Raw genomic sequence first — 57671 nt, 5'->3', positions numbered from 1 at the left:
TCGCCAATGCTTGAGACGAAAAGGTGACGTTCGATTTTTCAGGCTCTTCACCAGCGTAGCCGCCAATCGCTTCAGGAATGGCATCTGAGTAAGGAATATAAGGTTTGATGTCGACAATCGGTGTGCCATCGACCAAATCAACACTGCCAAGATCAATATATATTTGATCACCTTTCTTCGTGATGCCTTTCACTTCGACTGCCGACATTCCAATGCCATTTGGTCGAAAGGTAGAGCGCGAAGCAAACACGCCAATACGCTCATTTCCACCCAAACGAGGAGGCCGTACGGTTGGTTTCCATCCTGCCTCCAAATTTTGGTCAAACAGAAACAATAACCAGACGTGAGAGAACTGTTCTAACCCGCGCACCGCTTCTGGGCTATTTGCCTCGCCTAACAGTTTTACTCGCGCTTTAGCTGCTGGAACTAGGCGCGGTTGGCGAGGGACGGCAAACTTCTCTTTGTAAGGGGTTTCAATGATGCCAATCGGCTCAATCGAATACATAGCAAATTTCTTCAAGATTCATTTAAGTGAAAAAGTATCACAAATTTCTCTTGCATTTCTTATTGGGAATGATTATTAATTAAAATGTTATAACATAACAATTTAATTTGAAGGAAATTGAAATGAAACCAGGAATCCATCCTGACTATCGTCCAGTGGTGTTTCATGACACAAGTGTGGATGAATACTTTGTTGTCGGCTCAACATTGAAAACCGATCGCACCATTGAGTGGAAAGACGGAAAAACATACCCGTACTTCACATTGGATGTGTCGTCGTCTTCTCATCCGTTTTACACAGGCAAGCAACGAGTGGTTCAAGCGGAAGGGCGTATTGCTAACTTCAACCGTCGTTTTGGTCAATTTACTAGTGAGAAGGAATAAGTCATGAAAGTTGTGAAATCACTTAAAAGCGCGAAGAGCCGTCATCCTGACTGTCAGATAGTGAAAAGAAGAGGGCGCTTGTACGTTATTTGTAAGACAAATCCGAGGTTCAAAGCTGTACAAAAATAACAGTAGAAACGAACAACAAAGGAGTGTGTAGCGAAATTGAAGGTATTTTCGTCCATGACAACGGATGATTGCCTTAGCAGCTATGAATCTACACGCCCACCTAATACTCGCCAAGTGCCAACGTTTATTCGCTCGTGCTTGGCATGGTTTTTACTGGCACGACTTCATCGTTATTCAAGTCAAAATTGTACGTTTGCCAGACTGCTCGGCTCTTTGAGCTTACACCACACACTATCTTTGCATTCGACTTTATATAGGGATTAGGCATTCCTGCATATCTAATGGTTATATCTTTGTTTAATTTATAATGTTGGTTAATTTGTTTTATATGGATGAAATATCTACATTTATGCAAATAACTGGTTATAAATTTGCAATTGATTTACAATTTGTAACGTTTTTGGCTTTTAATTGACTCTTTACTCAAGTACCCTTCGCTCGCTTTGTGACATTTTTTTCACAATTGCACAGGAATAAAAACAAGGAGGGAACAGATGAGTTCATCTGCTTCAATTAAACAAAACTCACCTAAGAAGCCGTTGTTTACGCGCTTTTTGGATACTGTCGAATATTTGGGGAACCTGTTGCCCCACCCGATCACACTATTTGCCATTTTCTGTTTAGCCATTTTGGTGATGTCGGGTATAGCTGGTTACTTCGAAGTATCGGTTGTCGATCCTCGTCCTGAGGGAGCAAAAGGTCGTGCTGCAGACGGCATGATTCAAGTGGTCAGCTTACTTAACGCTGACGGCCTAGAGCTTATTGTTACCAATCTAGTGAAAAACTTTGTTGGTTTCGCACCGTTAGGCACGGTATTGGTTGCGATGCTTGGTGTTGCAATTGCGGAATACTCGGGCCTACTTTCAGCAGCAATGCGTGGCCTAGTAATGGGCGCGTCACAACGTATGGTGACGGTTACGGTTGTTTTTGCTGGTATCATTTCAAATACCGCTTCTGAGCTTGGCTACGTGGTTCTTATCCCACTTGCTGCAATGCTTTTCCATTCCCTTGGTCGTCATCCTCTTGCTGGTCTTGCGGCAGCATTTGCTGGTGTATCGGGCGGTTACTCGGCAAACCTTCTAATTGGTACGGTTGACCCACTGCTTTCAGGTATTACTGAGACAGCAGCTCAAATGATTGACCCGACTTACACTGTTGGACCAGAAGTAAACTGGTACTTCATGTTTGTGTCGACGTTCTTCATCGCGGGTATGGGTGCATTCGTTACAGAGAAAATCGTTGAGCCGAAACTTGGCAAGTACAACGAAGAAGAAGCGGCTGAAGATTTGTCTAACGACAAAATGGGCAACCTAACTGACCTTGAGAAGAAAGGTCTGAAAGTTGCTGGTCTTGCTGTGTTGGTTGTGTCTGCTTTGTTGGCTTGGACGATTGTTCCAGAAGACGGCATTCTACGTTCAGACGCTGGCACTGTTGCAGGATCCCCATTCCTGAAAAGTATCGTCGCTTTCATCTTCGTATTTTTTGCTATCCCTGGCTTTGTATACGGTAAAGTCGTTGGCACGATGAAAACCGACCGTGATGTTATCGATGCGATGTCTAAATCAATGTCTTCGATGGGCATGTACATCGTGTTGGTGTTCTTCGCTGCGCAGTTTGTTGCTTTCTTTAAGTGGACGAACTTTGGCCAAGTATTTGCCGTTGCAGGTGCTGACTTCCTGCAAAGTATCGGTCTGACTGGCCCTATGTTGTTCTTCGCATTCATTCTGATGTGTGGCTTCATTAACCTGATGATCGGTTCTGCATCGGCGCAGTGGGCCGTGACAGCTCCTATCTTCGTGCCAATGCTAATGCTAGTGGGTTATGCTCCAGAAACCATTCAAGCGGCTTACCGTATCGGTGATTCAACCACGAACATCATCACACCGATGATGAGCTACTTTGGTTTGATTTTGGCGGTAGCGACTCGCTACATGAAGAATCTAGGTATCGGTACGCTGATCGCGACCATGCTGCCTTACTCAATCTGCTTTATCGTAGGTTGGAGCCTGCTGTTCTACCTATGGGTATTCGTATTTGGTCTACCAGTCGGCCCGGGCGCTGCAACGTATTACACACCGTAATACTTAGGGCACCTCACACAGCTCCAAAAAAAGCCTGCGATATTCGCAGGCTTTTTTGCATGTTTGAAGTACGAACTCTGTTGAGTCTTATTTCAGAGATGGATCATTTCAATGTTTGAATGAAAGCCCTTTATCGCTTCGCGAGGATTCTATCCAGATGGTTTGCAAACTCTCGGCGTTCGGTTTGCGAAAGTGCCGCAGGCCCGCCAGTTTGAATACCGCTTGAGCGCATGGTTTCCATAAAGTCACGAATATTAAGACGCGCTTTGATGGTGTCTTTGGTGTAAAGCTCACCACGAGAGCTCAACGCTAGAGCGCCTTTAGTGATGACTTCATCGGCAAGTGGGATATCGGATGTGATGACCAAATCATTTGGCTCTACACGACGAACAATTTCGTTGTCAGCAATATCAAAACCTGCAGGGACTTGAAGTGAGTGAATGTTGGCTCTTTTTGGCACTGGTACAACGTGATTGGCGACAAAGGTACACTCTACGCCGGTTCGTTCTGCGGCACGCACGATGGTCTCACGGATCACTTTAGGACAAGCGTCTGCATCTACCCATAACTTCATTCTTATTTCTCACCCAGTTTTGCTTCTAGCTCTTCAATACGAGCGGTTAATTTAACGACTGTTTTTTCAAGTGCCGTCAGGCGATCTTCTTCTTTCGATAGTGGCGCAGTGACTTCTACTTTTGGGACGTGATTCGCGCTCTTCCAGCTTTTGATAACAGTAATGAGTGCAGGCATTGGGACTGGTGTCTTCATACGTGCTTTCACTAGTGCAACCGTTGGCTCTTTCCCTTCTCGTTGCAGCTGCTCCATCACAGCTTCCAGCTCTTTCGTGACGTCTTGAGTTAACATTTTCAATCCTTAATAACGATATAGTTGTCATCATACTTTGAGAGGTGGGATTTAGCGAATAGCAATTTCGGTAGTGGGTTGTGAGAGATCTCTTACATAGCGTGTAAGAGAAAACGATTTCGTCATCAGTTTTACAGAAAAGTTCCAGTGTAAGGTTTTGATAAATAATGATTTAACATGTTATTAACCGTTGCGAATAAAAAAAATTGTTTTAGGGTAGATTGTGAAAACTAAGGAAAAGCGTAAATTTAACCTTGTCAGCAGGAAGCAGACACGGAACAGGAAAGCACCAAGGATTTGGTTATCGTCAGGAAGACGATTTGGTTAATCAGGATGATTGATCAAGCATGGAGCGCAGGACATTGTAAGGAAACAATCATCAATAGGATGTTGATGACTAAGGATAGACAATGGACCCCTCATAGGATTGAGGTTATGGACAGCATCAGGTAGATGCAAGGGACACCGCTCAAGGAACAAGTGATGTGCGCTAACGGGGAATGTTAGCTATCAGGATGATAAGGACACCGCTAGGACGGCGACGTAAGGACTGAGATGACGGAATCAGCCACTATTATGGATGATGCATGGAGCACTATTTAGTAGCCGGACTGCTGCGAGTAAGACCATGACCCCGATACATTCGTGTCGGGGTCTTTCTTATTTTCGATGGTAAAACCGTCAATGTCACAAAATTTATAAAATCCTAATAACACTTAATAAAAAACAATCCAGATCAATATCCTTTCCAATCAGTTGGTTTAACTTTCGGCTTCTCTACAAGGCGTTATCTCCCGCAGTCACTTGGCAGGCTCAGCTTCGCTTAGCTTGTGATATGCGGATTAATTAAGTTTGCTGTAATCAAGGAACAGATGTGGCCATAGTAACCAGAAGAATGCTTCTTCTACCCTACAATGAGTCGTTGCAACTAGAATTCGTTATGCTTAATTGCTGCGCGAAAAACCGTGCCGAAATGAATGGTCCTCATACAGTAGCGTCTGCCAAACAGTTGTTTGAGAAAATACTGGATGACGAAAATATTTATAGTATGGCGGTACTTGAGAGTACGAGCCGTGACTATATGGGGCATGTATTCATTTCCCATCTCGATTCCGAACCCGAATTAGGTTTTATTTTTGATAAGGCGTATTGGGGTAAAGGGTTAGCGACAGAAGCGCTAAAAGCGTTTTTCCCTAAAGCGTGCCGCGAATTGGAACTACATAAGGTGAAAGCGAATGTAAACAGCAATCACCAAGCATCAATGGCGGTATTGGAAAAACTGGGATTTGTTAAAACAAGAGAAAGTAAGGACTTATTCGGCCCTTACTTTGAAATGGAATTTACAAGCGATGTGGCGGTAGGTGAAAGCTCTGCGGCCTGAATCCAACCATAGTCAATTGGCCTTGATAGCAGTCATCGCCAAGAGATGAAAATTCAAATTGATACACTGTATGCCAACGCCAGACTCCGTCTGGCGTTTTCAGTTTGTGTGCTCCAAAAGCGATGCTAACGAGCTGAAGATCCAATTGCTCGCATTTTCGTGAGATGGCAACTTTGGCTAACTCAGATTGACGTCGTTGTTGCCAAAATAGAAAACAGAAAAAGCACAGTCCAAGTATTGCCAGTAGATCTCCTATCATCCTTAATCCTTTCTTATCCCTTTGTGGCTTGCTGCAATTTGATGAGTGCAGTGGCTAGCTCTTCCGATGGGCTAGAGTGCAGCAAAGGTAGCAATACCATTCTTAGCTCTGGCAGCATAACTAAATCGGCAAATAATTGATTGAACAGGGTTTGATTGCCTGTTTGTGCGAGTCGCAGCAAAAATTGTTCAGCGATTTTTGCATCAGAAAGAAGATGCCATGCTCGTCCCGCAATACCGATCAGTACTTCTTGGTGACTTAAACGAGGGCTTTGCAAAATCGCTTCTAGTACTGGTAAAGAGACTTCAGTTGGAGCGCCTGCTAACGCGCGAGTTAATGCCGATAGCAAGAACAAATCTGGTTCTGTGCTGTGAATCTCTTGCTGCGCTTTTTCTGCGATACGCTGCGCTAGTCGTTCTTGTAAGTCGACATGCTCAAGAGCACCAAGCAGTGCGTATAGAGGCTCGTTAGGTAAATGATTGAGAGCTTTACGCAGAGTGACCGCATTTTGCTCTTTACCAAGGCGTGCGGCGATATCGGTGATTCCTTGCAGGCCAACCGTTTGCCAGTTTTCCCAGCCTAGACCGCCTGTGAAGTAGTGCTGTGTATGTTCGTAATATTGGCTGGTGGGTAGATCCAAATTTGCACGAACTTGGCTGTGGAATACCGCCATTTTGTCTTCAGAAGGTTTGAACGTGTATGGATTATTGGAGAGTTTTTGTTGTTGCTCTTCAGACATCTCTTCGCTTAGACGAGTGCCCATGGCTTCAACTACGTATTTAATGAAGTTGCCAATATCAGATTGCTTGAGTAAGCCGCGCTCATCCAGTTCAAACTTTAAAAACCAAATCCAAGGTTGTTTTTGTTCATTCCAATAAGCAATCGCTAAATGTGCTTTACGCTGCATTGGGTATGGGTAAGGGCACTGACCTTTTTCAACATCGGCGAACAATTGTGAATCGATCGTTTTGATGCGTCGACCAAGGTCGAAGATTTGATATTCACAATGACTGTTTTTCAGTAACTGGGTGAGGGTTTGAATGTTTTCCATTAAATACGACGTCCTAACGTTCTTTTGACAAGAAATGGTATCATTCTCGGCTAATTCAAGGTTCGAGATGTAAAAGTTAATGACTACAAGCACAAAACTGGTGGAATTACTGTACCAACTTGAAACACAACTTCAAAAGCACGAGCTATGGCAACAAACCATGCCGTCGCCAGAAGCGTTGCAAAGTGTGGAGCCTTTCGCGATAGATACGCTTGATCCACATGAATGGTTGCAGTGGATTTTTATTGCTCGAATGCACGCTTTAGTAGAAAGTAGCCAACCTTTGCCAAGAGGTTTCTCTATTGAACCTTATTTTGCAGAAGCGTGGAAGCAGGAGCCGCAGTACGCAGAGCTTTTGAACACGATTCGAACTATCGACGAACTATGTAAGTAACTTCAATGTCAGAACAAGAAACATCACAAACCGTGGCTCCAGTAGAGTTGGAGATTGTTTATCAAGATGAGTATTTTGTTGCGGTGAACAAGCCCGCCGGCATGTTGGTTCATCGCAGTTGGCTAGATAAACACGAAACTCAGTTTGTCATGCAGACTCTGCGAGACCAAATTGGTCAGCATGTCTTTCCGTTGCATCGCTTGGATCGTCCGACTTCTGGCGTTTTGGTGTTTGCGCTCTCCAGTGAAGTGGCTTCTCAAGTGATGCCTATGTTTGCTGAGCACAAAATGGAGAAGACCTATCACGCGATTGTCCGTGGTTGGATTGAGGAAGAGGGCGTTTTAGATTACGCGTTAAAAGTCGAATTAGACAAAATTGCAGATAAGTTCGCCTCACAAGAAAAAGAAGCTCAAGAGGCCGTAACCGCTTACAAACCACTGGCGAAAGTGGAAGTGCCTTATTCGACGGGCAAGTTCCCAACAACGCGCTACTGTTTGATGGAAATGAAGCCCAAGACTGGTCGCAAGCACCAATTGCGTCGTCACATGGCCCACCTACGTCACCCAATTGTGGGGGACACATCGCACGGTGATGGTAAACACAACAAATTGTTCCGTAACGAATTTGATTCACACCGCTTGCTGTTACATGCTTCGGAGCTGCGTTTTGTGCATCCGTTTACAAATGAAGAGCTGGTGATGAAAGCGAGTATCGACGATACGTGGCAGCAATTGTTTACTCGATTTGAGTGGGACGAAGAGCTCGTTAAGTAAAGAGGCTGTGCTCTAGCGAAGAGAAATAGAAAAGGGTTGGCATGTTTACCAACCCTTTTTGTTGTTTACCGATTCTTAAAGGCTATTTGAGTTTTTCTAGATCCGCTTCGATCTCGGCGATCTTGCTAGAAACGACTTTTTCTAAATGGCGAAGATCAGAAAGAATCTTTTGTTTTACATCCAGTTCAGACACTTTCGCTGGTTTTGTGATCTTGTTGAGTTCGTCGATAACCAAAGTAAGGTTACGGTTGATTTCCGTTACTTCCTTGTATTTATGACTACCGCTATCAACTAAGACATTTTTTACTTGGCGTGGGTATTTGAATTTGACGCTTTTGGCAAAGAACTCGCCTTTTTGCTTATGGAAGTAGATTTTGAGCACGTCTTTATGTGCTTCTTGACGTAGGGAATAACGTTCAATCTGCTTGGGATCATGAATACCCAAACCAGTGAGGTGGGGATACATAGGCTACCTCTGTTACATCTAATTGATATTGATATAACTGTAGCAGCCTATGTATGAGCTAGATAGCTGATATTTAGCCAAATTGCTCAACTTGTGGACAAGATCGCCCTCACTCTGAACCGGATGTTTTGGCAGTTTCGAATTAGGCAGTGACGGCGTCAGATAACTTCTCGATCAGTTTGTCTCTCAATTCATTTTGCTGTTCTTCGCTGAGTCTACCGCCAGCTTCGCTAGTGAGAATAAATAAGTCCTCTGCTCGTTCGCCGATGGTCGTGATCTTTGCGCCGTGGAGGTTGATATTCAAATCGGCAAAAGTACGTCCGACTTTGGCTAGTAGTCCCGGAGTATCGAGTGCTACAAACTCCATCAAGGTGTGTTTCTTCCCTTTTGTTGGTAAGAAATCGACTTTGGTTTTCACATTGAAGTGTTGAAGTTTATTTGGGGTGCGGCGCGTTTTAATCTTCGTCGGACGACCCGCTTCCAGTACGTGAGTGAGGTGTTTAATCACGGCAGCATGTCGAGATTCGTCAATGGCTTCTCCATGTTGATCGAGCACCATGAAGGTATCAATCACGTGGCCGTCTTTGCTGGTCATGATTTGGGCGTCATGAACGTTAAAGTTACGACGGTCGAGCTCCGCCACCACGGTAGCAAACAACGCTGGTTGATCTTTGGTGTAAACGAACACTTCTGTTCCACCGCGCGTAGCCTTTTTGCTGATAAGTACCAGCGGCTTGTTTGGATCATCCATACGCAGCAAATGCGCACAATGCCAAGCGATTTGAGTGTGAGTATGGCGCAAGAAATAGTCGGCTTTGAATCGTTGCCACAACACTTCGATTTGGCGCGCAGAAAACCCTTCTTTGCGCAGCAATGCGGAAGCCATCTGTTGGTTATGGCGAATACGCTCACGCACATCAACCGGATTTTCTAATCCGCGACGCAGTGCGCGTTGCGTTGAGTAGAAGAGCTCGGCAAGCAGCGTGCGTTTCCAAGCATTCCACAACTCTGGATTGGTTGCGCAAATATCCGCAACCGTGAGACACACTAAATACTCAAGAGATTCTTCGTCACGAACTTGTTTCGCAAACTCTGTAATGACGTCAGGATCGTAAATATCGCGTCGTTGTGCGGTGACTGACATGAGAAGGTGATGCCTCACCAGCCAGCCCACTAACTTAGCTTCTGGCTTCGACAGCCCGTGTTCAATACAGAAATCGTACGCTTCACCTTCACCAATCACTGAGTGATCACCACCGCGACCTTTACCAATATCATGGAAGATTGCTGCAATGATCAGCAGTTCTTTCTTTTGCATGCGCGGGTATATGTCGCAACAAATCGGATGCTTCGCATGGTTGTCTGGATTGTTAAAGGTATTGATGTGTTTGAGTAGGCGAATGCTGTGCTCGTCAACCGTGTAGGCGTGGAACAGGTCGAACTGCATCTGACCAACAATCTGGCTCCATTGCGGTAAATATGCGGCCATTACCCCAAGTCTGTGCATCAAACTGAATGCTTTATGAAGTGCATTTGGGTGTCGACATAACGCTAAGAATTTTTCACGAGCCGCTGGAATCGTGTGTAAAAACTTGTTTAAGCGGCGACGTGCAGTACGCAGTTGTCGCAGGGTTGGAGGGCTTACTCCTTCAATGGTTGAGTCGTTTGCGATATGCAAAAACATATCAAGAATAGTTTCAGGTCTGGCTTGGAATAGCGCAGGTTTTCTGGCTTCAATTAACGACCCACGACGTTGAAAATCTGCATCCAAAATTTCTGCGTTTTCAGTTGCACCACCATTGATGATGGCTTGATCAAACAGTTTGAGCAGCATTTTGTTTAATTCTGCGACGCGACGAAGTGTGCGATAAAACTCTTTCATCATCATCTCGACGCCGCGATTGCCTTCACCAACATAACCGAGGTTTTCGGCCACTTGTGCTTGATGTGCGAAGGTCAAACGGTTGTCGTATCGGCGAAGTTCAATGTGCAGCGCAAAGCGGACACGCCACAAGAAGTCCTGACACTCCACCAGTTCGCGATACTCCGCATCGGTAAGAAAGCCGTAACGGCTCATCTCTAGCAGAGATGTGGCGCCAAAGTGACGACGCGCTACCCAGCTCAAAGTGTGAATATCGCGAAGACCTCCTGGGGTCGATTTGATATCGGGCTCTAGGTTATAGGTCGTATCGTGGTAGCGAGCATGACGTTCGCGTTGTTCTTGGATTTTTGCGCGGTAGAAGGTTTCGCTCGGCCAGAAAGAGTCGGATAGCACGACTTTTTTTAAAGCTTGGAATGTGTCTTCGCTGCCACAAAGCAGACGTGCTTCTTGTAGGTTAGTGGCAACCGTTAGATCGTCACGACCGATTTGTGCACATTCATTGACAGTGCGAACCGCATGGCCAACTTCCAGTTTTAAGTCCCATAGTAAGGTAATAAATTCGCTGATTTTCGCTTCTAACGCAGTTGGCAGTTTGTTGTTAGAAAGAACGAGAATGTCTATGTCGGACAACGGATGCAGTTCACCGCGACCATATCCGCCCACGGCCACTAATGAGATGTTGCAAATGTCATTAAAACCGAAGTATTGCCATAAACGCGTCAGCAACAAGTCCATGTACTCTGCGCGAGCCAATACTAAGCTGGTCACAGGGTGATGGTTAAGAAACTCTTGTTTTTGGGTTGAGCTGAATTTTTCTAACTCTTGTTTTAGTTCGCCGATATTGATTTGTTCGTCGGAAAACGTAAGAGGGGATTGAAGTGGCATATTTGCTATCCGTGCAAGCTAAAAGTAAAGATCTACAAACCTTTCTAATTTAACAAATCTCGCGGAGATAAAAAATATCCCCGCATGAGCGGGGATATTGAAGTCATTCTTGGTTACGCATTTTTCATTAGGCGAGGAATCGTATCATCGCTGCGGAGCGTTAATACTTCACAACCATCTTTGGTTACCACGATAGTGTGTTCCCATTGCGCTGAGTTTTTGCCGTCACCTGTGTATACAGTCCAGTCGTCTTGTGCGTCAACAGTACAACCGAACTTACCTGCGTTGATCATTGGTTCAATAGTGAAACACATGCCTTCTTTAAGTACGCGGCGGTCTTTGTTCTTGTAGTGAACCACTTGTGGTTCTTCGTGGAACTCATCACCGATACCGTGACCACAGAAGTCTTTAACAATAGAGAACTTATTGCGAGGGTTGTTCTTATTGTTTTCTTTGATGTATTTCTCGATAGCTGTACCGATATCACCAACAGTTGAACCAGGTTTAACGGTACGCATACCGACATAAAGAGCTTCTTGAGCAACCATGCATAGACGTTTGTTTGCTGGTGAAACATCACCGACTAGGAACATTTTAGATGTGTCACCGTGGTAGCCTTGAGGGCGTACGCTTAGATCTGCATTCTCATCGTTCGGGATGATCACAGTGATATCAACGTTAAGAATGTCGCCATCTTTTAGTACCGCTGGCTTCATTTGGCCGTTGCTACCAATCTCGTCTTTTTCAGCAGGAATACCGTGACAAACAATATGGTTGATAGACGTACAAATCGACTTAGGGAAACCATGGTAATCAAGCGGTGCAGAGTATGCGCCTTTTTCTAGAGCGTATTCATGACAGATTTTGTTCAGTTCGTCTGTCGTAACTCCCACCTGAATATGTGGTTCGATCATTTCTAGAATTTCTGCGGCCAGCTTGCCCGCAATGCGCATGCGTTCGATTTCTTCAGCAGTTTTAATCTTGATTGACATTGGCTTTCTCTACTTATTCGTAAGCACGTAAACGTGCGAATGGCCGCATTCTATCAGACATCTGGCGGTTAACCCAAGCCAGTTAAGAATATGAGTCATTCTTACTTGAAGTGTAGTAATAGAATCTGGCCGAGAGTAGGGTAGCATTCCTGCTAATGTGACAAGTATAAGAAACAATTTTTACTAGCCATCTTGAGCTAAAATATGATATAAAGCGCGCCGGAATAGAGGACTGTTCTCTTCGCTCTGCAAAAGCTAAGCGGCGAAGCAAGCTTCATCCGATTAACCTTTTTATCTTTAAATCACACACATTCCGTCACATGTTCCGGGGTGCTGAGCAGAAGCTTGGTCGGAATTATGGGGGATGTGGAGGCCTAACCCCATAGAGGATTTTAAAATGGCAACTGTATCAATGCGCGATATGCTGAAAGCTGGTGTTCACTTCGGTCACCAAACTCGTTACTGGAACCCAAAAATGAAGCCATTCATCTTTGGTGCTCGTAACCGCGTTCACATCATCAACCTAGAAAAAACTGTACCAATGTTCAACGAAGCTCTAGCTGAACTAGCTAAAGTTGGCGAGAAAAAAGGTAAAGTTCTATTCGTAGGTACTAAGCGCGCTGCATCTGAAGCTGTTAAAGAAGCTGCAATCGCTAGCAACCAGTTCTACGTGAACAACCGTTGGTTGGGCGGTATGCTAACGAACTACAAAACTGTTCGTCAGTCAATCAAGCGTCTAAAAGAACTTGAGATTCAATCTCAAGACGGTACTTTCGACAAACTAACTAAGAAAGAAGCTCTAATGCGCACTCGTGAAATGGAGAAGCTAGAGAAATCTCTTGGTGGTATCAAAGACATGGGCGGCCTACCAGACGCTCTATTCGTAATCGACGCTGATCACGAACACATTGCAATCAAAGAAGCTAACAACCTAGGTATTCCAGTATACGCTGTGGTAGATACTAACTCTAACCCAGACGGCGTTGACTACATCATCCCAGGTAACGACGACGCGATCCGCGCAGTTCAACTATACCTAAACGCTGCTGCATCTGCAGTAACTGAAGGTCGCAACAAAGACGTTGCAGTAGTTGCTGAAAAAGACGGCTTCGTAGAAGCTGAATAATAGCGGCTCTGTGTCACACTTAGTTTATGTGAAACCTTGTTGTAGCATAGACTGAGTTATAGTTAGCATCGGGGGCCGACAATGTAGGCCCCTGTTTTTTACCTTATTTCGAATCAAACGAGGAATAGAGAATGGCAACTGTAACTGCTGCTCTAGTTAAAGAACTTCGCGAGCGCACTGGCGCTGGCATGATGGAATGTAAGAAAGCGCTTGTAGAAGCAAACGCTGACATCGAACTAGCAATTGAAAACATGCGTAAATCTGGCGCAGCGAAAGCAGCTAAGAAAGCTGGTAACGTTGCAGCTGAAGGTGCGATCATCATCAAAGAAGAAAACGGTTCAGCTGTTCTTCTTGAAGTTAACTGCCAAACTGACTTCGTTGCTAAAGACGGTAACTTCACTGCGTTTGCACAAGAAGTTGCAGCTGCAGCGCTAGCTTCAAAAGCTACAGTTGAAGAGCTACAAGCGCAATTCGAAGAAGCTCGCGTTGCTCTAGTTGCTAAAATCGGCGAAAACATCAACATCCGTCGCGTACAATACGTTGAAGGTACTGCAATCGCTTCTTACCGTCACGGTGAGAAAATCGGTGTAGTTGTTGCTGGTGAAGGCGACGCTGAAACTCTTAAGCACGTAGCAATGCACGTTGCTGCTTCTAAGCCAGAGTACGTAAACCCAGAAGACGTACCAGCTGACGTAGTTGCTAAAGAGAAAGAAGTTCAAGTTGAAATCGCTATGAACGAAGGCAAGCCTGCTGAGATCGCTGAGAAGATGGTTGTTGGCCGCATGAAGAAATTCACAGGCGAAATCTCTCTAACTGGTCAAGCATTCATCATGGAACCTAAGAAAACTGTAGGTGAAATGCTGAAAGAAAAAGGTGCTTCAGTTTCTACATTCGTTCGCCTAGAAGTTGGTGAAGGTATCGAGAAAGCAGAAGGCCTAAGCTTCGCTGAAGAAGTAGCACTAGCTCAAAAAGGTTAATCCTTAGAGACTTGTGCAAAGATTAGACCGTGGCCTTGGCTGCGGTCTTTTTATGAGCAGTAGACGATTAGCCGTGATGAATAACCATAAGCAAGCTTGTGATTATTCATGACTGTTAATCAACAACTCTCTTTGGAAGGTAAACTCCATGACTACGAACCCTAAACCAGCGTATCAACGTATTCTATTAAAACTGAGTGGTGAAGCTCTTCAAGGTGAAGACGGTTTTGGTATTGATCCTGCGATCCTTGATCGTATGGCACAAGAAGTTAAAGAACTGGTTGAACTGGGTGTTCAGGTTGGTGTAGTTATCGGTGGCGGTAACCTGTTCCGTGGCGCTGGTCTTGCAGAAGCTGGTATGAACCGTGTAGTGGGTGACCACATGGGTATGCTTGCTACAGTAATGAACGGCCTTGCGATGCGTGACGCTCTTCACCGTGCATACGTAAACGCGCGCGTAATGTCTGCAATTCCTCTTAAAGGCGTATGTGACGACTACAATTGGGCTGATGCAATTCGCGAACTTCGTCAAGGCCGCGTTGTAATCTTCTCAGCAGGTACTGGTAACCCATTCTTCACAACAGACTCTGCTGCGTGTCTACGTGGTATCGAAATCGAAGCTGACGTAGTTCTAAAAGCAACGAAAGTTGATGGCGTATTTACTGCTGACCCAGTAGCAAACCCAGACGCAGAGCTGTATGATAAGCTATCTTACGCAGAAGTTCTGGATAAAGAGCTTAAAGTAATGGATTTGGCTGCGTTCACACTTGCTCGTGACCACAAAATGCCTATCCGCGTATTTAACATGAACAAGCCAGGCGCACTACGTCGCGTGGTGATGGGCGAAGCAGAAGGCACGCTGATCAACTCTGACGCATAATTCTAATACGCCATCCAAACAACGTTGGATGGCGTTTCGCTTTGCTCAACCCTTTTAAGCTTTCTTCAGGAAAGATGACATTTTTAAGGTGAAACCGTGATTAACGAAATCAAAAAAGACGCGCAAGAGCGCATGGACAAAAGCGTTGAAGCGCTAAAGAACAACCTTTCTAAAGTTCGTACTGGTCGTGCACACCCAAGCCTACTATCTGGTATCTCTGTTGAGTACTACGGTGCTGCTACTCCTCTTAACCAAGTAGCGAACGTTGTAGCTGAAGACGCACGTACACTAGCAATCACAGTTTTCGACAAAGAACTAACTCAAAAAGTTGAAAAAGCGATCATGATGTCTGACCTTGGTCTAAACCCAATGTCTGCTGGTACTATCATTCGCGTTCCACTTCCACCGCTAACAGAAGAGCGTCGTAAAGACCTAGTTAAGATCGTTCGTGGTGAAGCTGAAGGTGGTCGTGTTGCAGTACGTAACATCCGTCGTGACGCAAACAACGATCTAAAAGCGCTTCTAAAAGATAAAGAAATCTCTGAAGACGAAGATCGTAAAGCACAAGAAGAGATCCAAAAGCTGACTGACGTAGCAGTTAAGAAGATCGACGAAGTTCTTGCTGCAAAAGAAAAAGAGTTGATGGAAGTTTAATACTCCCACCTACATCACTGTTGGAAAACGCTGTGCTCACAGTGCAGCGTTTTTTTGTGTTAATCTATCCAACTGATGGAACTCAATTAACTCCCTATGCAAAATTCTCAAGCCTTCTCTGACTCCCTCCCTAAGCATATTGCCATCATCATGGACGGTAATGGTCGCTGGGCTAAGTCCAAAGGAAAACCTCGCGTATTTGGCCATAAAAAAGGCGTTAATGCCGTTCGTAAGACCGTTGCTGCGGCTTCCAAACTTGGCATTAAAGCGATGACATTATTTGCTTTTAGTAGTGAAAACTGGCGTCGTCCGGAGGAAGAAGTTGGTCTTTTGATGGAACTGTTCATCACAGTCCTGTCTAGTGAAGTAAAAAAGCTACATAAAAACAACTTACAGTTACGTGTTATTGGTGACACAAGCCGCTTTAGTGAGCGCCTACAAAAGAAAATTGTAGAAGCGGAAAATCTAACGGCAAGCAACACTGGTATGGTGATTAACATTGCGGCCAATTATGGTGGTAAATGGGACATCACAGAAGCGGCTAAAGCACTAGCGCTTAAAGCTCGTAACGGTGAAATTCGTGTAGAGGATATTAATGAGCAGTTAATCACTGAGCATTTGACCATGGCAGACCTACCAGAGGTGGATCTTTTGATCCGTACTAGTGGCGAATGCCGCATCAGCAACTTCATGCTGTGGCAAATGGCTTATGCTGAAATGTACTTTACGCCAGAGTTTTGGCCAGAGTTTGACGAAGACAGCTTAGTTGAAGCTGTGACGTGGTTTATTAACCGTGAGCGTCGTTTTGGCTGTACTGGTGAACAAGTAAAGGCATTGATGACGGCTCAATAAGGACTAATTAGTTTGAAACAGAGAATAATAACAGCACTAATTTTAGCTCCCCTGGTTATTTTAGGTATTTTTAAGTTACCCCTAATGGGCTTTATTATCGCGTTGACGGCGATAACACTGTTAGGTTTTTGGGAGTGGACACAATTTACAGAAAGCAATTCTCGCATTGCTGCACTGATTCCGGCAGCCGTTGTTACCGGACTTAGTTTTCTCTTTATCTCACCTGACGCACATAGCTTAAACCATTTAAGTACACCTCATTATGTTGTGTTAGGGCTTGGTTTTGTGTGGTGGATTATTGCGAGCTTGATGGCAATTACTTACCCGAAAACCACAAAATCTTGGCAAGGCAACCTTGTTTTACGACATGTTTTTGGTTTTCTGACATTACTCCCTTTTCTTTGGAGTGTAATCATTCTAAGAGCCTCAGACATTTCGGTAGATCCATACCACGGTGCAAAGCTCGTAATGTACGTTTGCTTCTTGGTATGGGCTGCAGACAGCGGTGCTTACTTCGCTGGTAAAAGTTTAGGCAAGCGCAAGATGGCACCACATGTTAGCCCAAACAAAACGATTGAAGGTCTTATTGGCGGTATCATCGCGGCACTGATTGTTGGCTGGTTGTTTGCCGATTGGTTCAATATCCAGTTCACGAGCCCAATTCATATGATCATCATTACGTTGATCACTGTCGTGATTTCTGTATTAGGTGATTTAGTCGAAAGCATGTTTAAGCGTGTTTCTGGCATCAAAGACAGCAGTAACATCATTCCAGGCCACGGTGGCGTATTAGATCGCATCGATAGCCTGACTGCTGCATTTCCAGTCTTTGCTCTTCTATACTACGTATTCTAATTTATCGGGAGCGGCTTCATCGCTCCTGAATTTTTCTAACGGTCTTACATCATGCAAAAGTTAACGATTCTTGGTGCAACAGGCTCAATAGGTGCAAGCACCTTAAAAGTGGTTGAACAAAACCCAGAGCTGTTTTCTGTGGTCGCACTAGCGGCTGGCACTAACGTTGAAAAGATGGTGGCACTTTGTCGCCAATGGCAGCCTAAATTCGCGGTAATGGCGGATAAGGCTGCGGCTGTTGCTCTGCAATCAGAAATCCACACCATTTCACCAAATACAGAAGTGTTAGGTGGTGTTGATGCACTTTGTCATGTGGCTTCATTAGAAGAAGTAGATAGCGTAATGGCAGCCATTGTTGGTGCAGCGGGTTTGTTGCCAACCATGGCGGCCGTTAAAGCGGGCAAGCGCGTATTGCTGGCGAATAAAGAAGCGCTTGTCATGTCTGGGCAGTTGTTTATTGATGCCGTTGAACAATACGGGGCAGAGTTGCTGCCAGTAGACAGTGAACATAATGCTATTTTCCAGTGCCTACCACAGCAAGTTCAAACCAATCTTGGCCGCTGTAACTTAGATGAGCATGGCATTTCTAGTATTCTGTTAACCGGATCTGGCGGTCCATTCCGTTACGCTGACATTGCCGATCTCGACAGCGTAACGCCAGCACAGGCAATCGCGCACCCTAACTGGTCTATGGGGCCAAAGATTTCGGTCGATTCTGCGACTATGATGAATAAAGGTCTTGAGTACATTGAAGCAAAATGGCTATTCAATGCGGCTCGTGACCAGTTAAAAGTGATTATTCACCCGCAATCCGTGATCCATTCAATGGTTCAGTATCGTGATGGTTCGGTACTGGCGCAAATGGGAGAGCCAGATATGGCAACACCAATTGCGCTGACAATGTCTTATCCTTCTCGTGTTGATGCCGGTGTAAAACCGCTAGACTTTACTCAAGTAGGTGAATTGACATTCTTGCAACCAGACTTTGCTCGTTATCCTTGTTTGAAGCTTGCGATTGACGCGTGTTACGAAGGGCAACATGCGACTACTGCTCTAAATGCAGCCAATGAAGTTGCTGTTGATGCGTTTCTAAATAATCGCCTTGGTTTTACAGACATAGCTCGCATCAATGAATTGGTTTTGCATAAAATCACCGCAAGCTGCAAACCTGAGAATGCGAATAGCTTGGAAAGCTTGCTAGAGCTAGATAGAATGTCTCGAACTATCGCCCTAGAAATTATACGCGAGCGTAGCTAATGACTGGTATTTTGTGGAATCTTGTTTCTTTTATCGTTGCACTGGGCATTCTTGTTGCCGTGCACGAGTTTGGGCACTTTTGGGTTGCTCGTCGTTGTGGCGTGAAGGTTGAAAGATTTTCCATCGGTTTTGGTAAGTCTATTTGGCGAAAAGTTGGTCAAGACGGAACCGAATACACTATCTCAATGATTCCTCTTGGTGGATACGTCAAAATGGTAGATAGCCGTGTTGACGATGTGCCAGAAAGTGAAAAACATTTAGCCTTTGATCAAAAGCCGCTTTGGAAACGAACGTCTATTGTTGCAGCTGGCCCTATCTTTAATTTCTTATTTGCTATTTTTGCTTATTGGTTGGTTTTCCTGATTGGTGTACCAGCGGTAAAACCCGTAATTGGTGAAGTTACGCCCAATTCGATTGTTGCTGAGGCAGGAATTGAATCTGGAATGGAACTAAAAGCAGTATCAGGCATCAAAACTCCGGATTGGGAATCAGTTAATATGGGATTAATTTCTCATATTGGTGATGACGCTATGACGCTAACACTGACGTCAGACTCAGAAGTTGGCGCTGAAGTGACGAAAACGCTGGACCTTCGTGACTGGAAATTTGATCCAGAAACCGAATCTGCGATGCATTCACTTGGTTTTGCTCCATATACACCAGAAATCTATCGCGTTATTAAGCAAGTTTCTGAAGACGGTGCAGCCGCGAAAGCAGGTGTGCTTCCAGAAGATGAAATCATCGCGATTGGTGGTGAGCCTATCAATGACTGGAAACAAGTCGTAGATGCTGTACGCTCAAATCCAAATACTCCAATCGAGTTGACGGTATTACGCCGAGGCATTGAGCAATCACTAACATTAACACCAGACAGTCGTGAGCTGGCTAACAAACAAGTGGTTGGCTTTGCAGGTATCGCACCTGAAGTCGCAGAATGGCCAGAAAGTTATCGCTTCGAGCTGCAGTTTGGTGTATTCGAATCAATTGGTAAAGCGGTTGATAAGACAGGCCAAGTGATTGGTTTGACCGTCAGCATGTTGAAAAAACTGATTGTTGGTGATGTCGGTCTTAACAATCTGAGCGGCCCAATTTCGATTGCAAAAGGTGCGGGTGCAACGGCGGACTACGGTCTAGTTTACTTTTTAGGTTTTCTCGCTCTAATTAGTGTTAACCTAGGTATTATTAACCTCGTTCCGTTACCTATGTTGGATGGTGGTCATTTATTGTTCTTCGCAATTGAAGCCGTTATCCGACGCCCAGTCCCAGAAAAAGTACAGGAAATGGGCTTTAGAATTGGTGGTGCAATCATCTTCTCGCTCATGGCGTTAGCGCTATTTAATGATTTTACTCGTCTGTGATAGTTCAGAGACAAAAGCAGTAGCAAGGAATAATTAGAACAAGTATGGCGATTAAGCGAATTCTGTTTGCAAGTTTACTGGCGACCAGTGTATCTGCAAACGGAGCAGAGAACTTCGTAGTTCAAGATATTGAAATCGATGGATTGCAGCGTGTAGCACTTGGTGCGGCGTTGCTAAAAATGCCTGTACGTGTCGGTGATACCATTGACCAAGGCGATGTTGCAGAGATTATCCGCGCACTGTACGCATCTGGTAACTTCGAAGATGTAAAAGTATTGCGTGATGGTGGTGTGTTGATGGTTCAAGTGAAAGAGCGTCCAACTATCGCAAGCATCTCATTCTCAGGCAACAAAGCGATCAAGGACGAGCAGCTACAAGAAAACCTGAATGCATCTGGCGTTCGTGAAGGTGAAGCGCTTGACCGTACTACGCTAAGTAACATCGAAAAAGGCTTGGAAGATTTTTACTACAGTGTTGGTAAGTACAACGCAACAGTGAAAGCGGTTGTGACTCCATTGCCACGTAACCGTTCTGACTTGAAATTTGTCTTCACGGAAGGCGTGTCGGCAAAAATTCAGCAAATCAACTTTATCGGTAATGAAGTCTTTTCGGATGAAGAACTTCTTTCTCGTTTCAACTTGAACGTTGATGTGCCATGGTGGAATTTCCTCGCGGACGAAAAATACCAAAAGCAAGTGCTTGCTGGTGATATCGAAGCGCTGAAGTCATTCTATCTTGACCGCGGCTACCTGAAATTTAACGTTGATTCTACACAAGTTGCGATCTCTCCTGACAAGAAAGGGGTATACATTACTCTTGGCTTGGAAGAGGGCGAAGTGTACACCGTTAAAGATGTAAAATTCCGCGGTGACCTGATTGGTGAAGAAGCGACCTTCGAACGACTCGTTCCATTCGAAGACAATGAAACGTACAACGGTTCTCTTGTGACTTCAATGGAAGAAGGCATCAAGCGTGTGCTTGGTGAATCTGGCTACGCTTACCCTCAAGTAAACACCATCCCTGAATTTGACGATGAAAACAAACAAGTCTCCTTGGTTGTGAATGTTGATCCAGGTAATCGAATTTACGTTCGCGACATTCGTTTTACTGGTAATAACTCAACGAAAGATGAAGTGTTGCGTCGTGAAATGCGCCAAATGGAAGGTAGCTGGCTAAACTCCAAGTCGATTGAAACTGGTAAGACACGACTTAACCGTCTTGGCTATTTTGAAAACGTAGAAGTACAAACGGTTCGTGTACCAGGTAGTGATGATCAAGTTGATCTGGTTTACTCGGTTAAAGAAGCGAACTCAGGTAGCGTAAACTTTGGTGTTGGCTACGGTACCGAATCGGGCGTCAGCTTCCAAGTTGGTCTGCAACAAGACAACTTCTTAGGTAGCGGTAACCGCGTTGGTATTAACGCGATGATGAACGACTATCAAAAGAACGTGAGCTTAGACTACCGCGACCCATACTGGAACCTTGATGGTGTCAGCTTGGGCGGTAAGATTTTCTACGATGAATTTGAAGCATCGGAAGCGGGTATCGTTGACTATACCAACCAAAGTTATGGTGCAAGTTTGACATGGGGTTTCCCATTTGATGAACTGAACCGTTTTGAATTCGGCGTTGGTTATACCCACAACAAGATCGGTAACTTGTCACCTTACTTGCAGGTAGAGCAATTCTTGCAAGCTCAAGCAGACAATATCGACTCAAGCGGTGCGTTAAACACCAACGACTTTGATTTCAACATCTCTTGGACTCGTAACAACCTGAACCGCGGTTATTTCCCGACAGCGGGTAACCACCAACGTGCATTCTACAAGATGACCGTACCTGGCTCTGACGTTCAATACTTCAAAATGCAGTACGATGTGCGTCAGTACGTGCCTTTGACTAAGAAGCATGAGTTCACGCTCTTGTTCCGTGGTCGCTTAGGTTATGGTAACGGTTACGGTCAGACGGATGGCAACGATAACTTGTTCCCATTCTACGAAAACTATTACGCAGGTGGCTTTACGACACTACGTGGTTTCGGCTCTAACAGCGTAGGTCCGAAAGCGGTTTATCGTGATTACTCTGGCTCGAACAATGGTGCTGATACTGCTACAGACGATTCTGTTGGTGGTAACGCAGTAGCGCTAGCAAGTATCGAGCTGATTGTTCCTACACCATTTGCGTCGGACGAAGTTCGCAACCAAATTCGAACCAGTATTTTCTTCGATATGGCAAGTATTTGGGATACCGAGTTTGACTATCGCGACTCTGGTGCAGAATATGGTGACCGTTACTACTACGATTACTCAGATCCAACCAACTACCGTTCATCTTATGGTGCGGCGTTGCAGTGGATGTCTCCAATGGGGCCTCTAGTCTTCTCACTAGCGAAACCAATTAAGAAATTTGATGGCGATGATGAAGAGTTCTTCACATTCACTATCGGTAGAACTTTCTAAAGAGGAAAATATTTTGAATAAAATGATCAAAGCGGCTGGGATTGGCCTTCTTGTACTGAGCTCTTCAATGTTTGCAAACGCAGCCGAAGCTGCACAGAAAATCGCTTACGTAAACACTGCTCAAGTTTTCCAAGCTCTTCCTCAACGTGAAGTCGTTCTACAAAAAATGCAGAAAGACTTTAAGAGCAAAGCTGATGAGCTGAAATCAATTCAAGCGCAAGCTAAAACCAAGATTGAAAAACTACAACGTGATGGTGAGCTTCTAGGTCAGGAAGAAATTGAGAAATTGCGTATCGACATCGCGAAGCTAGACAGCGAATACAAAGTAAAAGCTCAAGCTCTAGAGAAAGCAAGCGCTCGTCGTGAAGCAGAAGAGAAAGCGAAGCTATTCAAAACAATCCAAGATGCTGTGAAGAAAGTAGCAGACAAAAAAGGTTACGACCTAGTTATTGATATTTCTGCACTGCAATACGGCAAACCAGAATACAATATCTCAGAAGATGTAATTAAAGCTCTAAAATAAGAAGTTATGAAAAAATTGACATTAGCCGAGTTGGCGACAATTACCGGGGGTGAGCTATTTGGTGACGAGTCACTCGTCGTTGGCCGTGTAGCTCCAATGGATAAAGCGCAAGAAGGTGACGTGACTTTCTTGTCTAACCCAAAATACGCAAAGCATCTATCTGAATGTAAAGCAACAGTGGTGATGGTGAAGGCAGAGCATAAGGACCAGTGTGCTGGTAATGCACTTGTCGTTGCTGACCCTTATGTTGCATTCGCTCGTGTTGTTCAGGCTATGGATACCACACCAAAACCTGCTGAAGACATTGCACCGAGTGCAGTGATTGCATCCGATGTGAAGATGGGTGAAAACGTTGCAATTGGCGCAAACGCGGTTATTGAAACGGGAGTTGAACTGGGTGATAACGTTGTTATCGGCGCAGGTTGCTTTATCGGTAAAAACGCGAAGCTGGGGAACAACACCAAGCTTTGGGCTAATGTGACAATTTATCATGAAGTATCATTGGGCGATGACTGTCTGGTTCAATCTGGCACAGTCATTGGCTCTGACGGTTTTGGTTATGCGAACGATAAAGGCGAGTGGGTTAAAATCCCTCAGCTTGGTTCTGTGCGCATTGGTAACCGCGTCGAGATTGGTGCATGTACTACGATTGACCGTGGCGCACTTGAAGACACCATTATTGAAGACAATGTAATTCTTGATAACCAACTTCAAATCGCACATAACGTGCAGATCGGATATGGTACCGTGATGCCAGGTGGTACTATTGTCGCCGGCAGTACTAAAATTGGTAAGTACTGTCAGATCGGCGGCGCGTCGGTTCTAAATGGCCACATCACTATCGCAGATGGTGTTGCCATCACCGGTATGGGCATGGTAATGCGCAGTATCGAAGAAAAGGGTCTTTATTCATCAGGTATCCCATTACAGACGAACCGAGAATGGCGCAAGACGGCAACTCGTGTTCACCGTATTGACGAGATGAACAAACGCTTGAAAGCTGTTGAAAAACAGCTGGAGCAGAAAGAAGAATCTTAGTTCCATATTCTGAACAAAGACTCGCGAAACGCGGGTCTTTTTCTTCTATAATGACGCGCTATTAGTAGATTTATTATCAAGCTGGTATACACTTTGCAGGCATTTCCCAGTTTGCGGCCTTTGCCGCTGCCCTGCCATCTTGGTTAAGAGAATTGATATAGGAAGACGACTTTGACTACTGAAAAGAAAACGATGAACATCTCTGAAATTCAAGAGCTACTACCTCATCGCTACCCATTCTTATTGATCGACCGAGTGATTGACTTCCAAGAAGCGAAGTACCTTCACGCAATTAAAAATGTGTCGGTTAACGAACCTCAGTTCACAGGTCACTTTCCTCAACTACCAGTATTCCCAGGTGTGTTGATTCTGGAAGCTATGGCTCAGGCTACTGGCCTACTAGCATTTAAATCATTTGGTGCACCGACAGAAAACGAGTTGTACTACTTTGCGAGTGTAGACGGCGCGAAATTCCGTAAACCTGTGGTTCCTGGTGACCAAATGGTTATTGAAGTTGAATTTCTAAAAGAGCGTCGTGGCATTGCTGCATTTAGCGGTGTAGCAAAAGTAGACGGCGAAGTAGTGTGTTCAGCAGAGCTGAAGTGTGCTCGTCGAGAGTTTTAATATGATTCATGAAACCGCTAAAATCCACCCGGCAGCGGTGGTAGAAGAAGGCGCAAAAATTGGCGCTAACGTGACGGTTGGTCCTTTTACCTACATCACCTCAACGGTGGAGATTGGTGAAGGTACTGAAGTCATGTCTCACGTAGTAATCAAAGGCCATACCAAAATTGGTAAAGATAACCGCATTTTCCCGCATGCAGTGATTGGTGAAGAAAACCAGGACAAGAAGTATGGTGGCGAAGATACAACCGTGGTTATTGGTGACCGTAATGTGATTCGCGAAGCGGTTCAGGTTCATCGTGGTACTGTGCAAGACAAAGCGACAACAGTGATTGGCGACGACAACCTACTGTGCGTGAATGCGCACATCGCGCATGACGTCGTAGTAGGCAACCATACTCACATTGGTAACAATGCGATCCTGGGTGGCCATGTAACAGTAGAAGATCACGCTGGTGTAATGGCACTTTCTGCCATTCACCCATTCTGTACGGTAGGCGCTTATGCATACGTTGGTGGTTGTTCTGCGGTTGTTCAGGACGTACCTGCTTACGTACTTGCTCAAGGTAACCATGCTACGCCATTTGGTTTGAACTTAGTTGGCTTGAAGCGCAATGGTTTTGAGAAACCAGAAATTCGAGCACTACAAAAAGCGTACAAAGAAATTTACCGCTCTGGTAAAACGCTAGAAGAAGTGAAACCGATTCTTGCAGAAATGGCACAAGAATGGCCTGCAGTGAAGCGTTTCTGTGACATTCTAGAAACAACGGAACGTGGTATCATTCGTTAATTCACGAATGAATCAATAAGTGGAAAAGATCGCGCCCAATTAGGGCTGCGGTCTTTTTGTGTTTTATGGATAAGGAATCCCTTATCCATAGTACATAGGGCGAAATCGATATGGAAAAACCATTACGTATTGGCATCATTGCTGGCGAGTTATCTGGTGACACGCTAGGGGAAGGCTTTATCAAGGCAGTGAAAGAGCGATACCCGAATGCAGAGTTCGTTGGCATCGGTGGGCCAAAAATGATCGCGCAAGGCTGTGAATCTCTTTTTGATATGGAAGAGTTAGCTGTAATGGGCTTAGTTGAAGTGCTTGGACGATTACCTCGTTTGTTAAAAGTAAAAGCTGAGCTTGTTAAGTACTTCACTCAGAACCCGCCAGATGTTTTTGTCGGTATTGATGCGCCAGATTTTAACTTGCGTCTAGAGTTAGATTTAAAGCAAGCAGGCATTAAAACCGTGCACTACGTGAGCCCTTCAGTATGGGCGTGGCGTCAAAAGCGTATCTTCAAAATCGAGGCTGCGACCAACCTCGTACTGGCTTTTCTACCGTTTGAAAAGGCGTTTTACGATAAATTTAACGTGCCTTGTGAGTTTATCGGCCACACCTTAGCGGATGCTATTCCTTTGCAATCTGAGCAAGCGCCTGCGCGAGATCTGCTAGGACTTGAACAAGACAAAAAATGGTTAGCAGTTTTACCGGGTAGCCGTGGTAGTGAGCTCAAGATGCTCTCTCAGCCATTCATTGAGACGTGCAAGCTTCTGCACCAAAAATACCCCGGTTTGGGCTTTGTAGTGGCGCTAGTTAATCAAAAACGTCGAGAGCAATTTGAGCAAGCGTGGAAAGAGCATGCGCCCGAGCTTGATTTCAAATTGGTGGATGATACGGCTCGCAATGTTATTACAGCCTCTGATGCGGTAATGCTAGCATCTGGAACGGTAGCGTTAGAGTGCATGTTGCTTAAGCGTCCTATGGTTGTTGGCTATCGCGTCAATACCTTTACCGCCTTTCTGGCCAAGCGCCTATTGAAAACTAAGTACGTGTCATTACCCAATATTCTCGCAGATGACGAACTGGTTAAAGAGTATCTTCAAGACGATTGCACACCAGACAACTTGTTCAATGAAGTTTCTCGTTTGCTAGAGAGTGACAATAAGCCAATGCTTGATAAGTTCACCGAAATGCATCATTGGATTCGTAAAGACGCGGATCAACAAGCTGCGAATGCAGTAATGAAATTGATTGAAAAATAGAGAAGTACCATGGTCGCGAAAGCAAAAACGACAAAAGCAAAAGTAGAGCTCCCTCCGTTTGAATACCCTCAAGGTTACCAATTGATCGCCGGAGTCGATGAAGTTGGACGCGGCCCTTTGGTTGGAGATGTCGTCACCGCTGCAGTTATCCTCGATCCCAATAACCCAATCGAAGGCTTGAATGACTCTAAGAAGCTGAGCGAGAAAAAGCGTCTGGCACTGCTTCCTGAAATCAAAGAAAAAGCGCTAGCGTGGGCGGTAGGCCGTTGCTCTCCCGAAGAGATTGATGAACTGAATATTCTGCAAGCTACCATGGTTGCCATGCAACGTGCGATTGCAGGATTGAAGGTACAGCCAGATTTAGTGCTGATCGATGGTAATCGTTGCCCTGAGCTACCGGTGGATTCTCACGCTGTGGTGAAAGGCGATTTACGAGTGGCTGAAATCAGTGCCGCTTCCATCATTGCCAAAGTTGTGCGCGACCAAGAGATGGAAGAGCTGGATAAACAATATCCGCAATTCGGCTTTGCGAAGCACAAAGGTTATCCAACCAAAGCGCACTTTGAAGCAATTGAGCAACATGGTGTGATAAGCGAGCACCGTAAGAGCTTCAAACCAGTAAAGAAAGCTTTAGGCTTAGATTAATAAATTGGGCGGATTGGTGTTATAAACCCAGCCCTTTAGGTTAGAATCCCAAACAAAATAGAGTTACACGGTACCTGTTAATGTCAGATCCCAAGTTCGTCCACCTTCGTATTCACAGTGATTTCTCGATGGTGGATGGTATCAATAAAGTTCCACCGATAGTCAAGAAAGTCGCCGAGCTTGGTATGCCTGCCATGGCTTTGACTGACTTCACCAACTTATGTGGTTTGGTGAAGTTTTATGGCACAGCGCATGGCTCCGGCGTTAAACCGATCATCGGTGCAGATTTCAAAATGCAATCTGATGAATTTGGTGAAGAACTGACCCAGCTGACAGTACTTGCTGCCGACAATGCAGGTTACAAGAACCTCACGTTACTGATTTCCAAAGCGTACTTACGTGGCCACGTTCAGCACCAACCTGTGATTGATAGGGCGTGGCTGGCCGAGATGTCAGAAGGCTTAATCGTTCTATCTGGTGCTAAAAATGGCGATATCGGCAAAGCGCTGCTTAAAGGTAACCGTAAACTGGTTGAAAGCTGTGTAGAGTTTTACAAACAGCATTTCCCGGACCGTTTCTATCTAGAATTGATTCGTACAGGCCGTCCGGATGAAGAGACGTACTTGCACTTTGCCATCGATCTCGCTGAGCAACATGACTTGCCCGTGGTCGCGACAAACGAAGTGGTTTTCCTAAGTGCAGACCTTTTCGATGCGCATGAGATTCGTGTTGCGATTCATGATGGTTACACACTAGAAGATCCACGCCGACCAAAAAATTACAGCCCGCAGCAGTACCTTCGCACTGAAGAGGAAATGTGTGAGCTGTTTGCTGATATTCCAGAAGCGCTAGAAAACAGTGTCGAGATTGCCAAGCGTTGTAACGTGACCGTTCGTTTGGGTGAATACTTCTTGCCAGCCTTCCCAACAGAGGGGATGGAAGAAACTGAATTCTTGGTTATGAAGTCACGAGAAGGTTTGGAAGAGCGTCTAGAGTTCCTATTCCCTGATGAAGAAGAGCGCAAAAAGCGCCGTCCAGAATACGACGAGCGTTTACAAATCGAACTCGACGTAATCAACCAAATGGGGTTCCCTGGCTACTTCTTGATCGTAATGGAGTTCATCCAGTGGTCGAAAGACAACGCGATTCCAGTCGGTCCTGGTCGTGGTTCGGGTGCCGGTTCTTTGGTGGCCTACGCGCTGAAAATCACCGATCTTGATCCGCTTGAATATGACTTGCTCTTCGAACGTTTCTTGAACCCAGAACGTGTATCCATGCCCGATTTCGACGTCGACTTTTGTATGGATAAGCGTGACCAAGTAATTGATCACGTTGCCGAAATGTACGGTCGCGATGCCGTATCTCAGATCATCACATTCGGTACGATGGCGGCGAAAGCGGTAATCCGTGACGTTGGTCGTGTTCTTGGTCACCCATTTGGTTTCGTTGACCGTATTTCGAAACTGGTTCCGCCAGATCCGGGTATGACGCTAGAAAAAGCGTTTAAAGCCGAGCCTGCTCTGCCTGAGCTTTATGAGGCCGATGAGGAAGTTAAAGAACTCATCGATATGTGTCGCCTATTAGAAGGTTGTACACGTAACGCCGGTAAGCACGCGGGTGGTGTTGTAATTTCACCAACCACGATTACAGACTTTGCGCCAATTTATGCGGATGCGGAAGGGCATTTCCCCGTAACTCAGTTTGATAAGAACGACGTAGAAACTGCTGGTCTGGTTAAGTTTGACTTCTTGGGCCTACGTACTCTAACCATTATCGACTGGGCATTAGGGTTGATTAACCCGCGCTTGGAGAAGGAAGGTAAACCTCCTGTTCGTATCGAGTCGATACCTTTGGAAGATCCGGCTTCGTTTCGCTTACTCCAAAACTCAGAGACCACTGCGGTATTCCAGCTTGAATCGCGTGGTATGAAAGAGCTGATCAAACGACTTCAGCCTGACTGTTTTGAAGACATCATCGCATTGGTGGCCTTGTTCCGTCCGGGTCCGTTGCAATCGGGCATGGTAGATAACTTTATCGACCGTAAACATGGCCGAGAAGCGATCTCTTACCCCGATGAAAAGTGGCAACACGAGTCACTAAAAGAAATCCTCGATCCGACGTACGGAATCATTCTGTATCAAGAACAGGTAATGCAGATTGCGCAGGTTTTGTCTGGCTACACCCTTGGTGGTGCGGACATGCTGCGTCGTGCGATGGGTAAGAAAAAGCCGGAAGAAATGGCCAAGCAGCGTGCAACCTTCGAAGAAGGGGCAGTGAAGAACGGTGTTGATGGCGAGTTGGCGATGAAAATCTTCGACTTGGTAGAAAAGTTCGCAGGTTACGGTTTTAACAAATCGCACTCAGCGGCTTACGCACTGGTGTCTTACCAAACGTTGTGGCTTAAAACGCACTATCCAGCTGAATTCATGGCGGCGGTAATGACTGCCGATATGGATAACACCGAAAAAGTAGTTGGTCTGGTGGACGAATGCTTCCGCATGAAACTCACCGTGTTGCCGCCAGACATCAACTCCGGTTTATACCGTTTCAACGTTGATGAAAACGGTGCGATTGTTTACGGTATCGGCGCAATCAAAGGTGTGGGTGAAGGCCCTATCGATGCGATACTAGAAGCGCGAAACAAAGGTGGTCACTTTAAAGACCTATTTGATTTCTGTGCTCGTATCGATCTCAAACGTGTTAACAAACGCGTCATCGAAAAGCTGATTTATGCAGGTGCACTTGACCGACTTGGCCCTCATCGAGCGGCGATGATGGCGTCACTGAACGATGCCGTTAAAGCGGCCAGCCAACATCACCAAGCAGAGGCCTTTGGCCAAGGCGATATGTTTGGTGTGTTGACCGATGCACCAGAAGAAGTTGAGAATAAATACACGCAAGTGCCACCATGGCCAGAAAAGGTTTGGCTAGAAGGGGAGCGCGAAACTCTCGGTTTATATTTGACCGGGCACCCCATTAACGCGTATTTAAAGGAACTAAACAAATACACCAGTTGTCGACTAAAGGACGCGACCCCAACACGTCGCGATCAATCGGTAACGGTAGCAGGTTTAGTGATTGCTGCGCGAGTGATGACAACCAAGCGAGGTACTCGCATTGGTATCATGACGTTGGACGACCGAAGTGGTCGAATGGAAGTAATGCTGTTCTCCGATGCACTTGATCGGTATGCTGAACTTCTCGAAAAAGACAGAATTTTGGTGGTTTCGGGACAGGTCAGCTTTGATGACTTCAACGGTGGCCTTAAAATGTCGGCGCGTGAAGTTATGGATCTCGGCAGCGCGCGCGAAAAATACGCACGTGGTCTGTCGGTATCAATTGATGCTAACCAGATCAATGATCAATTCTTTGAGCAGTTTAGTCGTATTTTAGAACCGCACAAAGCCGGAACCGTACCCGTCAATGTATACTACCAGCGTGCCGACGCCAGAGCGCGGTTAACATTGGGCACCGAATGGCGAGTAACGCCAAGTGATACATTAATAGACGATTTAAAACAGTTGCTTGGCAAAAGCCAGGTAGAACTCGAATTTAACTAAAAAATTCAGCGCAATATGTCAGACGCTGAGTCAACAAGGATTCATAGATGAGCCTAAACTTTCTTGAATTTGAAAAGCCAATTGCAGAACTAGAAGCGAAAATCGAAGCACTACGTGACGTATCACGTCATGGTGGTGATTCTGCAATTGACCTGGATAAAGAAATCGAACAGCTTGAGAAGAAGAGCCTAGAACTTAAGAAGAAGATCTTCAGCGACCTAGGTGCATGGGAAACAGCTCAACTGGCTCGTCACCCACTACGTCCGTACACGCTTGATTACGTTCAACACGTATTTGAAGAGTTTGACGAACTCGCGGGTGACCGCGCATTCGCAGACGACAAAGCGATTGTTGGTGGTATTGCACGTCTTGAAGGTCGTCCTGTGATGATTATCGGTCACCAAAAAGGCCGTGAGACAAAAGAAAAAGTACGACGTAACTTTGGCATGCCAAAGCCAGAAGGTTACCGCAAAGCACTACGTTTGATGGAAATGGCCGAGCGTTTCAACATGCCAATCATCACATTCATCGACACAGCTGGCGCATATCCAGGTGTTGGTGCAGAAGAGCGTGGTCAATCTGAAGCTATCGCGAAAAACCTAAAAGTGATGTCTGGTCTTAAAGTTCCAGTAATCTGTAACGTTGTAGGTGAAGGTGGTTCAGGCGGTGCACTAGCTATTGGTGTAGGCGACTACGTGAACATGCTTCAGTACTCTACGTACTCAGTAATTTCTCCAGAAGGTTGTGCTTCAATCCTATGGCGTGATTCTGACAAAGCGCCTCAAGCAGCAGAAGCAATGGGTCTAACTGCTCCTCGCCTTAAAGAACTTGAGCTAATTGATGAGATCATCGAAGAGCCACTAGGTGGCGCGCACCGCGATCACGTTAAAATGGCTGAAAACATGAAAGCGACGCTACTTCGTCAGCTAGAAGATCTTGAGCAGCTAGATGAAGAATCGCTACGTGAACGCCGTTACCAACGTCTAATGAACTACGGTTACTGCTGATATCTCGCGAGATAACGGATAAAATGGAAAGGGTTGGACATATGTCTAACCCTTTTTTTGTACCTATCGGATCGCTTATGGAATCGCTTTACCAGCAGTTTTCTCATGTATTGAACACCTATTATCAACCTCAAACGAAGGTCGTTGTCGCGTTTAGTGGTGGTGTGGACTCACGCTTGTTACTTGAGTTGCTTCGCCGTTATCGAGAAGAAAACTCCCTCTCTTGCCACGCGGTTTATGTTCATCATGGTTTGAGTGAAAATGCGGACATTTGGGCTGATAAGTGTCAAGTATGGGCGAAACAAGCAGGTATTTCGTGCTCGGTAGAGCGTGTGAATCTAGATACCAATAGTGGTGAGAGCATTGAATTGCTGGCACGTGAAGCGCGCTATGAAGCTTTGGCTCGTCATATCAATCGTGGCGACTTATTGCTAACAGGTCAGCATGCCGACGACCAAGTCGAAACATTTTTACTCGCGCTGAAACGTGGAAGTGGGCCTAAGGGTTTATCTTCGATGGCAGAAAGTATGCCGTTTGCTGGTGGCACATTAGTTCGTCCGCTACTTAACATCAAGCGCGAGCAGATAGAAGCGACGGCGAAGAACATTGGTTTGGAATGGGTAGAAGACGAAAGTAACCAAGACACGCGCTACGATCGAAATTTTTTACGTCATCGTATCGTCCCTGAGTTGTCTGAGCGTTGGCCGAGTATTCATCAAGCGGTGCAACGAAGCGCAAGCTTATGTGCTCAGCAAGAAGCGTTATTGGATGAGCTCCTAGGTTCGGTGTTTGCGCGTGCTCTACAGGCGGATTTGAGCTTAAGTATTGATGAGTTAGCTATCCATAGTGAATTAGCTCAAGCGCGTTTGATTCGTATGTGGTTGAGTAAATGGAATGCCAATATGCCGAGTCAAACTCAATTGCGCTTGATTTGGCAAGAAGTGGCATTGGCACAACAAGATGCCAATCCAAAGCTTAAACTCAAACAAGGAGAGATCCGACGCTTCCAAAACAAATTGTACTGGGTTACGCCCCATGCCGATGTGACGAGTTGGCAAGGCCATATCCAAATCGATGAGCCACTGGTTTTACCTGAGAGTTTGGGGACGTTAACGCTTAGTACGGGTTCTCATCAGCCAAATATTTCGCTGCCATCGCACCCCGAGTTATTGAGGGTTACTTTCAATCCCGAAGGTTTGTCGGCACACCCCACAACACGTAGTCGTAGTCGTAAACTGAAAAAGTTATTCCAAGAATACAATGTGCCAAGCTGGTTACGTCGTCAGATCCCGATTTTGATGTACAAAGACCAAGTTGTTGCAGTCGCAGACTTGTTTGTGGATCAAACATTTAGTGGCCAAGACTGTGAACTCATTTGGCGCAAGCCTTTGTAATTCATGTCACAATATCGACCATAACTATCTCAAATAAAAAACGATTAGGTGAAGCAATGAAGAGAGTAATGATCGGTGCAGTGGCTGCACTAACCATGTTGAGTGGCCAAGCTCTGGCGGGTGATGCCGCTGCGGGACAAGCTAAAGCTGCAGTATGTGCGGCATGTCATGGCGCAGACGGTAACGCGACGATTCCAGGCTACCCAAATTTGAAAGGGCAAAACGAGCAGTACATCGTGAGCTCAATCAAAGCTTACAAAAACAAAGAACGTAGCGGTGGTCTTGCTGCAGTAATGCAGGCTCAGGCGTCGCTGCTTTCTGATGACGATATTGCAAACCTTGCCGCTTACTACTCAAGTTTGAAGTAAGTAAAAAGCGCATTAACACGTCGTTATCTTATTTCTACAAAACCAGAGCATTGCTCTGGTTTTGTTTTATCTCGACTTAATAAACCTTATTGAGCTCAGGATTTTAGCTGATGAACCAGAGACAAACGTTGAATGTTATGAGACGCTAAACGATAATATGCGCAAACGATTGAAGCTTAAGGGATGAACATGAAAAAGATTGAAGCGATTATCAAGCCATTTAAATTGGATGATGTTCGAGAAGCACTTGCTGAAGTAGGCATCACAGGGATGACCGTTTCTGAAGTGAAAGGTTTTGGTCGTCAGAAAGGCCACACTGAGCTATACCGCGGTGCGGAATACATGGTGGACTTCCTACCGAAAGTGAAACTGGAAATTGTTGTTACTGAAGATGTAGCAGACAAATGCGTAGAAACCATCATCGAAACCGCGCAAACAGGTAAGATTGGCGATGGTAAAATTTTCGTAACGGATGTTGAGCGTGTGGTTCGTATCCGTACTGGTGAAGAAGACGAAGACGCGATTTAAGATTTCACTACAATTGCATTTTTGATTAAGCTAAAAGGGAGCCCAATAAGGCTCCTTTTTTATTTCATGCATTCAGGTACGCTCTCATGTTTAAGCGTTTTGTTCTCTCTTTAGCCTTTCTAATCATGGCTGCGGTAGTGAGTTTTCAAGTCATCTTTACCGTGCCAGAACACCCACAGATCATCACACAAACTGGTTCTGAAATTACCGAAGACATTCGATGTATAGAGTTTAGCGGAGCAAAAGCTCTGGACGATAACGGTGAACTCAACCTTTTAGTTTGGAACATCTACAAGCAAAATCGCGCTAACTGGCAATCTGAGTTGGAGTTGTTCTCGGCAGATAAGCAATTGTTATTGCTGCAAGAAGCTAGCATGACAGACAGTTTTAAACAATGGTTGGTAGATGGCAGCTGGGTCAGCAACCAAGTCAGCGCATTTAAAGCGTTAGGCAGCGGAGCTGGCGTGATTAGTATTGCTCAAAAGCAGCCAGTTAAAGCATGCGCGTACACGTCAAAAGAACCGTGGTTGCGTTTGCCAAAATCGGCGTTGTACAGCCAGTATCGTTTAAGTAATGGTGAGAGCTTGGCCGTTATCAATGTGCATGCGATCAACTTTACCGTTGGAACGGAAGAATATACTTCGCAACTTTCTGCGCTTGAGACGCTACTTAAACAACACAGCGGGCCAATCGTATTTGCTGGTGATTTTAATAGTTGGAGCGAATATCGGATTACGGCCATGAAGCAGGCCCTGAGGGAAGCAAATTTGAGAGAAGTACAATTCTCGCCAGATCATCGTACGCAGTTTATTACGGGCTTGCCGCTAGACCATGTGTTCTACCGCGGACTAACGCTCAAAAATGCGAAAGCACCGCAGAGCGACGCTTCCGATCATAATCCATTACTGGTGTCGTTTACGCTTAACGATTAGCGTTAGTCAGCTTAAGCGATAACGATGTACAACGCCCAAATTACGTAAAACGCAATCCAAGGCAGGCTCGAAATCACCAGAGCCTGTCCGCGTTCAAATTCAGTCCACGTTAATACCACGCCGTAACCTAGAACAATGTACCAAGGCAACAGAAGTGGCAGTGAGCTAGCAAAATGAGACCATTCGTTGGTGAGTGGCAACTTCAGTAAGCCATTGAGACTGTTGAGATCCGCCGCATAGGTCATTACCTGACCATGTTTCAATAGTAAGCTTGCGTAGCTTGCAATGTCGCCCAATACCGCTGGAAACAAAATGGCGCACGATGCCGCAAACCATTTCCAGTAACCGTATTGTTGTTTACTTGCTTTAGTCGCAAGGAAGAACCAAAACGCAAGCAACAAAAGCGTCGCAAAGCGATTGAACACGTCATTAATGATCGCACTTGCCATCAACGTGTTTGGTTCCAATAGCTCAATCTGCTGTGGGTCGATTTGTTGGAACTGTACAGTGAGTTGGTCACTTAACCACGTAAAATCAACGTTCGAAAAGTACGCGCCCCAAAATAGGAATGGGCTTAGCATCAAAAAGATGAAAGGTTGCCATCCCCAACCACCACGCTGATAAAGCGCAAGAAAACAAGAGGTTGGAGAACGGAATATGTCCAACAACATTACGAGTGGGTTACTTGACGGGTTCATACACTTACCTTAGTTACATCTACGTACAGCTTAAGTTTTTGACCCGGTTTTAGGTACTTCTGCTTATGCAGTGAGTTCCATTTTACGATGTCGTTGCTCTTCACCTTGAATTTGCTTGCGATGCCACTGATGGTGTCGCCAGAGCGAACGTTGTAGAACACGGTACGAATCACGGCGCCTTGGTCTGATTTTTTCCAAATCACCAGCTTTTGACCGACGCGCAGGGTATCTTTTGGTCCCATGCCGTTCCATTTTGCTAGCGATTTGTGTGAAACCTTGTTGTCACGAGCGATAGACCACAAACTTTCACCCGATTGCACAACGTGTGACAGTTTCAGCTGGCCACGAGCTTGCGATTGCGTTTTGTTCAAACGGTTTTGCGCTGTAAGTGCGTACTTTGAATCGTCTTTGGTTGACGTCGGAATAAGTAAGTACTGACCAATGCGAATGTTGTTGTTCGACAGGCCGTTAGCACGACGAATCACTTTTGAGGTCGTACCGTATTTCTTCGCCAACATACTCAACGAGTCGCCAGATTTGACTTTGTAACGCGCGACTTTCATGCCTTTACCGCGATTGCTCTCAACTTGAGTTAAGAACGCATCCTTCTTCTCCACAGGAATAAGAAGCTGATGAGGACCTTCTGGTGCGGTGGACCATTGGTTGTAGGCAGGGTTGTAGCTTTGCAGCTCTTTTACCCCGATGCCCGCGTAATCAGCAGCGATAGCGAGATCCAGTTGTTCTTTCGGATCGACTAACGTCAGCACTGGTTTGTTTGGGATAGATGGAATGTCGATACCGTACTTTTCTTGGTTTGCCACCACGTCCGCAAGAGCGAGAAGTTTTGGCACGTAGCTACTGGTCTCTTTTGGCAGATCTAAAGAGAAAAAGTCGACAGGTTTACCCAATTTTTTGTTCTTACGGATAGCGCTAGATACACGACCGCCGCCACTATTGTAGGCTGCGATTGCGTGTTCCCAGTTTCCGTCAAAACGTTCATTTAATTGAACAAGATAATCCAATGCAGCATCGGTAGAGGCAGCGACATCGCGACGCCCGTCATACCAGTAGTTTTGTTCAAGCCCCATCATTTTCCCGGTGCCTGGCACAAACTGCCACAAACCTGCTGCGCTACCGTGCGAGTAGGCGAAAGCGTCAAATGAGCTTTCCACAACCGGTAGAAGAGCAAGCTCCATTGGCAACCCTCGTTCTTCGATACGTTGCGTGATCATGTAAAGAAATGGCGCTGCACGTTTAGATACCGTGTACAGGTGGTTTGGGTGTTTCAAATACCACGTACGGTAATAATCCACTTTCTTGTTGTTTGGGATGTCCATTTCAAGCTGCATAGCAATACGTTGCCACACATCTTCTTGTTCCTGAGGGGAGAGAACTTTTGGCGTATCCTTGGCAGAATCTTTCGCCAAAGATTGTTTGTTTTTAGATTTAGTCTTAGTGGCATTCTGCTTAGCAGTTTGCTCTGACTTGTTGGTTTCTGGAGTTGGAGTGGTGGACGAATTTGGCTGAGTCAATTGACAGCCAGATAATAACAACACCAACGCCCAGCTATACTTCAAACGCATGGGTTCAGCCTATTTAGGGCCTTTTTATCTTCTCCTGCCTGTCGCGCAGCCTAAGTTGCGTGGCAGTCGTGAGATAATAGACATCTTTTAACACTAACTAATATTCAATAGAGGCGGAGAGCTTCTAAAATTATGCATGGGAGCGACATTCAAGTTGGTTTATATCGACCCCAAACGTAAGAGAAGCGCCAGTGGCGCTTCCCAAAAAATCAGCCCCTGATAATACTGGGGTCTTGCAAACTTACAAGCAGAAAATGGTTAAAATTCGTTCTTCCACTCACGCAAAGCAGTAAAAACCGAGCATGGATCGCTATTTTTAATGCGGTTCGCGACAGACTTAACAACGTCTGGATTGGTGGTACGCAAGAATGGATTAATCCACTTTTCTTTTCGCAGCGTTGTAGGAAGGGTAGGAATATTTAGTGCACGAAGGCGGTTCACATCGTCTCGGTATTGACGTAGTTGCTCGTTATCAGGTTCCACAGCCAGCGCAAAGGCAACGTTACTCGCTGTATATTCATGCGCGCAGAACACTTGTGTTTCTTCTGGAAGCGCTGCAATTTTGCTCAGAGACTCAAACATCTGCTCTGGTGTGCCTTCGAAAATACGACCGCAACCAGCAGAAAATAGCACGTCACCACAAAATAGCTTGCTATCGCCCACATACCCTATATGACCGAGCGTGTGCCCCGGCAAACCGAGCACCAAGAAGATTTCGCCGAACAGCTCAAGCTTATCGCCTTCTTCCATAGGAGTTGTTAAGGTCGGAATTGGCTCCGCTTTCGGGCCGACAACGGTGACGTGAGGAAATGCACGAACTAAATCTGGAACACCGCCAATGTGATCGTTGTGGTGGTGTGTAACTAAGATCGCTTCTAAAGTTAATTCGTTAGCCTGCAAATAATCTAATACTGGCTGTGCATCGCCTGGATCGACCACGGCGCAACGCTTGTCGCTATTTTGTATCAGCCAGATGTAATTATCATTAAATGCGGGTATGCTTTTGATCTCTAACACGATTCGTTCTCCGTCACCCTTTTTAAGTCAGGTGGTTAATGAAACCAGCACTCAGCAACAAAACTTTACCGCACCCATCGACTTGGTCAGCGATGAACAATGGGCCTTGGGTGCTTGAGTCAATCCAGACCCGACTTGATGAATGGTGTCCGAAACTGTTCGGCTACCATATGCTCAAACTGGGCGGGTTGAGCTGTGAGCTAACCAGCTGTAATTGTAACATTCAACACCAAGTCAACGTAGATATCCAGAACCCGTTGCACAATGTTATCGCAGATGGTTACGAATTGCCCTTTTTGGAAAAAAGCTTTGATGTCGTGATACTTGCCCATCAGCTTGATTATGCAAGTGATCCACATCGTCTGCTGCGAGAAGTAGACAGAGTGATGATGGATGATGGCTGCTTGATCATTACGGGTTTTAACCCAATTAGCTTTACTGGTTTAGCGAGTTTGTTCCCATGGCGTAAAAATAACTTGCCGTGGAGTGGACGAATGTTTACTTCGAGCCGAATCAATGACTGGTTAGGGTTACTCAATTACCAAGTAATTCATTGTGATCGTTATGCGCTGTTTCCTATGACACGTTATCGCACCATGTGGACTTGGTTAGAAAACAGCTTGGGGGGTTGGGCTTCTCCGGCGGGGAGCTTGTACTATATCGTCGCTCGTAAACGAACGTACCCTCTCAAGCCAATCAAACCACATTGGCGTCTAAAGAAAAAACTGACGCCGCTTGGCGTGATGAACCGAGAGGGATTTGGTGTGAAGAGAGTGTCGAGCCAGCGCTACTAGCGTATTAAGATGGCTGGTAGCCTGTATCTTCTTCTGTTGGGTTTTCTGCTGCTGTGCGGGCGAGTTCATCACAGATTTCGTTTTCTCTGTGTCCAGCATGGCCTTTAACCCAATGCCAATCCACTTGGTGGCGTGCCGTTTCTTTATCCAGTGCTTGCCATAAATCGGCGTTCTTCACGGGCTTTTTATCTGCGGTTTTCCAGCCGCGTTTTTTCCAGTTGTGAATCCACTGCGTGATCCCTTGGCGCACGTACTGACTATCGGTCGTCAGCGTGACACGGCACGGTTCTTTCAGTGTTTGCAGGGCGACAACTGCGGCTAACATTTCCATGCGATTGTTGGTGGTGAGGGTGTAGCCTTTGGAGAGCGTCTTTTCTACGTCTTTGTAGCGTAAGACGATGCCGTAGCCACCAGGGCCTGGATTTCCTAAACAAGATCCGTCTGTGAAAATCTCAACGTGTTTGGTCATATTTTTGGTACTATTAGCCGAAACATTTAATAAAGCATAGTCTGACATACATAACCTTATGAATACCAGCAGCAATTCTGAACATAATCGCATTGTCGTTCTCGATACCGAAACCACAGGTATGAACCAAGAAGGTGGTCCGCACTACTTAGGGCACCGCATCATCGAAATCGGTGCCGTGGAGATCATCAACCGTAAGCTGACTGGTCGTCATTTCCATGTGTACATTAAGCCCGATCGTGAAATTCAACCTGAGGCGATACAAGTACACGGTATTACCGATGAATTCTTGGTAGATAAACCGGAATACGCGAGTATCCACCAAGAGTTTCTTGATTTTATCAAAGGCGCAGAACTGGTTGCGCATAACGCGCCCTTCGATACTGGTTTCATGGATTATGAGTTTGAAAAACTCGATCCAACAATTGGTAAAACCGACGATTACTGCAAGGTGACGGATACGCTTGCCATGGCGAAGAAAATCTTCCCGGGCAAGCGCAACAACCTCGACGTATTATGTGAACGTTACGGCATTGATAACTCGCACCGTACACTCCACGGGGCATTGCTCGATGCGGAGATTCTAGCCGACGTTTACCTACTGATGACTGGTGGGCAAACGAGTCTAGAATTTAACGCCAACAAACAAGAAGGCGGGGTTGAAACTATTCGCCGTATTGAAGGAAGAAAAGCACTAAAGGTTTTGCGTGCAACTGCCGATGAATTAGAAGCGCACCAGAAAAGATTAGAACTGGTAAACGACTGTATTTGGCACCAATAGGAGAAGCTATGTTGAGGGCTTTGTCGGTCGCTATTTTAGCGATCTGGAGTTGTTTCGCATTTGCCGCGAGCGAGTCCGCCATGTCTTTGTTGGATAACCGTTTTCGTGTCGACCCGACCATCGAACAGATTACTTTTCTGGTTTATCGTGAACAAAGTTCTCAACCTGTTGTGTTAGTTCGTCCAGATGGTAAAAAATATTACGCGTGGGGCTCTTACGACAACGTTCGTTGGTATCAAGAACCATCACTCGACATCATTTCAGTCGACAACCCAATGCCCGGTCCTTGGCAAGCTGTGGGGAAAGTAACCCCAAAAAACAACATCCGCTTAATTTCACATCTCAAGCTCAGCACCGACGTATTCCCTAACCGTCTCTATAACGGAGAAGCGCTCAAGTTCACTGCGCGTTTAACTTCAGACGATAAGCCGCTTGTCCTGCGAGACTTTCTCGACCGCGTCAACTTGCGAGTCACCTTTACTAAGTTTGTCGAAAATGAAGACGAACTGATAAAAGAAGCACGCCCAGTGCCGATGATCATTGGCGAATTTTCTGATGATGGTCGCGGTCTGGATGAACAAGCGGGCGATGGCGTCTTCACCGTTCAATTACCTATCGAAGTGGAACCGGGCAAGTACCGCGCACGAATCACCTCTGGAAACGGCGTATTTTTGCGTGCGCAAGAACAGGTGATTTTGGTGTACCCAAACCCAGTCTCACGTACGTTTATTCAATCTCGTAGCCCAGAGAAACCACATCAGCTGGTGGTTAGTGGTGAGCAAGGTATGATTGCTCCCGGCTCTATCGCGGTAAACGTCGAGCAAAATGCACCTGATGGCTTCATTACCTACAGCCAAGGGCAAGTGTCACAGGATGGTATGAAAACCACCTTGAACTTGGATAATGATCCTGAACTGGGCAAGTACTCATGGCGCGGAGAAATCTTTGCAACGGATTTCGCAACCCAGCGTGCACTGGTGTTTCCTATTCAAGAACAAACCTTCAGTGTCGTTGATGAAGTAGATTTAGAAGCTGCCCGCATCGCCAAAGAAGCAGAGCTGGCCGAGCAACGCCGTATTGAGATGGAAAAACGCATCATTGCAGAGCGCGAAGCTGAGCGTAAACGCAGCATGATCATCATTGCGGTCGGCAACGTAGTGATGCTTTTGATTGCTATCGTGGCTTGGATTGTGTGGCGCAAGTTAAAAGCGAAACGACAAGCCATGCCTGAAATGCAATTGGAAGTGCCAAAGAAATAAGGCAGAAGAGTTAGAGAAAGAACGGAGCCCATCGGCTCCGTTTTTTTTCTAGGTTTTTTGCCATGAATGCTAGGGATCTTCTGTCTGTCCAAATAAGTAAATGTGAGAACTAACTATTTGATTTTTAATTGAAGCATGCCGATAAAGCTCGCATTATAGACTCTTAGTATTAGTCTGTTCGTACAAGCTATAAGGAGAGAGCTTTGAAAATGGAAATGTTAAATCTAGATCATTTGCCTTTACAGAAGGTATTGGTGGAGTCGGTATATAACGCCTTTGTCAATGAAGAGAATGTTATTGCCGCAGTATTGCTAGGTTCATTGTCTTCAGGAAAGGGAGACCGAGTATCGGATGCGGATGTTGTTGTTTTCACCAAAAACAATTTCCATAAAAATGCTGAGCCTTGTTTTGCTCAGTTTGAAGCTGACAGAGAGATCTTCTATCGCTTAGAAGGTGATCATAATGAGATGGCACACTTCAAAAAATATATCTTCAACGATCTAACTAGTGCTGAGATTCATTGCTTAGATTTGAGCGAACCTTTTAAGCTTTCTAAGCCCTTCATAATCCTATTCGATAAAGATGAATTTATTAATGAACTGGTTACCAACGAACCGGCACCCAAGCATGAAGATTTTCCTGTTTATACTATTGGCGACCAAGGTCTGATTTGGGAATTGTTTGACTGCATAAAATGGCTTAGCCGCGATAATAATGAATTAGCCAAAAGCTATTTAAAGAAACTCGCAGACAAACTATAGACTCGGTATTTCAAATCAAAAGAAGCGAGGTGCTTAAGAGGCTTCTATGACGTACAAAAAACGTCGGAAGTACAAGTGTCATCTTCATTCAGAAGAGCAGGTTGAAAGCGGTATTTATCTTGGTGTGCCTTTTGAAAGTCCCTATCTTAGCTTAAGTGAACAAGGTTTATTGACGATTAAGAAAGGTTATTCGTGGGATGGTGTAAGTGGTCCTGCAACTGATACCAGAAATCTCATTCTGGCGTCTTTAGTGCATGACGAACTTTATCAACTTATGAGAGAAGAATTGCCGCCTCAAAGTAACCGAGCATAAGCGGATGGGCTATTGCGGACGCTCTGTCTTGAAGAATGCAGTTCTCCTTGCGCGCGAATTACATCTATTACGGAGCCAAAATTTTTGTGGAGGCTTCTCAAAGCCGGATGTTTTATCTGCCTGAGAGGATTCCTTTTTATTTTTGTGTATGTTTATTTACACAGTATTGTTATGTATGCTTCGTTGGTAATTAAAGGAGTCGTACGCAATGACGATAAAATACGAAGAGTTCGTTCCAAGCCCAGAAGAATACTGTGAGATGCGTGTCAAAGCAGGTTTGTCTCCAAAGTCTCTGCAAGCGGCGGAAATTGGCTTACCCAACTCTCTTTACGGAGTGTCCATCCGAGATGAGGGTGCTCTTATTGCAATGGGCCGGGTTGTTGGTGACGGGGCGTGTAACTTCGAAATTGTCGACGTTGCCGTTGACCCTGATTATCAAGGTAACGGGTTAGGTAGAAAAGTCATGGAATACATCGACGATTATCTTTCTTCTGTTGCACTTGAAGGCTCTTACGTTTCTATGATTGCTGACGAGCCATTCTTTTATGAAAATCTTGGTTACAAGCTAGTGGCTCCCAAAAGCCAAGGAATGACGAAAAAATTTAAACCGCAAGCATAAAGCCGAGCCGATTAAACAGATAAAATGAACAATAAAAAACAGGAGAAGATACTCCTGTTTTTATTTTAGATTATCGCTTAAGCCACTTCTGGAATTGGCTTTGGTGGTTGTTCCAAATCGGGTTCTTTTTGCACGGTAGGAACAATCCCTTCACCGACTGCACTGAGGTAGCTACCACTGAGTTTGATCGCAAGGTACATATCGGCACGCAGCAAAATCCCGCCTTCGCTGGTGCTTATTCCCGTTAACTCACACCATTGACGCAAGCGGCGTTTTCTTCCTGCGAGGACTAATCGTATTCCTCTTTTTTTGAGCACTTCGTGAATGTCGGCCAATGTCGCCATGACACTCAAATCTAGGTGAGTAAAGCTCGATACGGCATCGACTACGACACAGCTGACATCTTTGTTTTGCTCTGCATGCTCTAGCAAACGACGCTTAAAGTATGGTGCATTAAAGTAGGTTAACGGTGAGTTGAAGCGATAAATCACCATGCCCGGAATTGGAGACGCTTTTCCGGTTTCATCAATGGTGCGAATGGTGCCTTTTTCATCCAGACCCAGTAGTTGGTCACTTGGTCGCATGACGATGCGTAAAAACTGAAATAGGCCTAATAGAACTGCCAGTGTGATACCTGGAATAACCCCAATTACTAACACGGAAATAAAGGTAATGATGGCAAGGTAAAAGGCATCTTTGTCACGTGTTTTCAGTATCCATATGGCTTTGAGGTCAAGCAGTGACAGTGACGCGATGATGAGTACCACGCCGAGTGACGCAATAGGGATGAACTGTAACGGTTCGTAAATAAAGACCGCGATAATAGCAATGGTGATGGCAGCCACAATCGATACCAATTGTGATTTTCCCCCATTGGCGTCGTTAACGGCGGTACGAGAATCTGCGCCGCTGATGGCAAAGCCTTGCGAGAAGGCAGAAGCAATATTGGCGAACCCCAATGCCTGAAATTCTTTATTGGCGTCAATGTCGTAGCCGTTCTTTGCTGCGAAGCTGCGCGCGGTCAGCATCATGCTGACAAAGCTAACGATCGCTAAGTTTAACGCTGGCACGACGAGCTCACGCACTTCGCCAAGCTCAAATTGTGGGGCTTGAAATTGAGGGAAACCACCTTGAGTTAGGCCGACTACGGCCACGTCCATTTCTTGTAAGTGCAGTAGCCAAACCGATGCTGTAGTAACCAGTATGGCAAGCATTGCTGCAGGCCAAGTAGGACGGTAGCGTTTGGTTACCAAATAGACCACCACAGTCGCTACACTTAACGCAACTGTTGGCCAATGAAGTTCTGCCAAGCGTTGTGGAGCTTCCCATAATCGTTCAAGTAGATAGCGTTGTTCGTATTTCAAACCCACGACTTTCGCAAACTGACCGACAATGATGGTCAACGCCACGCCGTTGAGTAGCCCTAAGAGGATTGGGCGGGAAAGGAAGTCAGCAAAAATTCCCAGTTTGAAACGGCTGGCCAGTACACACCAAATACCTGTCATGGCTGTCATGGTCATGACGAGCTGCCAGTGTTTGGTTGGGTCGCCAGCGGCAATTGGGGTAACGACGGCGGCAATGACGGCACAGGTTGCGGCGTCCGGGCCAACAATGAGTTGTCGGGAAGTGCCCATTAAAGCGTAAACCAGCATCGGCAGCACGCATGAGTAGAGGCCGACGATAGCAGAAACGCCAGTTAGCTGTGCATAAGCAATAGCAACAGGTAGTGCAACAGCAACAACAGAAAATGCTGCTCTAAAGTCGTTCACGAGCCATTCTTTTTGATAGTTTTTAAGTTGAATGAGTCCTGGGAACCACTGAGCGAATAAGAGTCTAGCCAACAGATTTTCCATATATGTAGTTGAGATACGGTAAAGTATACACCGTTAATGAGTAAGGTCTGTGAGCTATTTATAACTCATATCGCGATCAATTGGTTTGGCTGTGGTTACAACGGTTGTCTGAGAGTGAGCATCGGATGCGTCGAAAGGGAGGGGCGTTATTTGGAGTCAGAGCACAAGAAAACGGGAGCCAAAGCTCCCGTTTTTGTCTTTCTTATTGGTTTTTAAGCAACGCTATCCATTTGAGGGTAAAGTGGCTTTGCTGCCAATAGTTCCGGTTCAAAATCGTCAACGTTAATGGTATCGAGACGATGTTGCTCGGCTTCTCTCAGCAGTTCTGCTTCTTCTTGAGTGATCACGCCTTGCTCTAGACCTTCTTGAGCAATCATATCCAAGCGGAGGAATGGACGACGTTTACCTTGCGCTTTACAAACTTTGTCGAACACAGGCTCAGCTTGAAGAATCACAGACAGTGCCAGCTCAATCTTACCTGCTGGGTTGTGCTCTGTTGGCTCTAGGTACTGGCCACGGCCAATGCGCGAGCGTGTTGCACTTGGGGTTTGTAGAATACGTGCCACTTTGCTGTCTAGCTTGTCACTTGGTGCTTTGCGTACACGACCGAATGGCATAATCAGAACGCGAAGTGTGCGGCCAATGACTTTGTTCGGGAAGTTTGCTAGGAACTCATCAACGGCGATTTCTGCTTGTTTTAAGCTATCTTGTAGACCCCAGTGAACCAAAGCCAAATCTTCAGCTGGACGACCATCTTGTTCAAAACGTTTTAGCGTCGCGGAGCTTAGGTATAGCTGACTGAGAATGTCACCTAAACGCGCAGATAAACGCTCTTTACGTTTCAACGAACCACCAAGCACCGCCATTGAGATATCAGACAGAAGCGCTAGGTTGGCACTGTAACGGTTTAGCTGTTGGTAGTAGCGTTTCGTTGCATCTTTAGTCGGTGCCGATGAACCGAGACCATCGCTCAAACCAAACCAAATACTGCGAACGAGGTTACTCATGGTAAAGCTCACGTGGCCAGCTAGCGCTTTGTCGAATTTCTCAACCGCGTCGCTCGCTTCTGAGTAAGCGGCGTTCATTTCTTCAAGTACATATGGGTGACAACGAATCGCACCTTGACCGAAGATGATCATCGAACGAGTCAGAATGTTTGCACCTTCTACCGTTACGGCGATTGGAGAGCCTTGGTAGCCACGAGCGAGGAAGTTCGAAGGGCCTAAACAAATGCCTTTACCGCCGACAATGTCCATCGCGTCGATGATGCTTTGTTGACCGCGGTGGGTACAGTGGTACTTCACGATTGCAGAAATAACTGATGGCTTTTCACCTAGGTCGATACCTGCAACAGTTAGGTTGCTGGCCGCATCCATGACGTATGCATTACCGCCAAGACGCGCCAATGGCTCTTCAACGCCTTCCATGTGACCGATTGGTTGTTTGAACTGACGACGAATGCGAGAGTATGCACCCGTTGCCATCGCAGCCGATTTGATACCACCCGTCGAGTTAGAAGGTAGCGTGATGCCACGGCCGACCGACAGACATTCCACCAGCATGCGCCAGCCTTGCCCTGCCATTTTCTCACCACCGATGATGAAATCGATAGGAACGAAAATGTCTTTACCACGGGTTGGACCGTTCTGGAATGGTACGTTCAGTGGGAAGTGACGGTTACCGATTTCTACACCTTTCACATCCGTTGGGATCAGCGCACATGTGATACCAAGATCTTCTTTCTCACCAAGCAGGCCTTCTGGGTCACGCAGTTTGAATGCAAGGCCAAGTACCGTCGCAACAGGCGCAAGCGTGATGTAGCGTTTGTTCCACGTTAGACGCATACCCAACACTTCTTTGCCTTCCCATTCTCCTTTACAAACGACGCCGTAATCTGGGATTGAGCCTGCGTCTGAGCCCGCTTCTGGGCTAGTTAGTGCGAAACATGGGATTTCTTTACCTTCAGCTAGGCGAGGTAAGTAATAGTTTTTCTGATCTTCTGTACCGTAGTGTTGCAAGAGTTCGCCTGGGCCTAATGAGTTAGGCACACCAACGGTAGAAGAAAGTACGCCAGAAACACCCGTCAGCTTTTGCAGTACCAAAGATTGAGCGTATGCAGAGAACTCTAGACCACCGTACTTTTTCTTGATGATCATGGCGAAGAATTTGTTGTCTTTCAGATACTGCCAAACTTCAGGTGGTAAATCCGCGAGTTCATGCGTTACTTGGAAGTCGCTGACCATAGCACACACTTCGTTTACTGGGCCGTCTAAGAACGCTTGCTCTTCAGCGCTAAGTTTTGGCGCTTGAATTGCGTGTAATTTTTCCCATTCAGGTTTACCTTTGAATAGCTCAGCTTCCCACCATACTGTACCAGCATCGAGAGCTTCTTTTTCAGTTTGAGACATCGCAGGTAGCACAGTCTTAAACAACGCCAGTGCCTTACGGCTAATAAGCGATTGGCGGATACCAGACACGGCAAAGACCGCGATTGCAAGCACATACAGTGTCCAGCCAATAACGCCAACTGAGCCTGTGATAGTCAGCACTAGCATGGCAGCAGTTAGTAGGCTGACGGATTTAACGAGTGACATTCTGTGGTAAAGCGTAATGCCTAACACAACAGCCATCGCAACGATAGAGAGCAAGATGTCCATATAATTTTTCCTTTTCAGACTTTATAAATGTTGTACGTCTGTATTTTGGTAAGAGGTCTAACCAGTTGGTATAAGTGTAATCAAAATATTAAAGAAATGTAAAACACAAGATTGAGTAAAAAGTGATCTAAGTAGAGTTAAAATTCTAAAGTTGCGAATTGAGTGATGGTTTCGTAAGCAAGTTGACAAGTTTATTACTGTCACCAATCCAAATCTGGAGGTTCACTATCGACACTAATTCTCGTTTGTGGGTAAACTCAGTGTTATGAAATGTCCGGTGCTAAAATGGCATCAGAACCATTTACTAAGGCGAAGCGAATGCGCATTTACGCCCGAAATAATAAAGAGAACGTCTTATGTACCAAGATCTGATTAGAAGTGAATTGAACGAAGCTGCTGAAGTGCTCAACAAATTTTTAAGCGATGACCATAACATTGCTCAAATCGAAGCGGCAGCGAAGATGATTGCCGATTCTTTTAAGCAAGATGGTAAGGTGCTGTCGTGCGGTAACGGTGGTTCGCACTGTGATGCAATGCACTTCGCAGAAGAGCTAACGGGGCGTTACCGTGATAATCGCCCAGGATACGCTGGTATTGCGATTTCAGATCCAAGCCACCTTTCTTGTGTCAGTAACGATTTTGGTTACGACTTTGTCTTTTCTCGTTACGTTGAAGCGGTAGGCCGCAAAGGTGATGTTCTGTTTGGTTTGTCGACATCTGGCAACTCAGGCAATATTCTTAAAGCGATTGAAGCTGCGAAAGCGAAAGGCATGAAGACCATCGCACTGACGGGTAAAGATGGCGGTAAAATGGCTGGTCTTGCTGATGTTGAAATTCGTGTACCACACTTTGGTTATGCAGACCGTATTCAAGAAGTACATATTAAGATTATTCACATCATCATTCAGTTGATTGAAAAAGAGATGGAATAATTTTCTGCAGCCACTTTTTCGGCTGTGGTTTAGGTAAGGAGTTCGTTAAACGATGTGTGAATTGCTCGGCATGAGCGCCAATGTTCCAACGGATATCTGTTTCAGCTTTACAGGGCTGATGCAGCGTGGAGGTCGTACTGGCCCGCACCGTGATGGTTGGGGAATTACTTTTTATGAAGGTAAAGGTTTTCGAACCTTTAAAGATCCAAAACCAAGCTGTGAGTCCCAAATTGCTGAATTGGTGCAAAACTATCCGATCAAAAGTCGTGCGGTTGTGAGTCATATTCGCCAAGCAAACCGTGGCGGAGTGAATTTAGAAAATACGCACCCATTCACACGTGAGTTGTGGGGCAAGTATTGGACCTTTGCTCACAATGGTCAGCTGTCTGATTACCAAGACCTGTACACTGGGCGTCATCGTCCTGTTGGTCAAACAGATAGTGAGCTCGCGTTTTGTTGGCTGCTAAAGCAGATGGAAGATCGATATCCAGAGCCTCCTCAGGACATGGAATCTGTTTTTCTCTACATCGCTAAGTGTTGTGATCAGCTCAAAGAAAAAGGCGTGTTCAATATGTTGCTCAGCGACGGCGAGTTTGTCATGACGTATTGTACTAATCACTTGTATTGGATTACGCGTCGCGCACCGTTTGGCAAGGCCGCTTTACTAGATGAAGATGTGGAGATCAACTTCCAAGAAGAAACAACACCAAACGATGTTGTTTCTGTCATTGCAACTCAGCCTTTAACCGGCAATGAGACTTGGCATCGAATGAAGCCCGGTGAATATGGTTTGTTTCACCTTGGTGAACTGATCCAAAACAATGCATCTGATTTGAAAGATGTGCCATTTTCAGCGCCCAAACCGGGTAATCAAGCTCCGACCGAACCGTTGGAATAACGACGTTTCTAGACATCAAGTTTTCCAAATAACAAAAAAGGCAGTCACTCGACTGCCTTTTTTGATGCGATTTTGTATTGATTTTGTATGTAAGCCAGCAATAGCACTGAGAATTCTTAATCATCAGATCCGTTTGCTTAACTTGTGCTTATAACTAAGCTTTCCGCTGAATCAGTTGGCTCAGCATAAACAAAGAAGTCGCACTGATCACCACTGATGGGCCTGCTGGTGTGTCGAAGTGCCAAGACAGACTCAGTCCCATTAGAACTGAAATCGCACCTATGATGGATGCGAAGAATGCCATTTGTTCTGGTGTAGAAGACAACTTGCGCGCTGTTGCTGCTGGGATGATCAGTAGTGAAGTCATGATAAGGGCACCGACAAACTTCATACCTACCGCAATCACTACACCCACCATCAGCATCAAGACCAGACGGATTAAGTCTGTGTTCACACCTTCTACAGCGGCTAGCTCTTCGCTGACGGTACTTGATAATAACGGTCGCCAGAATATGTACAAACATGCACTAACGGCAATTACGCCGGCATAAATAAACATCAAATCTTCTGGTGATACAGCTAATAAATCACCAAATAGGTAACTCATTAGATCGACACGAACATTGTCCAAAAAGCTTACTGACACCAAACCGATAGACAAAGAGCTGTGAGCTAGAATTCCGAGTAGGGTATCTGTGGCCACCAGTCGCTGCCTTTGCAGTGTTACAAGGAGTACCGCTAATGCTAAACAGCAGACTAGCAGCGCAAGATAGAGGTTAACGTTCAGTAAGAACCCGAGAGCGAGCCCCATTAACGATGCATGGGCAAGAGTGTCACCGAAGTAGGCCATTTTTCGCCATACAACAAAAGACCCAAGTGGACCTGCGATGATTGCAATACCAATACCAGCGAGAATAGAAGGTAGAAGAAACTCAATCATGGTGATGATGTCCGTGGCTATGGTTAGAGCACGAGGTAGCGTCGCCCGATACTGGAGAGCCAGACAAATCGTGATGGTGATGCTCGTGGTCGTGATGATAAAACGCGAGTGATTCTCTCGCTGCGTTACCAAACAATGCTATGTAAGAAGGATGCTGAGTGATTGTTGCTGGTGATCCCGAGCAACAAACGTGGTGGTGCAAACAAATCACATCGTCTGTTTTTGCCATGACCAAATGCAAATCATGAGATACCATAAACACAGCGCAATCGAAGCGGTGACGGATGCTTTCAATCAAATCGTATAGATCGATTTGTCCCTGAACATCAACACCTTGAGCTGGTTCATCAAGAACCAACAAGTCAGGGCGTTGTAGCAGCGCGCGGGCGAGTAGGACGCGTTGGTTTTCACCACCGGAAAGGCGGTGCATGTTGCTCTTAATTAAGTGCTCTGCACCAACTAGTCTTAATGCATCAAGGCATTCTTGTTTGCTGTACTTTCCTGCTAAATTTAAGAAACGGATAACGTTTAGCGGCAAAGAGTCGTTGAGTTTCAGTTTCTGAGGCACATAACCAATTTTTAGCTTTTTCGCTTTAACCAATTTTCCGCTAGTCGGCTTTTGAAGCCCTAAAATGACTTTAACTAACGTGGATTTTCCCGCTCCGTTGGGACCGATTAGGGTTGTGATTTTGCCCTTTTCTAATTCCATGCTGATGTTATCAAGAACTCTGCGATCATCGAACTCGACGCACAATTGTTCAAGACTGACTAATGAAGACATGAATGAAACTCATTTGCAAAACTATAATGTTATAATGTAACATTATCGCACTTTCTACGCCATATCCCAAGTAAAACTATGAAAAGAGCTTTAATTCTTGCTGCTTCAGCAATGTTAACCTTGCCAGCGCAGGCGATAACAGTACTTACAAGCATTAAACCGATCCAACTGATGGTGACTGAACTGACGGAAGGCGTCACTACTCCTGAAGTGCTAGTTCAGTCAAACGCATCACCACACGATTATTCGCTGCGACCTTCTGATGTAAAAAAAGTCGCGTCTGCGGATTTGGTGATTTGGTATGGTCATGATTTGGAACCATTTCTTGAAAAAGTCGTATCAAATAGATCTAGTACACTGACGCTAAGCGAAATACCAAATCTAGCGCTTCGTGAGTTTGATAGTGCGCATTCGCATGATCACGACGGTCATGACCACGGTAGCCACGACCCGCACTTTTGGTTGGGTATTAAACCGGTTAAACAGGTCGCCCAAGCTGTTGTGAACAAATTGGTGGAAATCGATCCAGCTAATGCGAAAACGTACAGCAACAATCTTGTTAAATTTGAAGAACAGCTTGCGGCTAAAGATAAGGAAATAGAGCAGCAGTTAGCACCAGTGAAGAACCAAGGATACTTCGTTTTCCATGATGCGTACGGTTATTTTGAAGAGCGTTACCAGTTAAATAATCTAGGACACTTTACGGTGACTCCCGACCGAAAGCCGGGTGCCAAGACGCTGATTCAGATCAGAAAAACATTGGGAGCAGGTAACGTGGCTTGTGTGTTTTCTGAGCCTCAATTTACACCAGCCGTTGTCGAGAGTGTGATGCGTGGCAGCAATGTGGCCAAAGGCGAGCTTGACCCATTAGGCAGCACGATCAAAGTGGAGCCAGGCAGTTACTTTAACTTGTTAGGCAACATGGCTGAAAGTTTTGCGCAATGTTTGGCTAAATAAGGGTAATTAGTTGTAGTTTTGCGGATGAAATGTCTCTTTTACGTGATCTAGCAGTAAGAATTACAACCTTTGGCAAGACGAACCTTTTCTATAAAAGGAATTGAGATATCATTATCAATAATTAGCGGCTCAAAATAACCCTACTCACAAGAGCTACGGAAGGCCTATAGGGAGTTGAGTTGATATAAATTGATATATAAGGTTTTCGTCTTGCTTCGCCAACTTGTCCTGATTTTCTGGGGACTCTTCATATCATCTCAAGCGTTTGCGTTGAACAACGCAAACGCCATCTTTTACCCTTTGCCTACTCAGGTTAAGGGCACTTTTATTGCTGCGAAAAAATTGTTCTTGGGCGAGCAAGGTGGGCTATGGATTCATGATGTACATGGCCGCGTTCTTTTTTATGACGGCCAGAATGTTCTGCCAAAATCAGGCAGTTTTTTGCAAACGACCGCAAAGCAGCTTGCGTATCATCAAGGGTCATTCTGGACCTTTGTCGAAAATGAGGTTTATCAGACCTACCCAAACAAAGAAAGGCAGTTGGTCTTTAGCCTTAACCCCGGGGCGCAAATTAGAAAAATAGGTTCATCAGGTGATTATATTTGGGTCAGTGATGGCGCACATTTTTATACCTACAACATCAAAACCAATGAACTTGATTCATTTTCACTGCTTCAACTGTATCAACATAGCAATAATAGTTATGTGTACATCAATGATGCGATTCTGGTCGAAACCAAATGGGCGTTGGCTACAACATCTGGTGTCTATCTTTCTGAAGGTAATAAATTTGATCACGTGATTTCATCCGGTCAAAACTACATTGAAAAAGTGTACTACTCGCATACGAGACGCGAGATATTGGTCGGCACCTTAAAAGGAGCGTTGATCTTCAATATTTACGAGCCGAACAAAGAGATCGTCAAAATTGGCGGCTCCCACGTACTGACGTTTTCAGAGACCAATCAAGAGTATTGGGTTGGTACTGAGCACGGTTTGTATCTCTACTCGTTTTTAACAGGTGAAGTTACTGAAGTTGAGCCTGCGAGCTTCTTAGAGTTAGAACTCGATAGCACTAAAATTTATTCCTTACTTAGCGACAACATGGGCGGAATGTGGATAGCGACCAACCAAGGCATTCGTTATTACTCTTTGTTCAGCAAAAAATTTGAGCGAGTCACCTTTAGTAGTTATGACTCGCAAACCTTATCTGGTCGTATCAGACAAACGGTAACAGGGCCAGATGGTGTGCTTTGGTTTGCCGATGACCGCAAGCTGTATCGTTCTGGCGCGGAAGGGATTGTAAAAGTCTTAGAATTAGATTCTCAGATTAACGAATTTGCGTTCCAACGAGGCATGTTATGGCTTGCCACTTCAAAAGGCTTGGAGATATTCCAATTGGAGGGGCTGAAAAAGGTTAGCTTCCCTTATTTACAAGTGATGGCTGGGCATGCTGTTGAGCATATTGCTCTAGACGACGCAAACCGTTTGTGGGTATCCAGCGGTTACCAACTTTACAACGTTGATATCGACAAGCAATCCGTCAGAAACTTTGGTAGCGAATGGATCGTGGGTCAGTACTTACCAGCTAAAGTGACGCGCTTATATGATACCGAAGATAAACTTTTTATTGGTACGGATCACGGCATTTATGAATACGATGATGAACGTATTCGTTTCAATCGTTTCTCGGAAAAATATGGCGAGTCGCTAGATATAGTGACAGCGGCGGATGGCTCGCAGTGGTTTGCCTCTTCCTATGGGTTGTTTAAAACAGTGGCTGGTGGAGAAGCCAAGCAAGTCTTGGAGATGAGTGTTGCGAATGCTCGTCCGGCGTGTTTGATCAGTGATGCGAAAGGTGTGTGGCTTGCATCTTCTGTTGGGTTGAGTTACTACCGATTGTCCGGTGAGTTAGTTAAACATTATTCATCTGCATCGGGCTTGATTAATAATGAGTTTATTCCTGGGATATGTAGCGTAGTGAAACGCACAGAAGATGGTGAACGTGAGCTTGTTTTAGGCTCAAAATATGGATTAGTTAAAGCGGAGGCTTCAAAACTATTGGTGTCAAACCCGCCAGAATCCCGCTTTATTGTTAGCCAAGTGATGCTTGAAAATGATGTAATCCAAGTGGGGAGTTCCGACCTTGATGGGGTTAAGCTGCCTTATGGTTCTTCGCTGAGTTTTCTCTTTGGCATCATGCCTAAACCGGATAGCCAGAACCTGTACTACCGCTTAAACGAAGACGACCGATGGCAGACCTTAGAAGGGGGTCAGTTAACCTTAGAGCACCTCAACTCTGGGGAATACCACCTTCAAGTGAGTAACGAGTCACAGGTAACGGCGGGCGTTGTTGGCTTAGAGTCTCGTTTTGAAGTGCTCAAACCATGGTATCTATCCCAGCTTGCGATATTAGGCTTTTTCGTCTCAATTTCTACGCTTATCGGCCTTATCATGTACTGGCGTTCACGATATGTTATGCAAGCAAACCGAGAGCTTGCTGCTCAGGTCACTCTAAAGACCAACCAGTTAAGGCATCAAAGCCGCGTATTATTGACGAGTAACCAACAGTTAAGAAAGCAAATTCAGGTTAGAAATCTATTAGTTGACCATGTTGCTCAGTCTATAAAAACCAGCGTCGATTATATCTCGTCAAAATTGCCAGTGGAGAGAGATTCCATCACAGAGGATCACGTATCAAAAACTTACTGGCAGCTGAATGAGCTTAAAAGTGCTCCTGGTGATGCGAGTAGCGGCAGTCAAAACTACAACCTAAGCCAAATTACTCAATCTGTGGTGGATGTGTGGCGAGACGATTTCGCCAAAGCGGGGATCTCTGTGGAGTTAGAGGATGAGAACAAGTCTAGCCGTATTGCTCTAGAGAGTTTTAATCTGGATGTTATCTTCAACAGTATCTTTGCCAACATCATCAAGCGCTCTTTCCGAGGTCAAGCCGTTAAAGTGATGCTAGAAGAGGGACGGGACATTGTCTCACTCAGCTTTTTGGATTACGGAACGCAATTGCCAAATAAACTTTCTCTAAGTCGTCCTGCGAATAACAATGTGGACTTGAGTATCGACAATCTTTCGCAGTTGGTTACGGTGAGTGGAGGGCACTTAGCGGTGTTCACTTCTGATGCGCAGAATAAAATTGAGATTACTTGGCCGTTGGCAAAAGAGTTGAGCCATGTCGAGGAAGTTTTACCAGAATTTGTGCCAGAAAACATCGTCGAAGAAAAAGCCAGTCCAGAGAATGAGTGGCTACAAAAGGTTTATCAGTTAGTTGCTGAGCATTACCATGACCCTGATTTTGGTACTGCGACAGCGGCTAAGATGTTATTTATGTCTGAACGTAGTTTACAACGCCGCTTTAAGTCGGCCTCGTCAAGAACGTTAAAAGATTATTTAACGGAGGTACGGTTAGAAACTGCTTGCGAACAGTTACTCGCAGGTGAAAAAATCAGTGAAGTGGCTTTCAATTGCGGTTTCAATGATCCCTCTTACTTCAGCCAGAAGTTCAAGTTGCACTTTGGTCTACCTCCATCAAAGTTCGCGATGGAACAAGACAGTCACGCAAATTAGCCTCCAATCTTTCGAACATCGTTAATAGTTACAGCATGGATGTTATCTAAATCACCTCCTCACGTTTAGCGGCGTGATTCGTTCTGATACCGCAACTAAACCATTCTAGTCGCCTCGGGTTACGCAGCGTTCTGTTTTTTGAGTTGTTCTGAGTAAGTAAAGCATCTGTACTTTCTTATGTAGTTCGCAGCACCAAAGAGCTGCAATGCCTTTGTGTTGTTAGGCTAGAGTTTTTTTGCCTAATTTAGGCGTTGTGATAGGTAAGTGAAACATCAATGCACAGCGTTGTAGCAGTTTATTTTCGCCAAACAGCACATATAAATAGGATATAGAAAGCTTAACTAAAGTGCTTCTAGTTACAGGAGGTTGGTTGTTAAAGGTTTAAATCGGGAGTAGAAAAGAAGTGAAAAAAAATATCGTGGTATAGCCGGGGGGACTATACCACGGGTGTCAATGACACCTTCGCTTGCTGCCGGAGTGACATGTTGCCATGCCACCTCTGGAATTCTTTTAAGAGGTTGCCCTCTCGATGGAATAACTATACGAGACCTTACTTATTTTTCTTATAAAAATAACGACAGGTTGATATGAGAAAAGCGACAATGTTGATTTTTTATTTTAAGTCATTGATTTTAAATTGAAATATTTATTCTGCTTAGACGGTGTTAAGTTTTTGTTTCTTTTTTATGGTTTTCAAAATGTCGATTTTGACGAAAATGACGAGGTGAAACTTAACGGAGTTAACGTTCAAAATATGAAAGGCAATTATGGAATCTTTGATTTCACACAATGAATGGAAGGGTATAGAGGAGTATTATCGCAGCCTAAATACTCTTAAATAATAATATTTATCATTAGCAATACTCTTAAGGGCCACTATGAAATTATCAGAAATTAAACCTGGCGATACGGTGACAATTCGTTTGTTAGATGGTCTTTCATCAGATATTAGAAAAAAGCTTATGGTAATGGGGCTACTTCCGAACACAGAAGTTAAGGTGATCAGACGCGCGCCGATGGGAGACCCGCTACAAGTTGAGGTACGCGGTGTATCTGTTGCATTAAGAGAAACCATTGCTCAAAAAATTGAAGTGGAGCGAGTGTAATGCAGTATCAAGTTCTTACTGTAGGTAACCCAAACAGCGGTAAAACTACTCTTTTTAATGGTTTGACTGGTGCCAAACAGCAAGTCGGTAACTGGGCTGGCGTGACTGTTGAGAAAAAAACGGGTCAATTTAAGCACGCGGGTGATGAGTTTTTACTGACGGACTTGCCGGGCATTTACTCTCTGGATAGCGGTAACGATAGTAACAGTATCGATGAATCCATCGCTTCTCGTGCGGTGTTGACGCACCCAGCTGATTTGATCATCAACGTGATTGATGCCACCAGCTTAGAGCGCAGTCTATATATGACGCTGCAACTTCGTGAGCTTGGTCGTCCGATGGTTGTTGTTCTCAACAAAATGGATGCGTTAAAGCGTGAACGTCAGATGATCAACATTGCTGAGTTAGAAAAGACGCTAGGTTGCCCAGTGATCAGTTTGTCTGCCACTAATAAAGCACAAGTTGCTGAGTTTAAAGAAAAGCTCCACAAAGCCATAGTTCAGGGTGTTGCGCTAAAAGACCGCTCTTTGAATTACGGCGATAAGATGG

Annotated in this window: 55 protein-coding genes (2 of these 55 cut by a window edge); 39 read left to right on the top strand and 16 right to left on the bottom strand. The window is 45.3% G+C overall.

From position 1 onward, the window contains the following. Positions 1 to 505, bottom strand: partial view of a tRNA (N6-threonylcarbamoyladenosine(37)-N6)-methyltransferase TrmO gene (gene tsaA, locus ACF8OV_RS01180; RefSeq protein WP_017447760.1) — the 5' portion only. Its footprint begins 191 nt before the window's first position; the window shows 505 of its 696 coding nt (coding positions 1-505); its start codon is at positions 503 to 505; its stop codon lies off the left edge, out of view. A 122-nt stretch (positions 506 to 627) separates the two neighbouring features. Here tsaA and ACF8OV_RS01175 point away from each other — a divergent pair, with 122 nt between their 5' ends. The 3 genes from ACF8OV_RS01175 (at position 628) to ACF8OV_RS01165 (ending at position 3098) form a co-directional block, all read left to right on the top strand. Further along, the gene (locus ACF8OV_RS01175) at positions 628 to 888 is read left to right on the top strand and encodes a type B 50S ribosomal protein L31 (protein WP_005479047.1); all 261 of its coding nucleotides are present in this window, start codon (positions 628 to 630) and stop codon (positions 886 to 888) included. 3 nt (positions 889 to 891) lie between these two features. Next, positions 892 to 1017, top strand: a complete 126-nt coding sequence (gene ykgO / locus ACF8OV_RS01170) for a type B 50S ribosomal protein L36 (protein ID WP_005380299.1) — start codon at positions 892 to 894, stop codon at positions 1015 to 1017. Between the two features lie 494 nt (positions 1018 to 1511). Further along, positions 1512 to 3098, top strand: a complete 1587-nt coding sequence (locus ACF8OV_RS01165) for an AbgT family transporter (protein WP_005484923.1) — start codon at positions 1512 to 1514, stop codon at positions 3096 to 3098. 130 nt (positions 3099 to 3228) lie between these two features. Here the strand turns inward: ACF8OV_RS01165 and ACF8OV_RS01160 are convergent, their stop codons facing one another. Both ACF8OV_RS01160 and ACF8OV_RS01155 read right to left on the bottom strand, forming a co-directional pair. Next, positions 3229 to 3672 (bottom strand): YaiI/YqxD family protein, encoded by a 444-nt coding sequence (locus tag ACF8OV_RS01160; RefSeq protein ID WP_005456606.1) that lies wholly within the window; start codon positions 3670 to 3672, stop codon positions 3229 to 3231. Between the two features lie 2 nt (positions 3673 to 3674). Next, positions 3675 to 3962: a hypothetical protein gene (locus ACF8OV_RS01155; protein ID WP_021822414.1), complete on the bottom strand. Its 288-nt coding sequence runs from the start codon at positions 3960 to 3962 to the stop codon at positions 3675 to 3677. Positions 3963 to 4857: 895 nt separating this feature from the next. Between ACF8OV_RS01155 and ACF8OV_RS01150 the strand changes: the two genes are divergently transcribed. Further along, positions 4858 to 5343, top strand: coding sequence for a GNAT family N-acetyltransferase (locus tag ACF8OV_RS01150; protein ID WP_021452994.1), 486 nt, complete (start codon positions 4858 to 4860; stop codon positions 5341 to 5343). Here the strand turns inward: ACF8OV_RS01150 and ACF8OV_RS01145 are convergent. Together ACF8OV_RS01145 and ACF8OV_RS01140 are read right to left on the bottom strand one after the other, a co-directional pair. Beyond that, a complete protein-coding gene (locus ACF8OV_RS01145) occupies positions 5303 to 5602 on the bottom strand; it encodes a DUF3301 domain-containing protein (RefSeq protein WP_005494258.1) in 300 nt (99 codons plus the stop codon). The two genes, ACF8OV_RS01150 and ACF8OV_RS01145, sit on opposite strands and share 41 nt — an antisense overlap. A gap of 13 nt (positions 5603 to 5615) precedes the next feature. Then, complete coding sequence (locus ACF8OV_RS01140) at positions 5616 to 6653, bottom strand: DUF3549 family protein (RefSeq protein ID WP_020838633.1); 1038 nt, start codon at positions 6651 to 6653, stop codon at positions 5616 to 5618. Positions 6654 to 6732: 79 nt separating this feature from the next. Here ACF8OV_RS01140 and ACF8OV_RS01135 point away from each other — a divergent pair, with 79 nt between their 5' ends. Together ACF8OV_RS01135 and truC are read left to right on the top strand one after the other, a co-directional pair. After that, on the top strand, positions 6733 to 7047 hold the full coding sequence (locus tag ACF8OV_RS01135; RefSeq protein WP_021486748.1) for a YqcC family protein: 315 nt from the start codon (positions 6733 to 6735) through the stop codon (positions 7045 to 7047). Positions 7048 to 7052: 5 nt separating this feature from the next. Beyond that, on the top strand, positions 7053 to 7820 hold the full coding sequence (gene truC, locus ACF8OV_RS01130) for a tRNA pseudouridine(65) synthase TruC (RefSeq protein WP_005456757.1): 768 nt from the start codon (positions 7053 to 7055) through the stop codon (positions 7818 to 7820). An 82-nt stretch (positions 7821 to 7902) separates the two neighbouring features. On the opposite strand, the gene ACF8OV_RS01125 is transcribed toward truC, so the two are convergent. The 3 genes from ACF8OV_RS01125 to map form a co-directional block, all read right to left on the bottom strand. Continuing rightward, positions 7903 to 8286 (bottom strand): DUF3461 family protein, encoded by a 384-nt coding sequence (locus ACF8OV_RS01125; protein ID WP_005456756.1) that lies wholly within the window; start codon positions 8284 to 8286, stop codon positions 7903 to 7905. Positions 8287 to 8428: 142 nt separating this feature from the next. After that, positions 8429 to 11053 carry a bifunctional uridylyltransferase/uridylyl-removing protein GlnD gene (glnD, locus tag ACF8OV_RS01120; RefSeq protein ID WP_141180340.1) on the bottom strand — a complete coding sequence of 875 codons (2625 nt, stop codon included), beginning with the start codon at positions 11051 to 11053 and terminating at the stop codon, positions 8429 to 8431. A gap of 113 nt (positions 11054 to 11166) precedes the next feature. Further along, positions 11167 to 12045: a type I methionyl aminopeptidase gene (gene map / locus ACF8OV_RS01115; protein WP_005456732.1), complete on the bottom strand. Its 879-nt coding sequence runs from the start codon at positions 12043 to 12045 to the stop codon at positions 11167 to 11169. Between the two features lie 397 nt (positions 12046 to 12442). On the opposite strand from map, the gene rpsB reads away from it, so the two are divergent. From rpsB to ACF8OV_RS01010, 21 genes are all read left to right on the top strand, one after another. Beyond that, entirely contained in the window at positions 12443 to 13171 is a 729-nt protein-coding gene (gene rpsB, locus ACF8OV_RS01110; protein ID WP_005456727.1) for a 30S ribosomal protein S2, read from the top strand. Positions 13172 to 13302: 131 nt separating this feature from the next. Further along, the gene (gene tsf, locus ACF8OV_RS01105) at positions 13303 to 14148 is read left to right on the top strand and encodes a translation elongation factor Ts (protein WP_025515689.1); all 846 of its coding nucleotides are present in this window, start codon (positions 13303 to 13305) and stop codon (positions 14146 to 14148) included. A 148-nt stretch (positions 14149 to 14296) separates the two neighbouring features. Continuing rightward, on the top strand, positions 14297 to 15028 hold the full coding sequence (gene pyrH / locus ACF8OV_RS01100; RefSeq protein ID WP_005484104.1) for a UMP kinase: 732 nt from the start codon (positions 14297 to 14299) through the stop codon (positions 15026 to 15028). 96 nt (positions 15029 to 15124) lie between these two features. Further along, positions 15125 to 15682, top strand: coding sequence for a ribosome recycling factor (gene frr, locus ACF8OV_RS01095; protein WP_005456723.1), 558 nt, complete (start codon positions 15125 to 15127; stop codon positions 15680 to 15682). A gap of 96 nt (positions 15683 to 15778) precedes the next feature. Then, a complete protein-coding gene (locus ACF8OV_RS01090) occupies positions 15779 to 16534 on the top strand; it encodes an isoprenyl transferase (RefSeq protein WP_005480970.1) in 756 nt (251 codons plus the stop codon). A 12-nt stretch (positions 16535 to 16546) separates the two neighbouring features. Then, the gene (locus tag ACF8OV_RS01085) at positions 16547 to 17389 is read left to right on the top strand and encodes a phosphatidate cytidylyltransferase (RefSeq protein ID WP_005480977.1); all 843 of its coding nucleotides are present in this window, start codon (positions 16547 to 16549) and stop codon (positions 17387 to 17389) included. Positions 17390 to 17440: 51 nt separating this feature from the next. Then, positions 17441 to 18646, top strand: a complete 1206-nt coding sequence (gene ispC, locus ACF8OV_RS01080; RefSeq protein WP_005456710.1) for a 1-deoxy-D-xylulose-5-phosphate reductoisomerase — start codon at positions 17441 to 17443, stop codon at positions 18644 to 18646. Then, positions 18646 to 20004 carry a sigma E protease regulator RseP gene (gene rseP, locus ACF8OV_RS01075; RefSeq protein WP_005456697.1) on the top strand — a complete coding sequence of 453 codons (1359 nt, stop codon included), beginning with the start codon at positions 18646 to 18648 and terminating at the stop codon, positions 20002 to 20004. The genes ispC and rseP overlap by 1 nt, the downstream gene beginning before the upstream one ends. Before the next feature lie 44 nt (positions 20005 to 20048). Next, on the top strand, positions 20049 to 22463 hold the full coding sequence (gene bamA / locus ACF8OV_RS01070; protein WP_005456717.1) for an outer membrane protein assembly factor BamA: 2415 nt from the start codon (positions 20049 to 20051) through the stop codon (positions 22461 to 22463). Positions 22464 to 22476: 13 nt separating this feature from the next. Next, positions 22477 to 22986, top strand: coding sequence for an OmpH family outer membrane protein (locus ACF8OV_RS01065; RefSeq protein ID WP_005456715.1), 510 nt, complete (start codon positions 22477 to 22479; stop codon positions 22984 to 22986). Positions 22987 to 22992: 6 nt separating this feature from the next. Then, entirely contained in the window at positions 22993 to 24024 is a 1032-nt protein-coding gene (lpxD, locus tag ACF8OV_RS01060; protein ID WP_193297695.1) for a UDP-3-O-(3-hydroxymyristoyl)glucosamine N-acyltransferase, read from the top strand. A 171-nt stretch (positions 24025 to 24195) separates the two neighbouring features. Then, a complete protein-coding gene (gene fabZ / locus ACF8OV_RS01055; protein WP_005456699.1) occupies positions 24196 to 24648 on the top strand; it encodes a 3-hydroxyacyl-ACP dehydratase FabZ in 453 nt (150 codons plus the stop codon). Position 24649: 1 nt separating this feature from the next. Beyond that, on the top strand, positions 24650 to 25438 hold the full coding sequence (gene lpxA, locus ACF8OV_RS01050) for an acyl-ACP--UDP-N-acetylglucosamine O-acyltransferase (protein ID WP_025571061.1): 789 nt from the start codon (positions 24650 to 24652) through the stop codon (positions 25436 to 25438). Between the two features lie 110 nt (positions 25439 to 25548). Then, complete coding sequence (gene lpxB / locus ACF8OV_RS01045; RefSeq protein ID WP_025554047.1) at positions 25549 to 26688, top strand: lipid-A-disaccharide synthase; 1140 nt, start codon at positions 25549 to 25551, stop codon at positions 26686 to 26688. Positions 26689 to 26697: 9 nt separating this feature from the next. Next, positions 26698 to 27333 (top strand): ribonuclease HII, encoded by a 636-nt coding sequence (rnhB, locus tag ACF8OV_RS01040; RefSeq protein WP_193297696.1) that lies wholly within the window; start codon positions 26698 to 26700, stop codon positions 27331 to 27333. A gap of 80 nt (positions 27334 to 27413) precedes the next feature. Beyond that, a complete protein-coding gene (dnaE, locus tag ACF8OV_RS01035) occupies positions 27414 to 30893 on the top strand; it encodes a DNA polymerase III subunit alpha (protein ID WP_005487225.1) in 3480 nt (1159 codons plus the stop codon). Positions 30894 to 30940: 47 nt separating this feature from the next. Beyond that, positions 30941 to 31900, top strand: coding sequence for an acetyl-CoA carboxylase carboxyl transferase subunit alpha (gene accA / locus ACF8OV_RS01030; RefSeq protein WP_005480969.1), 960 nt, complete (start codon positions 30941 to 30943; stop codon positions 31898 to 31900). A gap of 77 nt (positions 31901 to 31977) precedes the next feature. Then, positions 31978 to 33294: a tRNA lysidine(34) synthetase TilS gene (gene tilS / locus ACF8OV_RS01025; protein WP_140381550.1), complete on the top strand. Its 1317-nt coding sequence runs from the start codon at positions 31978 to 31980 to the stop codon at positions 33292 to 33294. A gap of 56 nt (positions 33295 to 33350) precedes the next feature. Continuing rightward, positions 33351 to 33662, top strand: coding sequence for a cytochrome c (locus tag ACF8OV_RS01020; RefSeq protein ID WP_005488964.1), 312 nt, complete (start codon positions 33351 to 33353; stop codon positions 33660 to 33662). Between the two features lie 189 nt (positions 33663 to 33851). Next, complete coding sequence (gene glnB / locus ACF8OV_RS01015; protein ID WP_005436810.1) at positions 33852 to 34190, top strand: nitrogen regulatory protein P-II; 339 nt, start codon at positions 33852 to 33854, stop codon at positions 34188 to 34190. An 86-nt stretch (positions 34191 to 34276) separates the two neighbouring features. Further along, positions 34277 to 35122 carry an endonuclease/exonuclease/phosphatase family protein gene (locus ACF8OV_RS01010; RefSeq protein ID WP_021486826.1) on the top strand — a complete coding sequence of 282 codons (846 nt, stop codon included), beginning with the start codon at positions 34277 to 34279 and terminating at the stop codon, positions 35120 to 35122. 11 nt (positions 35123 to 35133) lie between these two features. On the opposite strand, the gene ACF8OV_RS01005 is transcribed toward ACF8OV_RS01010, so the two are convergent. The 3 genes from ACF8OV_RS01005 to gloB all read right to left on the bottom strand — a co-directional run bounded on the left by ACF8OV_RS01005 (position 35134) and on the right by gloB (position 38420). Next, positions 35134 to 35820 carry a YIP1 family protein gene (locus ACF8OV_RS01005; protein ID WP_005494291.1) on the bottom strand — a complete coding sequence of 229 codons (687 nt, stop codon included), beginning with the start codon at positions 35818 to 35820 and terminating at the stop codon, positions 35134 to 35136. Continuing rightward, on the bottom strand, positions 35817 to 37403 hold the full coding sequence (locus ACF8OV_RS01000; RefSeq protein WP_020838643.1) for a LysM peptidoglycan-binding domain-containing protein: 1587 nt from the start codon (positions 37401 to 37403) through the stop codon (positions 35817 to 35819). The genes ACF8OV_RS01005 and ACF8OV_RS01000 overlap by 4 nt, the downstream gene beginning before the upstream one ends. 258 nt (positions 37404 to 37661) lie before the next feature. Further along, positions 37662 to 38420 (bottom strand): hydroxyacylglutathione hydrolase, encoded by a 759-nt coding sequence (gloB, locus tag ACF8OV_RS00995; RefSeq protein WP_005456739.1) that lies wholly within the window; start codon positions 38418 to 38420, stop codon positions 37662 to 37664. 38 nt (positions 38421 to 38458) lie between these two features. Here gloB and ACF8OV_RS00990 point away from each other — a divergent pair, with 38 nt between their 5' ends. Further along, positions 38459 to 39214: a class I SAM-dependent methyltransferase gene (locus ACF8OV_RS00990; RefSeq protein WP_140107168.1), complete on the top strand. Its 756-nt coding sequence runs from the start codon at positions 38459 to 38461 to the stop codon at positions 39212 to 39214. A 4-nt stretch (positions 39215 to 39218) separates the two neighbouring features. Here the strand turns inward: ACF8OV_RS00990 and rnhA are convergent, their stop codons facing one another. Continuing rightward, positions 39219 to 39683 carry a ribonuclease HI gene (rnhA, locus tag ACF8OV_RS00985; protein WP_005484436.1) on the bottom strand — a complete coding sequence of 155 codons (465 nt, stop codon included), beginning with the start codon at positions 39681 to 39683 and terminating at the stop codon, positions 39219 to 39221. A 58-nt stretch (positions 39684 to 39741) separates the two neighbouring features. On the opposite strand from rnhA, the gene dnaQ reads away from it, so the two are divergent. From dnaQ to ACF8OV_RS00960, 5 genes are all read left to right on the top strand, one after another. Continuing rightward, complete coding sequence (gene dnaQ / locus ACF8OV_RS00980; RefSeq protein WP_005457782.1) at positions 39742 to 40464, top strand: DNA polymerase III subunit epsilon; 723 nt, start codon at positions 39742 to 39744, stop codon at positions 40462 to 40464. An 8-nt stretch (positions 40465 to 40472) separates the two neighbouring features. Beyond that, positions 40473 to 41723, top strand: a complete 1251-nt coding sequence (locus ACF8OV_RS00975; RefSeq protein ID WP_015297131.1) for a TIGR03503 family protein — start codon at positions 40473 to 40475, stop codon at positions 41721 to 41723. 209 nt (positions 41724 to 41932) lie between these two features. Further along, the gene (locus ACF8OV_RS00970) at positions 41933 to 42484 is read left to right on the top strand and encodes a nucleotidyltransferase domain-containing protein (protein ID WP_193283541.1); all 552 of its coding nucleotides are present in this window, start codon (positions 41933 to 41935) and stop codon (positions 42482 to 42484) included. Positions 42485 to 42530: 46 nt separating this feature from the next. After that, positions 42531 to 42797, top strand: a complete 267-nt coding sequence (locus ACF8OV_RS00965; RefSeq protein ID WP_229603058.1) for a hypothetical protein — start codon at positions 42531 to 42533, stop codon at positions 42795 to 42797. A 208-nt stretch (positions 42798 to 43005) separates the two neighbouring features. Continuing rightward, positions 43006 to 43416 (top strand): GNAT family N-acetyltransferase, encoded by a 411-nt coding sequence (locus ACF8OV_RS00960; RefSeq protein ID WP_069491825.1) that lies wholly within the window; start codon positions 43006 to 43008, stop codon positions 43414 to 43416. 77 nt (positions 43417 to 43493) lie between these two features. Here ACF8OV_RS00960 and ACF8OV_RS00955 read toward each other — a convergent pair whose 3' ends face one another. Together ACF8OV_RS00955 and fadE are read right to left on the bottom strand one after the other, a co-directional pair. Further along, entirely contained in the window at positions 43494 to 45269 is a 1776-nt protein-coding gene (locus tag ACF8OV_RS00955; RefSeq protein WP_005457639.1) for a SulP family inorganic anion transporter, read from the bottom strand. Between the two features lie 212 nt (positions 45270 to 45481). Next, the gene (fadE, locus tag ACF8OV_RS00950) at positions 45482 to 47926 is read right to left on the bottom strand and encodes an acyl-CoA dehydrogenase FadE (RefSeq protein ID WP_024702379.1); all 2445 of its coding nucleotides are present in this window, start codon (positions 47924 to 47926) and stop codon (positions 45482 to 45484) included. A 356-nt stretch (positions 47927 to 48282) separates the two neighbouring features. Between fadE and lpcA the strand changes: the two genes are divergently transcribed. Both lpcA and ACF8OV_RS00940 read left to right on the top strand, forming a co-directional pair. Then, positions 48283 to 48858: a D-sedoheptulose 7-phosphate isomerase gene (gene lpcA / locus ACF8OV_RS00945; RefSeq protein WP_005494304.1), complete on the top strand. Its 576-nt coding sequence runs from the start codon at positions 48283 to 48285 to the stop codon at positions 48856 to 48858. A gap of 52 nt (positions 48859 to 48910) precedes the next feature. Further along, a complete protein-coding gene (locus tag ACF8OV_RS00940; protein WP_169615959.1) occupies positions 48911 to 49756 on the top strand; it encodes a class II glutamine amidotransferase in 846 nt (281 codons plus the stop codon). Positions 49757 to 49910: 154 nt separating this feature from the next. Here the strand turns inward: ACF8OV_RS00940 and znuB are convergent, their stop codons facing one another. After that, a complete protein-coding gene (gene znuB, locus ACF8OV_RS00935) occupies positions 49911 to 50696 on the bottom strand; it encodes a zinc ABC transporter permease subunit ZnuB (protein WP_317676131.1) in 786 nt (261 codons plus the stop codon). Next, positions 50689 to 51477 (bottom strand): zinc ABC transporter ATP-binding protein ZnuC, encoded by a 789-nt coding sequence (gene znuC, locus ACF8OV_RS00930; protein ID WP_025498707.1) that lies wholly within the window; start codon positions 51475 to 51477, stop codon positions 50689 to 50691. The genes znuB and znuC overlap by 8 nt, the downstream gene beginning before the upstream one ends. Before the next feature lie 78 nt (positions 51478 to 51555). On the opposite strand from znuC, the gene znuA reads away from it, so the two are divergent. The 4 genes from znuA to feoB all read left to right on the top strand — a co-directional run. Beyond that, the gene (gene znuA, locus ACF8OV_RS00925) at positions 51556 to 52434 is read left to right on the top strand and encodes a zinc ABC transporter substrate-binding protein ZnuA (RefSeq protein ID WP_140108242.1); all 879 of its coding nucleotides are present in this window, start codon (positions 51556 to 51558) and stop codon (positions 52432 to 52434) included. Positions 52435 to 52644: 210 nt separating this feature from the next. Then, complete coding sequence (locus ACF8OV_RS00920; protein WP_317676132.1) at positions 52645 to 56016, top strand: helix-turn-helix domain-containing protein; 3372 nt, start codon at positions 52645 to 52647, stop codon at positions 56014 to 56016. 878 nt (positions 56017 to 56894) lie between these two features. After that, the gene (locus ACF8OV_RS00915; protein ID WP_005455496.1) at positions 56895 to 57122 is read left to right on the top strand and encodes a FeoA family protein; all 228 of its coding nucleotides are present in this window, start codon (positions 56895 to 56897) and stop codon (positions 57120 to 57122) included. Further along, on the top strand, positions 57122 to 57671 hold the beginning of the coding sequence (gene feoB, locus ACF8OV_RS00910) for a Fe(2+) transporter permease subunit FeoB (RefSeq protein WP_024700957.1). Its footprint extends 1727 nt past the window's final position; the window shows 550 of its 2277 coding nt (coding positions 1-550); its start codon is at positions 57122 to 57124; its stop codon lies beyond the right edge, outside the window. Before ACF8OV_RS00915 ends, feoB begins: the two co-directional genes overlap by 1 nt.

The sequence above is a fragment of the Vibrio sp. GLN_1 genome (genome assembly GCF_043106015.1).
Lineage (GTDB): Bacteria > Pseudomonadota > Gammaproteobacteria > Enterobacterales > Vibrionaceae > Vibrio > Vibrio parahaemolyticus.
The sequence above is the reverse complement of the archived record's forward strand: the minus strand, read 5'-3'. Positions and strand labels throughout refer to the sequence as shown.

Excerpts from the sequence above, each read along its gene's own strand:
- ACF8OV_RS01175 (WP_005479047.1), top strand. The coding sequence starts at position 628 with ATGAAACCAGGAATCCATCCTGACTATCGTCCAGTGGTGTTTCATGAC.
- ykgO (WP_005380299.1), top strand. The coding sequence starts at position 892 with ATGAAAGTTGTGAAATCACTTAAAAGCGCGAAGAGCCGTCATCCTGAC.
- ACF8OV_RS01165 (WP_005484923.1), top strand. The coding sequence starts at position 1,512 with ATGAGTTCATCTGCTTCAATTAAACAAAACTCACCTAAGAAGCCGTTG.
- ACF8OV_RS01160 (WP_005456606.1), bottom strand. The coding sequence starts at position 3,672 with ATGAAGTTATGGGTAGATGCAGACGCTTGTCCTAAAGTGATCCGTGAG.
- ACF8OV_RS01155 (WP_021822414.1), bottom strand. The coding sequence starts at position 3,962 with ATGTTAACTCAAGACGTCACGAAAGAGCTGGAAGCTGTGATGGAGCAG.
- ACF8OV_RS01150 (WP_021452994.1), top strand. The coding sequence starts at position 4,858 with ATGCTTCTTCTACCCTACAATGAGTCGTTGCAACTAGAATTCGTTATG.
- ACF8OV_RS01145 (WP_005494258.1), bottom strand. The coding sequence starts at position 5,602 with ATGATAGGAGATCTACTGGCAATACTTGGACTGTGCTTTTTCTGTTTT.
- ACF8OV_RS01140 (WP_020838633.1), bottom strand. The coding sequence starts at position 6,653 with ATGGAAAACATTCAAACCCTCACCCAGTTACTGAAAAACAGTCATTGT.
- ACF8OV_RS01135 (WP_021486748.1), top strand. The coding sequence starts at position 6,733 with ATGACTACAAGCACAAAACTGGTGGAATTACTGTACCAACTTGAAACA.
- truC (WP_005456757.1), top strand. The coding sequence starts at position 7,053 with ATGTCAGAACAAGAAACATCACAAACCGTGGCTCCAGTAGAGTTGGAG.
- ACF8OV_RS01125 (WP_005456756.1), bottom strand. The coding sequence starts at position 8,286 with ATGTATCCCCACCTCACTGGTTTGGGTATTCATGATCCCAAGCAGATT.
- glnD (WP_141180340.1), bottom strand. The coding sequence starts at position 11,053 with ATGCCACTTCAATCCCCTCTTACGTTTTCCGACGAACAAATCAATATC.
- map (WP_005456732.1), bottom strand. The coding sequence starts at position 12,045 with ATGTCAATCAAGATTAAAACTGCTGAAGAAATCGAACGCATGCGCATT.
- rpsB (WP_005456727.1), top strand. The coding sequence starts at position 12,443 with ATGGCAACTGTATCAATGCGCGATATGCTGAAAGCTGGTGTTCACTTC.
- tsf (WP_025515689.1), top strand. The coding sequence starts at position 13,303 with ATGGCAACTGTAACTGCTGCTCTAGTTAAAGAACTTCGCGAGCGCACT.
- pyrH (WP_005484104.1), top strand. The coding sequence starts at position 14,297 with ATGACTACGAACCCTAAACCAGCGTATCAACGTATTCTATTAAAACTG.
- ACF8OV_RS01090 (WP_005480970.1), top strand. The coding sequence starts at position 15,779 with ATGCAAAATTCTCAAGCCTTCTCTGACTCCCTCCCTAAGCATATTGCC.
- ispC (WP_005456710.1), top strand. The coding sequence starts at position 17,441 with ATGCAAAAGTTAACGATTCTTGGTGCAACAGGCTCAATAGGTGCAAGC.
- rseP (WP_005456697.1), top strand. The coding sequence starts at position 18,646 with ATGACTGGTATTTTGTGGAATCTTGTTTCTTTTATCGTTGCACTGGGC.
- bamA (WP_005456717.1), top strand. The coding sequence starts at position 20,049 with ATGGCGATTAAGCGAATTCTGTTTGCAAGTTTACTGGCGACCAGTGTA.
- lpxD (WP_193297695.1), top strand. The coding sequence starts at position 22,993 with ATGAAAAAATTGACATTAGCCGAGTTGGCGACAATTACCGGGGGTGAG.
- lpxA (WP_025571061.1), top strand. The coding sequence starts at position 24,650 with ATGATTCATGAAACCGCTAAAATCCACCCGGCAGCGGTGGTAGAAGAA.
- lpxB (WP_025554047.1), top strand. The coding sequence starts at position 25,549 with ATGGAAAAACCATTACGTATTGGCATCATTGCTGGCGAGTTATCTGGT.
- rnhB (WP_193297696.1), top strand. The coding sequence starts at position 26,698 with ATGGTCGCGAAAGCAAAAACGACAAAAGCAAAAGTAGAGCTCCCTCCG.
- dnaE (WP_005487225.1), top strand. The coding sequence starts at position 27,414 with ATGTCAGATCCCAAGTTCGTCCACCTTCGTATTCACAGTGATTTCTCG.
- accA (WP_005480969.1), top strand. The coding sequence starts at position 30,941 with ATGAGCCTAAACTTTCTTGAATTTGAAAAGCCAATTGCAGAACTAGAA.
- tilS (WP_140381550.1), top strand. The coding sequence starts at position 31,978 with ATGGAATCGCTTTACCAGCAGTTTTCTCATGTATTGAACACCTATTAT.
- ACF8OV_RS01020 (WP_005488964.1), top strand. The coding sequence starts at position 33,351 with ATGAAGAGAGTAATGATCGGTGCAGTGGCTGCACTAACCATGTTGAGT.
- glnB (WP_005436810.1), top strand. The coding sequence starts at position 33,852 with ATGAAAAAGATTGAAGCGATTATCAAGCCATTTAAATTGGATGATGTT.
- ACF8OV_RS01010 (WP_021486826.1), top strand. The coding sequence starts at position 34,277 with ATGTTTAAGCGTTTTGTTCTCTCTTTAGCCTTTCTAATCATGGCTGCG.
- ACF8OV_RS01005 (WP_005494291.1), bottom strand. The coding sequence starts at position 35,820 with ATGAACCCGTCAAGTAACCCACTCGTAATGTTGTTGGACATATTCCGT.
- ACF8OV_RS01000 (WP_020838643.1), bottom strand. The coding sequence starts at position 37,403 with ATGCGTTTGAAGTATAGCTGGGCGTTGGTGTTGTTATTATCTGGCTGT.
- ACF8OV_RS00990 (WP_140107168.1), top strand. The coding sequence starts at position 38,459 with ATGAAACCAGCACTCAGCAACAAAACTTTACCGCACCCATCGACTTGG.
- rnhA (WP_005484436.1), bottom strand. The coding sequence starts at position 39,683 with ATGACCAAACACGTTGAGATTTTCACAGACGGATCTTGTTTAGGAAAT.
- dnaQ (WP_005457782.1), top strand. The coding sequence starts at position 39,742 with ATGAATACCAGCAGCAATTCTGAACATAATCGCATTGTCGTTCTCGAT.
- ACF8OV_RS00975 (WP_015297131.1), top strand. The coding sequence starts at position 40,473 with ATGTTGAGGGCTTTGTCGGTCGCTATTTTAGCGATCTGGAGTTGTTTC.
- ACF8OV_RS00970 (WP_193283541.1), top strand. The coding sequence starts at position 41,933 with ATGGAAATGTTAAATCTAGATCATTTGCCTTTACAGAAGGTATTGGTG.
- ACF8OV_RS00965 (WP_229603058.1), top strand. The coding sequence starts at position 42,531 with ATGACGTACAAAAAACGTCGGAAGTACAAGTGTCATCTTCATTCAGAA.
- ACF8OV_RS00960 (WP_069491825.1), top strand. The coding sequence starts at position 43,006 with ATGACGATAAAATACGAAGAGTTCGTTCCAAGCCCAGAAGAATACTGT.
- ACF8OV_RS00955 (WP_005457639.1), bottom strand. The coding sequence starts at position 45,269 with ATGGAAAATCTGTTGGCTAGACTCTTATTCGCTCAGTGGTTCCCAGGA.
- fadE (WP_024702379.1), bottom strand. The coding sequence starts at position 47,926 with ATGGACATCTTGCTCTCTATCGTTGCGATGGCTGTTGTGTTAGGCATT.
- lpcA (WP_005494304.1), top strand. The coding sequence starts at position 48,283 with ATGTACCAAGATCTGATTAGAAGTGAATTGAACGAAGCTGCTGAAGTG.
- ACF8OV_RS00940 (WP_169615959.1), top strand. The coding sequence starts at position 48,911 with ATGTGTGAATTGCTCGGCATGAGCGCCAATGTTCCAACGGATATCTGT.
- znuB (WP_317676131.1), bottom strand. The coding sequence starts at position 50,696 with ATGATTGAGTTTCTTCTACCTTCTATTCTCGCTGGTATTGGTATTGCA.
- znuC (WP_025498707.1), bottom strand. The coding sequence starts at position 51,477 with ATGTCTTCATTAGTCAGTCTTGAACAATTGTGCGTCGAGTTCGATGAT.
- znuA (WP_140108242.1), top strand. The coding sequence starts at position 51,556 with ATGAAAAGAGCTTTAATTCTTGCTGCTTCAGCAATGTTAACCTTGCCA.
- ACF8OV_RS00915 (WP_005455496.1), top strand. The coding sequence starts at position 56,895 with ATGAAATTATCAGAAATTAAACCTGGCGATACGGTGACAATTCGTTTG.